Annotated in this window: 52 protein-coding genes, 1 tRNA gene, 3 rRNA genes, 1 other RNA gene, 2 pseudogenes and 1 other annotated feature (1 of these 60 running past the window's edge); of the genes and pseudogenes, 30 read left to right on the top strand and 29 right to left on the bottom strand. The window is 52.6% G+C overall.

Annotation, left to right across the window (positions count from 1 at the left end; translation table 11 throughout):
• From fliA to L379_RS06220, 7 genes are all read left to right on the top strand, one after another.
• Nucleotides 1–437, top strand: partial view of an RNA polymerase sigma factor FliA gene (fliA, locus tag L379_RS06190; protein WP_026094273.1) — the 3' portion only. The gene continues 292 nt to the left of window position 1, outside the view; 437 of the gene's 729 nt are visible here — the last part of the coding sequence; the start codon falls outside the window, past its left edge; its stop codon occupies nucleotides 435–437.
• Nucleotides 438–793: 356 nt separating this feature from the next.
• Nucleotides 794–1144 carry a flagellar transcriptional regulator FlhD gene (flhD, locus tag L379_RS06195; RefSeq protein WP_023295279.1) on the top strand — a complete coding sequence of 117 codons (351 nt, stop codon included), beginning with the start codon at nucleotides 794–796 and terminating at the stop codon, nucleotides 1142–1144.
• 1 nt (nucleotide 1145) lies between these two features.
• Nucleotides 1146–1718 (top strand): flagellar transcriptional regulator FlhC, encoded by a 573-nt coding sequence (flhC, locus tag L379_RS06200; protein ID WP_015571589.1) that lies wholly within the window; start codon nucleotides 1146–1148, stop codon nucleotides 1716–1718.
• A gap of 85 nt (nucleotides 1719–1803) precedes the next feature.
• On the top strand, nucleotides 1804–2700 hold the full coding sequence (gene motA / locus L379_RS06205) for a flagellar motor stator protein MotA (protein ID WP_017692837.1): 897 nt from the start codon (nucleotides 1804–1806) through the stop codon (nucleotides 2698–2700).
• Nucleotides 2697–3602, top strand: coding sequence for a flagellar motor protein MotB (gene motB, locus L379_RS06210; RefSeq protein WP_032654655.1), 906 nt, complete (start codon nucleotides 2697–2699; stop codon nucleotides 3600–3602). The genes motA and motB overlap by 4 nt, the downstream gene beginning before the upstream one ends.
• A complete protein-coding gene (gene cheA / locus L379_RS06215) occupies nucleotides 3589–5577 on the top strand; it encodes a chemotaxis protein CheA (RefSeq protein WP_032649208.1) in 1989 nt (662 codons plus the stop codon). Before motB ends, cheA begins: the two co-directional genes overlap by 14 nt.
• Nucleotides 5574–6077, top strand: a complete 504-nt coding sequence (locus tag L379_RS06220) for a chemotaxis protein CheW (RefSeq protein WP_015571587.1) — start codon at nucleotides 5574–5576, stop codon at nucleotides 6075–6077. Before cheA ends, L379_RS06220 begins: the two co-directional genes overlap by 4 nt.
• A gap of 65 nt (nucleotides 6078–6142) precedes the next feature.
• On the opposite strand, the gene L379_RS06225 is transcribed toward L379_RS06220, so the two are convergent.
• From L379_RS06225 to smpB, 11 genes and pseudogenes are all read right to left on the bottom strand, one after another.
• On the bottom strand, nucleotides 6143–7198 hold the full coding sequence (locus L379_RS06225; RefSeq protein WP_015571586.1) for an ABC transporter ATP-binding protein: 1056 nt from the start codon (nucleotides 7196–7198) through the stop codon (nucleotides 6143–6145).
• Between the two features lies 1 nt (nucleotide 7199).
• A complete protein-coding gene (locus L379_RS06230) occupies nucleotides 7200–8411 on the bottom strand; it encodes an ADP-ribosylglycohydrolase family protein (RefSeq protein ID WP_032654651.1) in 1212 nt (403 codons plus the stop codon).
• A complete protein-coding gene (locus tag L379_RS06235) occupies nucleotides 8408–9808 on the bottom strand; it encodes an extracellular solute-binding protein (RefSeq protein WP_032654647.1) in 1401 nt (466 codons plus the stop codon). Before L379_RS06235 ends, L379_RS06230 begins: the two co-directional genes overlap by 4 nt.
• 14 nt (nucleotides 9809–9822) lie before the next feature.
• Entirely contained in the window at nucleotides 9823–10722 is a 900-nt protein-coding gene (locus tag L379_RS06240; RefSeq protein ID WP_017692842.1) for a carbohydrate ABC transporter permease, read from the bottom strand.
• Complete coding sequence (locus L379_RS06245) at nucleotides 10722–11570, bottom strand: ABC transporter permease (RefSeq protein ID WP_255360355.1); 849 nt, start codon at nucleotides 11568–11570, stop codon at nucleotides 10722–10724. The genes L379_RS06240 and L379_RS06245 overlap by 1 nt, the downstream gene beginning before the upstream one ends.
• Nucleotides 11571–11766: 196 nt before the next feature.
• A pseudogene (rbsK, locus tag L379_RS0124260) lies at nucleotides 11767–13004 on the bottom strand (ribokinase).
• A 470-nt stretch (nucleotides 13005–13474) separates the two neighbouring features.
• Nucleotides 13475–14308: a hypothetical protein gene (locus tag L379_RS06250; RefSeq protein ID WP_032654645.1), complete on the bottom strand. Its 834-nt coding sequence runs from the start codon at nucleotides 14306–14308 to the stop codon at nucleotides 13475–13477.
• 44 nt (nucleotides 14309–14352) lie between these two features.
• Nucleotides 14353–14973, bottom strand: a pseudogene (locus L379_RS0124255) (site-specific integrase); the annotation flags it as partial.
• Between the two features lie 240 nt (nucleotides 14974–15213).
• Nucleotides 15214–16131 carry an AbiTii domain-containing protein gene (locus L379_RS06255; RefSeq protein ID WP_032654643.1) on the bottom strand — a complete coding sequence of 306 codons (918 nt, stop codon included), beginning with the start codon at nucleotides 16129–16131 and terminating at the stop codon, nucleotides 15214–15216.
• Nucleotides 16132–16299: 168 nt separating this feature from the next.
• Nucleotides 16300–16663: a transfer-messenger RNA gene (gene ssrA, locus L379_RS25225) on the bottom strand.
• An 89-nt stretch (nucleotides 16664–16752) separates the two neighbouring features.
• The gene (smpB, locus tag L379_RS06260; protein WP_003863115.1) at nucleotides 16753–17235 is read right to left on the bottom strand and encodes an SsrA-binding protein SmpB; all 483 of its coding nucleotides are present in this window, start codon (nucleotides 17233–17235) and stop codon (nucleotides 16753–16755) included.
• Between the two features lie 156 nt (nucleotides 17236–17391).
• Between smpB and L379_RS06265 the strand changes: the two genes are divergently transcribed.
• Both L379_RS06265 and L379_RS06270 read left to right on the top strand, forming a co-directional pair.
• Complete coding sequence (locus L379_RS06265; RefSeq protein WP_003863117.1) at nucleotides 17392–17829, top strand: type II toxin-antitoxin system RatA family toxin; 438 nt, start codon at nucleotides 17392–17394, stop codon at nucleotides 17827–17829.
• On the top strand, nucleotides 17819–18106 hold the full coding sequence (locus L379_RS06270) for an RnfH family protein (protein ID WP_032654641.1): 288 nt from the start codon (nucleotides 17819–17821) through the stop codon (nucleotides 18104–18106). The genes L379_RS06265 and L379_RS06270 overlap by 11 nt, the downstream gene beginning before the upstream one ends.
• Nucleotides 18107–18214: 108 nt before the next feature.
• On the opposite strand, the gene bamE is transcribed toward L379_RS06270, so the two are convergent.
• The 3 genes from bamE to nadK all read right to left on the bottom strand — a co-directional run bounded on the left by bamE (nucleotide 18215) and on the right by nadK (nucleotide 21317).
• On the bottom strand, nucleotides 18215–18553 hold the full coding sequence (gene bamE / locus L379_RS06275) for an outer membrane protein assembly factor BamE (RefSeq protein WP_003863121.1): 339 nt from the start codon (nucleotides 18551–18553) through the stop codon (nucleotides 18215–18217).
• Between the two features lie 138 nt (nucleotides 18554–18691).
• Nucleotides 18692–20353 (bottom strand): DNA repair protein RecN, encoded by a 1662-nt coding sequence (gene recN, locus L379_RS06280; protein ID WP_015571579.1) that lies wholly within the window; start codon nucleotides 20351–20353, stop codon nucleotides 18692–18694.
• A gap of 85 nt (nucleotides 20354–20438) precedes the next feature.
• Nucleotides 20439–21317, bottom strand: coding sequence for an NAD(+) kinase (gene nadK, locus L379_RS06285; RefSeq protein WP_032654638.1), 879 nt, complete (start codon nucleotides 21315–21317; stop codon nucleotides 20439–20441).
• A 122-nt stretch (nucleotides 21318–21439) separates the two neighbouring features.
• Between nadK and grpE the strand changes: the two genes are divergently transcribed.
• Nucleotides 21440–22033 carry a nucleotide exchange factor GrpE gene (gene grpE, locus L379_RS06290; protein WP_003863126.1) on the top strand — a complete coding sequence of 198 codons (594 nt, stop codon included), beginning with the start codon at nucleotides 21440–21442 and terminating at the stop codon, nucleotides 22031–22033.
• A 51-nt stretch (nucleotides 22034–22084) separates the two neighbouring features.
• On the opposite strand, the gene L379_RS06295 is transcribed toward grpE, so the two are convergent.
• The gene (locus L379_RS06295) at nucleotides 22085–23371 is read right to left on the bottom strand and encodes an HlyC/CorC family transporter (RefSeq protein WP_026094274.1); all 1287 of its coding nucleotides are present in this window, start codon (nucleotides 23369–23371) and stop codon (nucleotides 22085–22087) included.
• A gap of 19 nt (nucleotides 23372–23390) precedes the next feature.
• Nucleotides 23391–24182 (bottom strand): cytochrome C assembly family protein, encoded by a 792-nt coding sequence (locus L379_RS06300; RefSeq protein WP_014832951.1) that lies wholly within the window; start codon nucleotides 24180–24182, stop codon nucleotides 23391–23393.
• A 166-nt stretch (nucleotides 24183–24348) separates the two neighbouring features.
• Between L379_RS06300 and ffh the strand changes: the two genes are divergently transcribed.
• From ffh to L379_RS06335, 7 genes are all read left to right on the top strand, one after another.
• Nucleotides 24349–25710: a signal recognition particle protein gene (gene ffh / locus L379_RS06305; RefSeq protein WP_003863132.1), complete on the top strand. Its 1362-nt coding sequence runs from the start codon at nucleotides 24349–24351 to the stop codon at nucleotides 25708–25710.
• A 116-nt stretch (nucleotides 25711–25826) separates the two neighbouring features.
• Nucleotides 25827–26075 carry a 30S ribosomal protein S16 gene (rpsP, locus tag L379_RS06310; RefSeq protein ID WP_003863133.1) on the top strand — a complete coding sequence of 83 codons (249 nt, stop codon included), beginning with the start codon at nucleotides 25827–25829 and terminating at the stop codon, nucleotides 26073–26075.
• 15 nt (nucleotides 26076–26090) lie between these two features.
• Complete coding sequence (rimM, locus tag L379_RS06315) at nucleotides 26091–26630, top strand: ribosome maturation factor RimM (RefSeq protein ID WP_015571575.1); 540 nt, start codon at nucleotides 26091–26093, stop codon at nucleotides 26628–26630.
• 31 nt (nucleotides 26631–26661) lie between these two features.
• On the top strand, nucleotides 26662–27429 hold the full coding sequence (gene trmD, locus L379_RS06320; protein WP_014832949.1) for a tRNA (guanosine(37)-N1)-methyltransferase TrmD: 768 nt from the start codon (nucleotides 26662–26664) through the stop codon (nucleotides 27427–27429).
• Between the two features lie 43 nt (nucleotides 27430–27472).
• Nucleotides 27473–27820 carry a 50S ribosomal protein L19 gene (gene rplS, locus L379_RS06325; RefSeq protein WP_002914145.1) on the top strand — a complete coding sequence of 116 codons (348 nt, stop codon included), beginning with the start codon at nucleotides 27473–27475 and terminating at the stop codon, nucleotides 27818–27820.
• A gap of 132 nt (nucleotides 27821–27952) precedes the next feature.
• Nucleotides 27953–28357, top strand: coding sequence for a DUF2946 domain-containing protein (locus tag L379_RS06330; RefSeq protein ID WP_032654636.1), 405 nt, complete (start codon nucleotides 27953–27955; stop codon nucleotides 28355–28357).
• Between the two features lie 38 nt (nucleotides 28358–28395).
• Nucleotides 28396–29766: a PepSY-associated TM helix domain-containing protein gene (locus tag L379_RS06335; RefSeq protein ID WP_032654634.1), complete on the top strand. Its 1371-nt coding sequence runs from the start codon at nucleotides 28396–28398 to the stop codon at nucleotides 29764–29766.
• A 2-nt stretch (nucleotides 29767–29768) separates the two neighbouring features.
• On the opposite strand, the gene L379_RS06340 is transcribed toward L379_RS06335, so the two are convergent.
• From L379_RS06340 to L379_RS06355, 4 genes are all read right to left on the bottom strand, one after another.
• Nucleotides 29769–30254: an OmpA family protein gene (locus L379_RS06340; RefSeq protein WP_017382956.1), complete on the bottom strand. Its 486-nt coding sequence runs from the start codon at nucleotides 30252–30254 to the stop codon at nucleotides 29769–29771.
• A 12-nt stretch (nucleotides 30255–30266) separates the two neighbouring features.
• Nucleotides 30267–31487 carry a diguanylate cyclase DgcN/YfiN gene (gene dgcN / locus L379_RS06345; protein WP_017692859.1) on the bottom strand — a complete coding sequence of 407 codons (1221 nt, stop codon included), beginning with the start codon at nucleotides 31485–31487 and terminating at the stop codon, nucleotides 30267–30269.
• Entirely contained in the window at nucleotides 31480–32016 is a 537-nt protein-coding gene (locus tag L379_RS06350) for a regulatory sequestration protein YfiR (protein ID WP_032619208.1), read from the bottom strand. The genes dgcN and L379_RS06350 overlap by 8 nt, the downstream gene beginning before the upstream one ends.
• Nucleotides 32017–32169: 153 nt before the next feature.
• Complete coding sequence (locus tag L379_RS06355; RefSeq protein ID WP_032619209.1) at nucleotides 32170–32544, bottom strand: DUF2799 domain-containing protein; 375 nt, start codon at nucleotides 32542–32544, stop codon at nucleotides 32170–32172.
• Between the two features lie 212 nt (nucleotides 32545–32756).
• Between L379_RS06355 and aroF the strand changes: the two genes are divergently transcribed.
• Genes aroF through L379_RS06370 form a run of 3 tightly spaced genes read left to right on the top strand, consistent with a single transcriptional unit; the run spans nucleotide 32757 to nucleotide 35892 of the window.
• Entirely contained in the window at nucleotides 32757–33827 is a 1071-nt protein-coding gene (gene aroF / locus L379_RS06360; RefSeq protein WP_006811632.1) for a 3-deoxy-7-phosphoheptulonate synthase AroF, read from the top strand.
• 10 nt (nucleotides 33828–33837) lie between these two features.
• Entirely contained in the window at nucleotides 33838–34959 is a 1122-nt protein-coding gene (gene tyrA / locus L379_RS06365) for a bifunctional chorismate mutase/prephenate dehydrogenase (protein ID WP_006811631.1), read from the top strand.
• A 60-nt stretch (nucleotides 34960–35019) separates the two neighbouring features.
• Nucleotides 35020–35892 carry an SMP-30/gluconolactonase/LRE family protein gene (locus tag L379_RS06370; RefSeq protein WP_032654631.1) on the top strand — a complete coding sequence of 291 codons (873 nt, stop codon included), beginning with the start codon at nucleotides 35020–35022 and terminating at the stop codon, nucleotides 35890–35892.
• Here the strand turns inward: L379_RS06370 and pheA are convergent.
• From pheA to bamD, 4 genes are all read right to left on the bottom strand, one after another.
• Nucleotides 35889–37049 carry a bifunctional chorismate mutase/prephenate dehydratase gene (gene pheA, locus L379_RS06375; protein WP_015571567.1) on the bottom strand — a complete coding sequence of 387 codons (1161 nt, stop codon included), beginning with the start codon at nucleotides 37047–37049 and terminating at the stop codon, nucleotides 35889–35891. The genes L379_RS06370 and pheA overlap by 4 nt on opposite strands.
• A 30-nt stretch (nucleotides 37050–37079) precedes the next feature.
• Nucleotides 37080–37205, bottom strand: a sequence feature (Phe leader region).
• Nucleotides 37157–37204, bottom strand: a complete 48-nt coding sequence (gene pheL / locus L379_RS25940; RefSeq protein ID WP_100229775.1) for a pheA operon leader peptide PheL — start codon at nucleotides 37202–37204, stop codon at nucleotides 37157–37159. It overlaps the preceding feature by 48 nt.
• A gap of 103 nt (nucleotides 37206–37308) precedes the next feature.
• Nucleotides 37309–37650: a ribosome-associated translation inhibitor RaiA gene (raiA, locus tag L379_RS06380; RefSeq protein WP_003863162.1), complete on the bottom strand. Its 342-nt coding sequence runs from the start codon at nucleotides 37648–37650 to the stop codon at nucleotides 37309–37311.
• A 267-nt stretch (nucleotides 37651–37917) separates the two neighbouring features.
• The gene (bamD, locus tag L379_RS06385; RefSeq protein ID WP_003863164.1) at nucleotides 37918–38655 is read right to left on the bottom strand and encodes an outer membrane protein assembly factor BamD; all 738 of its coding nucleotides are present in this window, start codon (nucleotides 38653–38655) and stop codon (nucleotides 37918–37920) included.
• A gap of 131 nt (nucleotides 38656–38786) precedes the next feature.
• On the opposite strand from bamD, the gene rluD reads away from it, so the two are divergent.
• The 9 genes from rluD (at nucleotide 38787) to L379_RS06425 (ending at nucleotide 50655) form a co-directional block, all read left to right on the top strand.
• Nucleotides 38787–39767 carry a 23S rRNA pseudouridine(1911/1915/1917) synthase RluD gene (rluD, locus tag L379_RS06390; RefSeq protein ID WP_017383977.1) on the top strand — a complete coding sequence of 327 codons (981 nt, stop codon included), beginning with the start codon at nucleotides 38787–38789 and terminating at the stop codon, nucleotides 39765–39767.
• Nucleotides 39764–40495, top strand: coding sequence for a purine nucleoside phosphorylase YfiH (gene yfiH / locus L379_RS06395; RefSeq protein ID WP_032654629.1), 732 nt, complete (start codon nucleotides 39764–39766; stop codon nucleotides 40493–40495). The genes rluD and yfiH overlap by 4 nt, the downstream gene beginning before the upstream one ends.
• 129 nt (nucleotides 40496–40624) lie before the next feature.
• Nucleotides 40625–43198 (top strand): ATP-dependent chaperone ClpB, encoded by a 2574-nt coding sequence (clpB, locus tag L379_RS06400; protein WP_017692862.1) that lies wholly within the window; start codon nucleotides 40625–40627, stop codon nucleotides 43196–43198.
• A 429-nt stretch (nucleotides 43199–43627) separates the two neighbouring features.
• Nucleotides 43628–45169, top strand: a 16S ribosomal RNA gene (locus L379_RS06405).
• An 84-nt stretch (nucleotides 45170–45253) separates the two neighbouring features.
• Nucleotides 45254–45329, top strand: a tRNA-Glu gene (locus L379_RS06410).
• Nucleotides 45330–45521: 192 nt separating this feature from the next.
• Nucleotides 45522–48427, top strand: a 23S ribosomal RNA gene (locus L379_RS06415).
• A gap of 72 nt (nucleotides 48428–48499) precedes the next feature.
• Nucleotides 48500–48615, top strand: a 5S ribosomal RNA gene (gene rrf, locus L379_RS06420).
• The 16S, 23S and 5S rRNA genes sit together here with 1 tRNA gene alongside, the layout of an rRNA operon.
• 128 nt (nucleotides 48616–48743) lie before the next feature.
• Nucleotides 48744–49196 carry a DUF4385 domain-containing protein gene (locus tag L379_RS0124245; protein ID WP_032654628.1) on the top strand — a complete coding sequence of 151 codons (453 nt, stop codon included), beginning with the start codon at nucleotides 48744–48746 and terminating at the stop codon, nucleotides 49194–49196.
• A gap of 151 nt (nucleotides 49197–49347) precedes the next feature.
• The gene (locus L379_RS06425) at nucleotides 49348–50655 is read left to right on the top strand and encodes an MFS family transporter (protein WP_017383558.1); all 1308 of its coding nucleotides are present in this window, start codon (nucleotides 49348–49350) and stop codon (nucleotides 50653–50655) included.
• Here L379_RS06425 and L379_RS06430 read toward each other — a convergent pair.
• The 5 genes from L379_RS06430 to trxC all read right to left on the bottom strand — a co-directional run bounded on the left by L379_RS06430 (nucleotide 50652) and on the right by trxC (nucleotide 56373).
• Nucleotides 50652–50975 carry a YfiM family lipoprotein gene (locus L379_RS06430; protein WP_003860739.1) on the bottom strand — a complete coding sequence of 108 codons (324 nt, stop codon included), beginning with the start codon at nucleotides 50973–50975 and terminating at the stop codon, nucleotides 50652–50654. The two genes, L379_RS06425 and L379_RS06430, sit on opposite strands and share 4 nt — an antisense overlap.
• A gap of 45 nt (nucleotides 50976–51020) precedes the next feature.
• On the bottom strand, nucleotides 51021–52376 hold the full coding sequence (pssA, locus tag L379_RS06435; RefSeq protein ID WP_032654627.1) for a CDP-diacylglycerol--serine O-phosphatidyltransferase: 1356 nt from the start codon (nucleotides 52374–52376) through the stop codon (nucleotides 51021–51023).
• A 109-nt stretch (nucleotides 52377–52485) separates the two neighbouring features.
• Nucleotides 52486–55149: a bifunctional acetate--CoA ligase family protein/GNAT family N-acetyltransferase gene (pat, locus tag L379_RS06440; protein WP_032654625.1), complete on the bottom strand. Its 2664-nt coding sequence runs from the start codon at nucleotides 55147–55149 to the stop codon at nucleotides 52486–52488.
• A 35-nt stretch (nucleotides 55150–55184) separates the two neighbouring features.
• Nucleotides 55185–55883, bottom strand: coding sequence for a tRNA-uridine aminocarboxypropyltransferase (tapT, locus tag L379_RS06445; protein WP_017692866.1), 699 nt, complete (start codon nucleotides 55881–55883; stop codon nucleotides 55185–55187).
• A 70-nt stretch (nucleotides 55884–55953) separates the two neighbouring features.
• Nucleotides 55954–56373 carry a thioredoxin TrxC gene (gene trxC, locus L379_RS06450; protein ID WP_003860733.1) on the bottom strand — a complete coding sequence of 140 codons (420 nt, stop codon included), beginning with the start codon at nucleotides 56371–56373 and terminating at the stop codon, nucleotides 55954–55956.
• Between the two features lie 204 nt (nucleotides 56374–56577).
• Between trxC and L379_RS06455 the strand changes: the two genes are divergently transcribed.
• Complete coding sequence (locus L379_RS06455; protein WP_032654623.1) at nucleotides 56578–57663, top strand: tRNA/rRNA methyltransferase; 1086 nt, start codon at nucleotides 56578–56580, stop codon at nucleotides 57661–57663.
• Nucleotides 57664–57671 lie beyond the last annotated feature (8 nt).

The following is a 57671-nucleotide window of genomic DNA, read 5'->3' as shown; positions in this document are numbered from 1 at the left end:
GGGAAATTGTGTCACTTATTCAGCAGATCGAACAGGAAAAGGGGGGAGAAGCGACCGAAGCTGATATTGCTGAACGGATGGGCGTTTCGCTAAAGGAATTTCAGCAAATGCTGGCTGATAATAATAGCAGCCAGATGTACTCTATTGATGAGCTTCAGGAAAACTATTCAGACAGTTGGGAGAGTAATGACGGCGAAAATGCACAGCTTAATCCGTTAAATGAGGCCATTCAGGAAAACTTGATAGCCAACATTGCTGAGCATATCCGAATGATCCCCAAGCGTGAACAGCAGATATTGCAGTTTTATTATCAGCAGGATCTGAACATGAAAGAGATTGGATTAATTTTGGGCGTTACCGAAACGCGCGTTAGCCAGTTGCACAGTTTAGCGATAAAACGCTTACGAAGCAGAATGGATCGGTTAAGGAAAGAATAACATAGCGATAACATTAACAAGATTAACAATATTTCCTAAGTAAAGTTAATTACGTTGCGTGATAATTAAGAATGTTTAACAATGTGTATTTTTATAGGTAAATCATTTGGTTATGATAGTTTTCTGGTGCGCGTTGTTTTCTTAAAGCTTGCTAGGAAAATTCTTAATGAATATGATTTCGTCAGATTTGTGATGTAGCCATCCTTTGGCATTGAAAAGTTTTTCGATAATTTATTGAATCAGCTTGACTGAATTCAGCGATTATCAATGCCAAAAGACTCTCTGCATCGACCGGGTAAACATTTTGCCTTAACTATTTAGCCTTGTTTGTGGTTGAAAAACAGTGGGAGCTTTTTGTGTCCAATTTTGACGAGTATCTGCAAAACATTCACGATATTAATCTTTCTTATTTATTACTGGCGCAGCAGCTGATCAGACAGGACAAGTTTGCTGCCAGTTTTCGTCTCGGCTTATCCGAAGGCACGATTGATAATTTAAAAGAGTTGTCTTTACCACAGTTGATGAAACTGGCTGCGACCAATCAGTTGATTTGTCGTTTACGCGTCGATGACGAAGTGGTCATCGAAAATTTGACGAAAGATTCGCGTATTGAAGCTCTTCAGCAAATTCATACCGGCATCATTTTATCGACAAACTTACTTAATTCATTAAGCGAGTCCGATGCTGCTGTGACGGGAGAAGCATAAAATGTGCGAGAAAAGTTTATTGCAAGAAATTGAAGAGGTAAATATTGCCATGGGGTTAATTAACCTTGGGGCAAGAATGCAGGTTCTGGAATCTGAAACTTCTTTAAGTCGTCGGCGTTTACTGCGCTTGTATAAAGAGTTACGCGGCTGTCCGCCTCCAAAGGGGATGCTCCCTTTTTCTGAAGACTGGTTCATGTCATGGGAGCAGAATATTCACTCTTCCATGTTCTATAACATTTACCTTTATCTTCAGAAAACTGGGGGCGGGCGTCCTATTGAAATATTGATGAAAACCTATCGTCTTTATCTGGAGCAGTGTGGTTCTTGCTGCGACGATAAACCTGTCCTGGGGCTAACGCGTGCCTGGACATTATTACGCTTTATCGACTGCGGTATTATTTCCCGTAAGGCCTGTAGCGTTTGTTCCGGTGGTTTTGTGGTCACGACGGAATTCATCAAAAACCCGTTCACCTGTAGTTTGTGTAGCCCTCCTTCGCGGGCATTTAAGAAATCGCAGGTCAACCTCAGCGGAATCGCAGGCAATTATGCCACGCCGGAAATTATGACAGCCTGACGGATGTTCGATGGCAATGCACAGGATGGCGTTTTATTCGATGCCACGGCACTCGACATCGGTCAGCGAGTAAAAAGGAGAGAGTGTGTTAGTTATCTTTGGCTATCTTGTTGTTATTGCTACCGTATTTGGTGGGTTCGTACTGTCTGGTGGTAATCTGCTCGCGCTGTTCCAGCCTTTGGAGTTGTTAATTATCGGCGGTGCCGGGGTCGGCGCTTTTATTGTTGGTAATAACATGAAATCCCTTAAGGCGACGGGTAAAGCTATCGTGAAGCTGTTCGTGGGGAAACGCTACAACAAAACGGTTTATATGGACCTGATGGCGCTTATGTTTTTGCTGCTGTCAAAAAGTCGTGTTCAGGGACTCATGTCACTTGAGAAAGACATTGAAGATCCGGCGGGCAGCGAAATTTTCAGCGCTTATCCTCGTCTGATGAGCGATCCGATGTTAAGCAACTTTATCCTCGATTACTTCCGCCTGATGATTGGCGGAAGTATGAACTCGCATGAAATCGAAGCGTTAATGGATGAAGAAATTGAAACCTGCGAAGAGGAGCTTGAGGTTCCGGCCCACAGTCTGAATACCGTCGGCGATGCCTTTCCGGCCTTTGGTATTGTGGCTGCCGTCATGGGGGTAGTGAACGCGCTCGGTGCCGCGGACCGACCCGCAGCCGAGCTCGGAATGTTGATTGGCCACGCGCTGGTGGGCACGTTCCTCGGAATTTTGATTGCCTACGGGTTTGTATTACCGCTCGCAACCCTGCTGCGTCAGATGAGTTCCGATCAGGTCAAAATCCTTCAGTGTATAAAAGTCACGCTGCTCTCCAGTCTAAACGGCTATGCGCCACAAATTGCCGTGGAGTTTGGCCGAAAAACCATTTTTACCAGCGAACGGCCTTCCTTTGAGGAGCTTGAAGAGCATGTGCGGGAAGTGAAATCCAGCGCCAGCCTTAAGTCTAAGTCTGCGGATGCCACGGCATGAAAAACGATTCCCCGATAATCATTTCGCGCAAGCGAAAGAAGAAAAAGCATGCTCATCACGGTGGTACGTGGAAAATCGCCTACGCCGATTTTATGACCGCGATGATGGCGTTCTTCCTGGTAATGTGGCTGATTTCTCAGTCCAGCACGGTGCAGCGGGAGATGATCGCCGATTACTTCCGCATGCCGCTTAAGCCATCTATGGCCAATGGCGACAAAACCAGCCTGAGCGACAGCATCATCCCCGGCGGCGGTGACGATCTGATGAAGCAGGACGGAGAAGTGGCGAATCATAAGCGGGTACAGAGCGAGCGGCAGCGCTGGATGGAGAGCCTGAAACAGGCCAGAGATAAATTGCAGCAGATGATCGAAACCGATCCCCGGCTCAATAACTTTAAATCCAACATTATGCTGCGTCTTACCAACGACGGCCTGCTCATTCAGATCACCGACAGCCAGGATCGCCCGATGTTTAGAGTAGGCAGCGAGCTGCCGGAATCCTATATGAACGGCATTTTGCAGGCGCTTGTGCCGCTGTTGCAGGAGTTGCCCAATAAAATCAGTCTCACCGGCCATACCGACTCGCTTCCCTATGCGGGCGGCACCTCCGGATACAGTAACTGGGAACTTTCTTCCGGACGCGCCAACGCCGCGCGCCGCGTGCTGGTTAAAGCAGGTCTTGACGATGAGCGTTTTCTTCGCGTGATCGGCACGGGAAGCCGTATGCCTTTAGAAAACAGTGATCCCTCAAGTCCGGCGAATCGCCGTATTAGCATTTTGGTATTAAGTAAAACCAAAGAACAGTATATCCGTCTGGAAGACACGCGCATGCATCGCCCAGAAAACGTCCTGAACAACACTACGCAGCAGGAGGTAAGGGGGTACAGCGATGGACATGAATGATTTCACCGAGATCTTTTTTACCGAAGCGGAAGAGCTGCTGGCCGAGATGGAGAAGCATTTGCTGGAGATTGATGCCGCATCGCCGAATCCTGAACAGGTAAATGCCATTTTTCGCGCAGCGCATTCTTTGAAAGGCGGGGCAGGGACTTTTGGCTTTAATGCCCTGCAAGAGACCACGCATCTACTTGAGAACCTGTTTGACCAGGTGCGAGCCGGAGAACGCTCGCTTAACCGAACGACCGTTAATCTATTTCTGGAATGTAAAGACATTATGCAAGCGCAACTGGAAGCCTATCAGTCTTCGCAGGAACCTGATGAAGCGAGTTATCGCTATATTTGTGAAGCCCTGCGCAAGATTGCTCTGGAAGACAAACATGCCCAGACGGCAGTCGAGTTGCAAGACAAAGCCGCGACGCAGCAGGGGGCAGCTGATGGTGAGCCTTTACTCTGCGTGACGTTGAAGAAAATTCCTGAAAGCGAGCGGGCAATGCTTCAGGAAGAGTTATCCCACATGGGAGAGATTGTCGCTACGGAGAAGGCTGATGATGGCATGGTGGTTCAGCTGCGCACGAGCGCCTCTGCCGACGATATCTCCGCGGTGCTGTGTTTTGTGCTTGAAGAGTCGCAAATCCTTATCGAGCATGTCGTTCAACCAGCGTCGGTTGAAGTGACTTCTCCTGTTACGGACAAGGCTTCTGTAGTCGCGGACCATTCAGAACCGCCTTCACGACCTGCCGCGCCGGTGCCAGCCCGCAGTAATAGTCAGGAATCGGGCAGCATCCGCGTGGCGGTCAGTAAAGTCGATCAGATCATTAACCAGGTGGGTGAGCTCATCATCACCCAGGCGATGCTATCTCAGCTTTCCAAAAAACTTGATCCAGCGAGCTACGACATGCTCTCCAGCTGCGTGGCGCAAATGGAGCGTAATACACGCGAGCTTCAGTCATCAGTCATGTCAATTCGAATGATGCCAATGGATTATGTGTTTAGCCGCTTCCCGCGGCTGGTGCACGATCTGGGTTCTCGCCTGAACAAAGAGGTAGAGCTAACTCTTCGTGGCGGCTCGGCCGAGCTGGATAAGAGCCTGATCGAACGCATTATCGACCCACTGACTCATCTGGTGCGTAACAGTCTCGATCACGGCATTGAGCAGAAAGAAGAACGTGCCCGTAAGGGGAAGTCGGTAGTGGGCAATCTTATCCTCTCGGCGGAACATCATGGCGGCAATATCATCATTGAGGTGACTGATGATGGTGCCGGACTGAACCGGGAGAAAATCCTCGCGAAAGCCCGCTCCCAGGGAATGAATATCAGCGACACCCTCAGCGATGAGGACGTATGGATGCTGATTTTCGCCGCGGGATTTTCCACCGCAGAAAGCGTGACGGATGTTTCCGGGCGCGGCGTGGGTATGGACGTGGTCCGTCGTAACATTATGGCCATGGGCGGCCATGTCGAAGTCCTTTCAAAGCCGGGAGAAGGCACGACGATACGCATTATTCTGCCGCTGACGCTGGCAATCCTTGATGGCATGCTGGTGAAAGTTGGACAGGAGATCTATGTTCTGCCGCTCGGCGCGGTAATGGAATCGCTGAGGCCCGGCGAGGATATGCTCTGCCGCTTCGTCGGGGAGGAACGTCTGCTGCAAATTCGTGGCGAATATCTTCCGCTGGTGATGCTGCGTCAGCGCCTATCGGTGCCCGGCGAGACCGCACCTGAAGATGGCATTGTGGTGATCGTCCAAAGCGCTGGATGCCGCTACGCCCTGTGGGTCGATCAGCTCATTGGTCAGCAACAGGTTGTGGTAAAAAACCTCGAACAGAACTATCGCAAAGTACCGGGCGTTTCAGCCGCGACCATTCTCGGTGATGGCAGCGTTGCGCTAATCCTCGACGTGGTTGAACTGTCGACGATGAACGGACAAAAGGAAAACCATGTCAGGCCGACGTTCGGCAAGCAAGGAGTAACAGCATGACCCAAACAACGACAAAGCCTGCGGGCGCGGACGCCATTGCGCAGGAGTATCTGGTTTTTCGTCTCGGTAACGAAGAATATGGGATCGACATTCTGAAGGTACAAGAGATACGTGGATGCGATAGCGTTACTCGTATCCCGAACGCGCCAGGTTTTATCACCGGCGTGACCAACCTGCGCGGTGTGATAGTGCCAATAGTTGACCTTCGCGTGCGCTTCAGTCTTCCTGACGTTCAGCAGGATGACAGTACGGTAGTGATCATCCTTAACCTCAATAATCGCGTTGTAGGAATCGTGGTAGACGGTGTGGTTGACGTGCTGTCGATGGACATGGATCAGATTAAACCGACGCCGGACTTCGCGTCCATGCTATCAAGCCGCTATCTTCTTGGGCTTGGCGTGATGGAAAACAGAATGATCATCCTGGTCAATATCGAAATGCTGCTCAGCCGTGAAGAGATGGATATGGTGGATTCGATGCTGGAAACTAGCCTGGCCTAGCCTGATATATACCCACCGCCATTATAAAATCCCCCTGCGATTGCAGGAGGGATTGATTAAGCATTCTATGACCGCAGGCGCTTACCGGTCTGGGCATCAAACAAGAACATTTTTTCCGCGTCTACGGTGAGGAAGACCTTCTGACCCACGTTGATATCCAGCTTTTCATGGGACACCACGATCAGCTCCTGATCGTTGATACGCACCCGGATCTCCTGTCCTTCCCCGGTCATCTCTATCAGCACGATTTCCGCTGGCATCCCTGACTCGCCGAGCCGGATATAGTGCGGTCGGGTGGCGCAGATGATCTCCATCCCTTCAATATGTGAGCGGAGGGGGCAGGGGAAGCGGTAGCCGTTGTTGAGCACAATCTCGCCGTGCTGAATCACGCCTTTAAGGGTGTTAATTTCCGGCGTGCCGATAAAGCCCGCGACAAACAGGTTATCCGGGTTACGGTACAGCTCTTCCGGGGTGCCGACCTGTTCAATATGTCCGGCATTCAGCACCACAATCCTGTCCGCCATGGTCATCGCTTCCGTCTGATCGTGCGTCACGTAGATGGTGGTGCGCCCCATCCGCTGGTGGATCTTACGAATTTCGCCGCGCATTTTATGGCGCAGTTTGGCGTCCAGGTTGGAGAGCGGTTCATCAAACAAAAAGGCCTTCGGGTCACGCACCAGCGCGCGTCCCATCGCCACGCGCTGACGCTGGCCGCCGGAAAGATCCCGCGGGAGGCGATCGAGCAGATGCGTCAGGCCGAGGATTTCCGCTGCCTCTTCCACGCGCGCCATCCGTTCCGCTTTTGAGACGCTGGCAAGCTTCAGGGCAAAACTCATGTTGTCCCGCACCTTCATGTGTGGATAGAGCGCATAGCTCTGGAACACCATGGCGATATCGCGTTTTTTGGCGGGCAGCGTGTTGACCACCTCGCCGTGCATCAGGAGTTCGCCGGAGGTGATGTCTTCCAAACCCGCAATCATACGCAGCAGCGTCGATTTCCCGCAGCCGGATGGGCCGACCAGCACAATAAATTCGCCTTCATGAATACTCAGCGAGATCCCTTTAATGATGCTGACGTTGCCGTAGGATTTGCCGAGATTATTTAAAACGATTTGGCTCATGTTACTCTCCTCGCCCGGCGGCGTGGCCTGGCTGCAATAATGGCATCACGTTCTGGCGGTAAAGCGCCGCCGCAGCGAGATCCTGCTGAATGATGTGTTGTGCTGATTCGCTGAAGCGCAGCGCGGCCGTACGCAGATCCAGGCGGTTGGCGCTATCAATACCCGCCAGCACCTCAGGTTCAATAATGGCTTCGCCGTGCAGAGCACCTAAAATCGCGCCACTCATCACCCCGATAGAATCGGTATCACGGCCTGAGTTAATGGAATCTTCCACCGCGCCGCGAAACTCGCCTTCGCGCAGCAGGCAGAAAGCCAGCGCCATCGGCAGCTCCTCAATCGACATCAGACGTGAGGGCTGGTAGGCCATGGTCGGAACGCCCGCTTTTTCCGGGCCATGCATCAGGTCATCCCCCATCGGCGAGAAGGGCAAAAGCGCAGCGTGCAAGGCGTCAACGACCTGTTGATAATCCCATGCGGCTCCACGATAGTGACGCGCGACGTCAAGCGTTGCCGCGATGGCCTGGCGGGTGCCGTCTTTCGCCAGTTTGAATGCGATGCTGGTGATGGCCTCAATGGTGATGCCTGGAATAAATGCCGCAGCCACGCAGGCGGCGAAGACGCCCGCAGCCTCCAGACCATAGCTCTGCTGATGCCCCTGGGTGAAGTTAATGGCTTCCTGGTACGCCGCCTCAGGGTTGCAGGCATTGATGGCCCCAATGGGGGCGGCATACATCGCCGCGCCACAGTTCACCATATTGCCGACGCCGCCCTGGCGCGGATCGCAGGCGGCCAGTTGCAGACGATGGAAGATCCATTTTTCCGGATAAAACAGGCGCTCAATAACCAGTGCTTCCCGGTCCAGTTCCGGCACCCAGCGCGGTTCCCAGGCAATCTTGCGCACAAAAGACTCCCCCATATCCCACGCATCAACGTGGCGCCCCAGCTCGTTGTAAATCTCCATCAGGCAGAGCGTCATCAGCGTATCGTCGGTGATGATACCGTTGCCGCGCACGCGATTGTTGCGCCTTGCAGACGGTTCGTCCATCCGGTGCCAGCGCTGGTTGATGGAGGTGACGCGGCCATATTTCTCCGCGATTTGCCGTGCAGAGAGTTTTTCAACCGGTCCGCCTAAGGCATCGCCGAACGCAACGCCATACAGCATGCCCAGAATGCGGGAAGTGAACGATAAATCAGCGGTTTGAGTCACAGTCATTTTAGTTTTTCCTCTGCATATTCGGTCATAGCGTTTCCACCTGCGGCTTTCCAGGCGCTGACGTACTCATTCCACTGGTCAAACGACGCTTTGCCAGAGACAAACTGGTACGCCCACTGGTTATAAATACTGCTGGTTGAGTCGATGGCGGCAGCAAACGACGCCGGGAAGATAAAGGCATTATCCGCCGTAAAATAACGTTGTGAATTGTCGATATAGCGCAGCATCGCGGGCGTACGCCACTCCACAGGCGGTTTCCAGTTGGCGGCCTGGATAAACCGGGGATACCAGGCGTTAATTTTCGGCGTCACTTTTATCGTGTTGCCCTCACGAACGTAGTGCGTGTTTTCGAAGCCCATCTGCTCCATCATTTGCCCTTCAGGGCTTGCCAGAAAGTCGAGTAGAATCATCACCTCTTTTTTATGTTTCGAGAGCGAGGACATCGCAAAACCGCGCGTTTCCATGGAGACGTCTACCGCCGCCAGCCCTTTTCCTGCCGGGCCTTCGGGTGGGTCGAGCAGCGTGAGGGTGGCGTCAGGATGGATCTGGCGCATCTTTTCCTGGTACACGCCGACGTTGCCCGGTGAAGAGACGGACACGACGCCAACCTTGCCGGTATAAAACTCATCCTCTTTTAGCTCCCAGTTGGTGGTGATGTACTGGGAGGAGAGCAATCCTTTCTGATACAGCGAATGGTAGAACTCCAGCTTGCTCCGCTCCTGCGGGCTTATCTGGGCATTGATCAGCTTGCCCTGGTCGTCCTTGAGCCAGGTGGCGTGAATGCCAAACGCCGGGTTCATAAAACCGTCGAGATCGCGCAGGTCTTTCTCGGAGGTGATCCCCCAGCTATCCGTCTTACCGTCGCCGTTGTAGTCACCGGCGTGGATCGCATTGAACAGCGTGACGTACTCCGCCAGCGTTTTGGGGGATGCGCTGAGCCCGCTCTTCTGTAACCAGTCCTCGCGGATCACCGGCTGGCGCGCGCGCAGGGGAAAGACATACAGCAGGGTCGGATGGTTTTGCAGGCGAAGCCGGTTGTGCGGCCACAGCGCCTCTTTCAGATAGCGGGTTTGCGCAATCCACGGACGCCAGTCTTCAAGAATGCCCTGTTCGACCATCTTCTGGTCGCTGCCGTTGAAGTAGATCAGGTCAGGAATGGTGCCGGACAGCAGCATCACGTTCAGCACGTCGTTGTAGCCGGAAGACGACAGGTTGACGATCTCAATGTTGATATCGTGTCCCTGACGCGCCAGCGCCTGCTCTATTCGCTGGATATGCGCAACATCTTCACGGTTAGTGGTCAGCAGATCTTTTTCCACAATCCGGATAGTGACCGGCTCGGCCCAGACGGCCTGGCATAAGAGCAGGCCGCAGGCGATTGCTGTGAATAATTTCATCGTCATCGCTCCTGTTAACCCTTCACCGCGCCGGACATGGTGCCTTTGGTGAAGAAGCGCAAAATAATCGGGTAGATGGCGATCAGCGGGGCGATGGTTAAGGTAATCATCCCGGCTTTCAGCGCCTTGATGCTGATCTGGCTGGCATCGGTGTAGTTCGACATGCTTTCGACGCCGACCATCGCCAGCTTATCGCCCTCGACGACAAACTGACGCAGCACCACCTGCAACGGCCATTTGTCCGGGTCGTTGAGGTACACCATGGCGCGGAAAAATTCGTTCCAGTGCAGCACCATGTAAAACAGCGTGATCATGGCAATGGACGATTTGGCGACCGGCATAATGACGTACCACAGCGTCTGGAACGGGTTCGCGCCATCGAGTTCGGCGGCTTCCAGCAGCTCTTCCGGGATCTCTTCGAACAGGCGAACCAGAATAATCAGGTACCAGGCGAAGACGGCGCGATACAGGATGACGGACCAGTAGCTGTTCAGCAGCCCGAGCTTTTTCATCACCAGAAAATCGGGGATGATGCCCGGCTCAAAGACGATGGTGAACAGGACAAACATAAACAGCCAGCGGCGTCCCGGCAGGCGTTTTTGCGCCAGCGCCCAGGCCAGCAGCACGGTGAACACCACGTTGATGATGGTGCCCACCACGGTAATCAGCATCGCATTACCAAACCCGCGCAGCACGGCTTCGTTGGTCAGCAGCAGTTTCCAGACGTCCAGCGAAAAGCCCTGTGGGATAATTTCCAGGCCGCTCATACCGGGCACGTTTGCCGGGCTGGAGAAGGAGATTGCCACCAGATTGAGGATCGGTTGTAGCGTCACCACAACCAGCAGCATCAGTACAGAGAGAATGAGCACGTATTCGATGCGCTCAAATGGGGTGCTTCGTGATGAGATGCGCATTACCAGACTCCTTTACCCGTCAGGCGTTTTGAAACGTTATGGGCCAGCACGATAAGAATCATGCCGATCACGCCTTTGAATAATCCTGCGGCGGTCGCCAGCGAGAACTCCCCGGTGCGCAGGCCCATGCGGTAGACGTAGGTATCGATGATGTCTATCTGCCCGTTCACCACGTCGTTGGTCATGTTGAAGACCTGATCGAAGCCCTGGCTCAGAAACAGCCCGACGTTGAGGATAAACAGCGTGGCGATGGTGGGGGTAATCGCGGGCAGGGTGATGTGCCAGATTTTGCGCCAGCGCCCGGCACCATCCATTTCCGCCGCCTCATACAGCTGTGGATCGATGGCGAGGATCGCCGCGATGTAAAGTAATGAATCCCAGCCCGCGCTGCGCCACATTTCAGTGAACACCAGCACCCAGCGGATGGAACCGCTGTCGGTCATAAACGGGATCGGATCGTAGCCCATCGATTTAATGATGTCGTTAACCGCGCCATCAACCGGTGAGAGCGTGGCAATCGCGATGCTGGCGATCACCACCCAGGAGAGATAGTGCGGCAGATAAATCACCGACTGGACAAATTTACGGTAACCGGATGAGCGCACTTCATTGAGCAAGAGCGCCACGATAATGGGAACCGGAAAAATAAAAATCAGTTTCATTGCGGCGATGATCACCGTGTTCTGTAGCACCTGCCAGAAAACAGGGGATGACATCAGCGTGGCAAAATACTGCATCCCGACCCAGATATTCGGCGGGATAATACGGTACTGCTCAAAAGCAATTTTGGTTTCCCAAATGGGTAAATAGTGCCAGATAAAAAAATAGATAACCCCAGGCAGGGCCATGACATAGAAGGGCCACCACCGGCGTAACTTTTGGCGGCAACTTGCCATACGGGATATTGTCTGCTGCTGAGGTATGTTATTTGCCTGCGGTATCATGCCGCCGGATTTTGACTCTGTAAGGGCTTTCATCGGACATACTCCCATTACTGAAATGGTTGTCGTGAATATAATCTGTGTTTGCAGAAATATAAGTGCGTTAATTTTTCTCTGTGAGGATATTTTTATCGTTATATTGTGCGAGACGGGTCAGGACATCTTTATATTCGGGCATATTTGACGCGCCTTCTTTTTCGACGGCCAAAGACGCGAAAGCACAGGCAAATTTTGCTGCCTGAATAATCGATTCCCCTTTCGCCATTGCCGCGGCGAATGCGCCGTTGAAGGCATCGCCAGCACCGGTAGTATCCACACATACGGCTTTCAACGCCGGGATATGAATGAATTGCTCACCGTCATAAATAAGCGCGCCTTTCGCTCCCATGGTGATGATGACGTGGCCTACCCCTTTCGCTTTAATGGCTCTGGCGGCTTCCTTTGCGCTGGCAAGATCCGCGATATGAATGCCAGACAATAATGAGGCTTCAGTCTCATTAGGGGTCAGGAAGTCCACATTCTTCAGGCAGTTAACCACATCAGGTGACCAAGGGGCCGGGTTTAACACCACTTTGATCCCGTTACGGCGGGCAATTTCAATTGCCCGAAAGGTAGCGGGTAGATTATTTTCCAACTGGGTTAAAAAAATATCTGAGTTTTTAACTTCAGGGGTAATTGCTTCAACTTCATCCGCAGTAATAGAACGATTAGCCCCAGGACTAATGGCAATCATATTCTCACCATCGCTTTGACAGACATAAATAAGCGCGGTGCCGGTTTTCTTATCTTTATCTTGATAAAGCGTGAAGCTGTCGATAGCAGAAGATGAAAGATGTCCGAAGGCCATCTGGCTAAACTGATCGTTACCCACTTTACCGACAAAATGAGTTTTAACATGGCATTTGCTAACGGCTAGCGCCTGATTGGCTCCTTTACCGCCGGGACCAATAATTGTATTTTCGGAGAAAATAGATTCCCCGCTTTGAGGAAAACGATCGACATTAGCAATAATATCAACGTTGAATGAACCCAGAATACAGACTTTACCTTTCATCTTTCGCCCTTTATGTCGGGATTTGATCGTTTTTTTGACTGCGCAGAATCAAAAAAATGAATGATATTGCTATCTAAATTATTGACGGATTGAGTATGAAAAATACGGCGTTTAATAATTGCACCGCCGTGACATCGCTCAATGCCGCCTTCCTTCGCCAATAAGTTCAGGTCGTTACGAATCGTTTCCCTGGTGACATTAAATACTTTGGCAAGCTGATTCACCGTCGCCCGTTCATACCTGTTAAGCCAGGTCAAAATTGCATAATGCCGTTCTTTATTGAGCATAAGGTCACCTCTGTAGTTATATTATTGTTTCCTTGTTGTTAATGTTTTGGTGTTGTTCACAGATCGTTCGATAAAACAAAAGGAAACGGAAATATATGAGGTGATAACTATTTAATATCAATTGGTTATGTTGATTGCGTTAAGGGGGGTTGGGCTTTGATTTGCAGTGCGGGGATTTCAACGATGGCATGGGCCATGACGCAACGTTAGATTTTTCTCGGGCGCTTTAGCACGCAGAACATTGGTGTAGGTCTGGGGGGCTGTGGCTGATCCGGCATGAACCGGAATACCTGAACGTATAGCGATAATCGCCGGACTAAGTCGAATGGCTCGGACAACGACAGACACAAAAAAGCCCGCAGGGCTTGCGCCGTGCGGGCTTTCAGGACTTCATCGGATGACTCTGGTATTCACCGATGGAGAATTTTGGTGGAGCTGGCGGGAGTTGAACCCGCGTAAAAGTTACCTAACTACTTGTTTTTATTGTGGTCATGTTCATCCATGAATTCTGCGTAGCTTTTACGTATTCTTTGAATTCGTTGCGCTGTTCTACTGAGACTTGGTGAAAAAGTTAATCTGAATCCGGCTTCAATAGTATCGTTTTTTTGGCTAGTTCTGGTACATACAAAACTGGAGGTAAACACCTCCTTTCTTTTTACACCAGTGATATCTTCATAACTTAATGTTAAAGTGGGGCCCACAATGGGCAAGTACATTCCAATCGGAGACTTTGAGTGCTCCCAAAGATAATATGTCAAAAGCATTGGAATTATATTTGGTAATGTTAAATATGTCTCTTTGCTGCTAACTGACCATGGCAAAATGTAATCTACATCTTTATATTTATTGGCATGGCTAAACCAAGCAGTTTTACCATTTCCTAACAAATTTATGAGTTCTGAGTTAATCTCCTTTGAATATTGAAATGCGTAACTATTTGAATGGATATAGTCTAAATACTCTTTTGTGCTTAAGTTTTTTTCATCACTTACATATTTCAATCCGATCTTCTTAAAATGTTTGAAGTAATCAAAGTCCCAAGAGTATTCAAATTTTAACGCTGGCCCTAACCCAATGTTAATGAGTGGTGGATTTATGGTGAACTCACTACTATCATTTGTAAGGTCAATAAATTTTATTATTTTTCTTCTCGCTAGGTTAACCTCGACACCTTTTAATGTTATTTGAACCTTATTTGCTATTCTCCGTTGGATAATGTTTTGTCGTATCGCTAAATAAGCTGCAAAGGCAGATAATGTGCTAGCAACAAGACCTCCTACTCCCACCCAAGCTGGATCTGCCATCTTGATATCCCTTCTTTTCTAAAAGAAGGGATTATTTGCCAAGATCAACTTTTTTTCAATTGAATATTTGTTGTGTTATTGTCGTATTCCTTGAGATAACGTCCGTAGTGACGGAATAGCATTTCTGGGCCTTTGTGACCCATCTGAGCCGATAACCAGAAAAGGTTTACACCACGACTGATCAGCCGTGTAGCGAAAGTGTGCCGGGTTTGATAGGGGTTGCGATACCTGATACCGGCTTTCCTTAGCGTTGGCACCCAAGCTTTTTTCCTGATGGCATCCGCGCTTGCCCATGGTTTGTTTGTCTTCGGATCCTCAAAGACACAACCGTTCTTCATGAAGCTGAAGGGCTTTTGATCGTTGAGGGCGATCATCGCCTCATCAGTTAATTCTACCTTGCGCGTTCCAGCCTTTGTTTTGGTCCCCTTCGTCACGCCTGACACGCTGGCGCTCTGTACATGCGCTGTCTTCCCAACAAAATCAATATCTCTCCAGCGGAGCGCACACAGTTCGGAACTACGCAATCCTGTCTGGATTGCAAACCTGAAAAGGTTCTCCCACTGTTTATTGCCTGTTGATGTTAACAGCGCGCTCACCTCAGCTGGTGAGAGCGGATCGACAATGTAGCGACTTTCTGCATCGCTCTTATTGCTTTGGTACCGTGTCAGACTGAAAGTATAGGGCAGTGAGAAAAAGTAGCGTGCTGGTAAGTCTTACAAACGGATCGGTGGCAATTAGCTTGTTGTGCCTGATTTTTTGACGGTATTTTTCCCCGATTTTTCCCCAGTGATTCCCCGTACAGAAAATAGACATAAAAAAACCAGCCGTAAGAGGCTGGTTTAAATGTGTTTTTGGTCGGCACGAGAGGATTTGAACCTTCGACCCCCGACACCCCATGTCAGTAACTATAGATTGTAATATTTTTTAAGAGCCTCAGTTGCTGCTTGAGTTGCAGCCGCAATTTCTATACCTAAAGTCCCATGAACTGCTTTATTTGCAATGTTAGCCATCCATTTACTAACAGACTGACCATATTCACCACGATTGTTAGCTATCGGGCCATCTTCATCAATAGCAATTTCTAAATCGTCAACATCAGATTTAGGGAAACCCTGAGCTGAAAGATACTCTTTTAATGACGCAATGTCGTTTTTTACTACGTTGTTATTTACTGAAAATGAGTTTTCATTTCCGAAGTTTATGACGGTATTGTCTCCGAAAATTGAGTTACGGAACAATGAAGACGTATCAATATTTTTAAGTTGTTCTTTCATGTTTTTTTCGTCAGAAATTTCAGAAACTTGATCCGAAAGCTCAAGTATAAAATCAAGCAGCCGCGACCTGACCTGAGTTAATATGGAGGTGAAGTTATGTAGCGGAATCTCTTTATAACAGCGTGTTAACTCATAGCCTTTATCTATACCTTTGCAATATTTAACTAATGCGTAATCCAAAGGAATTGGCTGCTGAAGAGTTTGGCTATCACCGGCGTTTGTTACCAAGTTTTCAATTTGACTGATTGAAAGCCGCACTTCGCTCCTTGTAGCATCGTTATAGTCATCTTCACTTAGATAGCCAATCGGCAACGGAAAAGCTCTATAAAGACGAACGCTGTTGTTCAGATCTGCAAGAATTCTTGTGCCAACAAATCGATAATCGGGTAGGGGAACTGAATCAGGATAACCATCAATTTCATGGTTTACCCAGGCCGCAAGCTCCTTCTTCCCGATAGAGAAGAGAAGGATCTTCGTTTTCATGAGAGCATTAGTTGTGCCTTCATCACCAGAACTGAGTATCTGAATGATTTCTTGCAGTTGATTCATATGTCTTATCCCATAAAAAAAGCCCGCATCAGCGGGCTTCTGTGGAACTAAAGAGCCGCGGCTCCTTTGCGTATCCTTTTTTGTCTCGTCACCGTCTGGTCGGTGTCCTACTGAGACTGCTAACTTCCTGTTATTACTAGTGATGTCCTATCACTGTCCAATCATGATTGGTGGAGCTGGCGGGAGTTGAACCCGCGTCCGAAATTTCTACATCCTCGGTACTACATGCTTAGTTTGTCTTTACATTCGCACGCCAGCTGCGGACAAACACGCCACTGACGAACTAGCCTGATTAGTTTTAACGCTTCAACCCCAGGCAGGGTTTCCACGCGATCTCTTTTGGGTTTGACCTCTCTTTGATCCCCGTCTTAAGAGCGGAAGCTAGGGAGAGAGGGCTCTTAGCAGGTTATTAAGCTGCTAAAGCGTAGTTTTCGTCGTTTGCGACTATTTTTTTGCGGCTTTTAACGAGGCAAACCGCCCCTCGGCATGCACCTTGGGTTTCGCAAATCCCGTCGAATCCAGAATCAGCCCCAATAGTGTTGAACTCAGTATACCAGATTTTACTTCCTCGACACCAGCCCGAAACGCTAACTTATTGAATAGTACAATAAGTGCGCAGAATCAACGTCCTGCGTTTTTCATGATACGTGCTTTGTCGAGCTGCCACTCGCGTGCTTTCAGGTCAGTACGTTTGTCGTGCTGTTTCTTACCTTTCGCCACGCCGATTTTCACTTTGCACCAGGCGTTTTTCCAGTACAAAGAGAGCGCCACCACGGTGAAGCCTTCGCGGTTGATGCGTCCGTAGAGGGATTCCAGTTCGCGCTTGTTCAGCAGCAGCTTACGGGTGCGGGTAGGATCGCAGACGTAATGTGAAGAGGCGACGGTCAGCGGCGTAAAGTTCGCGCCGAACAGGAAGGCCTCACCGTCTTTCAGGATCACGTAGCTGTCGCCGATATTGGCTTTCCCGGCACGCAGCGATTTTACTTCCCAGCCCTGCAACGCAAGGCCGGCCTCGAATTCTTCTTCGATGAAATACTCGTGGCGAGCACGCTTGTTAAGCGCAATGGTCGCCGAACCAGGTTTATGTGCTTTTTTCTTCGTCATAAGTGTCGTAAAGCCGTCGGTAATCTGATTTTAAAAAGTCACCTCATTGCGTCCTGTGAGGTCTAACGCGCTATCTTAGCACGAGATAAGGCTTAGCGTTTTTTTAACAGGTGATAAATGTTATTATTTGTCTGTTGTGTGACCATGGAAAATGCTATGCCTCAGATTAGCCGTACCGCGCTTGTTCCCTACAGCGCGGAACAAATGTATCAGTTAGTGAACGACGTTCAGTCCTATCCGGAATTTATTCCGGGATGCACCGGTAGCCGGGTGCTGGAATCCGGCCCGACGCAGATGACTGCGGCCGTGGATGTCTCCAAAGCGGGGATCAGCAAAACGTTCACCACGCGCAATACCCTGACGAGCAATCAGAGTATTTTGATGCATCTGGTGGATGGTCCGTTTAAAAAACTGATGGGAGGGTGGAAGTTTACGCCACTGAGCGCTGACGCCTGCCGCATTGAGTTTCATCTGGATTTTGAATTTACCAATAAGCTGATCGAACTGGCGTTTGGCCGTATCTTTAAAGAGCTGGCCTCGAATATGGTTCAGGCGTTCACCACGCGCGCCAAAGAGGTTTACAGTGTCGCATAAGATTGCTGTTGAGGTGGTGTATGCGCTGCCGGAGAAGCAGTATTTGCAGCGCGTGACGCTTGAAGAGGGCGCCAACGTTGAGGCGGCTATCCGGGCCTCCGGCATCCTTGAACTTCGCCGTGATATTGACCTGGCGAAGAATAAAGTCGGCATTTATAGCCGTCCGGTAAAGCTTGCTGATACGCTGAAGGATGGCGATCGGGTTGAGATTTATCGCCCGCTGATTGCTGACCCGAAAGAGCTGCGCCGTCAGCGAGCGGAGAAATCGGGTAAGTAGCGCTTTCTCCCCCGGTGGCGCTTCGCTTACCGGGACGACGATTCTGCGTAAGAATTCAGATACAAAAAAGGTGCTCAATGAGCACCTTTTTGCGTTGCTGACGCCTGATTATTTGGTCAGGGCAGGCTTGTTGTCGATGTTGGTCAGCACGCCGGCACTGCTGAAGGTCAGCGTCAGGGTTTGCTGGGTCACATCTTCATGACCAGGCTGCTGGCGGAATACATAGAACCAGGTGTTTGTGCCGAACGGATCGGACATCATCGGGGTTCCCAGGGCATAAGCGACCTGCTGTTGTGTCATACCCACGCGGATTTTGGACACATCGTTAGGGGTAAGGTAGTTCCCCTGGTTGATGTCAGGACGGTAAACCACTTTCTCCAGAGTGGAACAGCCTGCGGTCAACATCAGAAGAACCGCTGCGGCAGCGGTCAGCGTTTTACAGCGCATAGTGATTTGATTCCTTTTCGGGCCCGAGCAGTACGCGGCTCATATGTAATATGCCGATGATAATAGACCTTGCCCCACTTTGAAACCGGTCTGGCGGCGTTTTTGTTGTTCTGTATGACCCTGAGATCCCGAAAAAGTTTATGCCGCCAGCAGTTCTTTCGCATTCGCAAGCGTATTGCGGGTGACTTCACTGCCGCCGAGCAGGCGTGCCAGCTCCTGCAAGCGTGAGCGTTTATCCAGCGGCTTCATGTGCGTTTCCGTCATTTCGCCATCGGTTTCCTTGCTGACGATAAAGTGGTGATGACCACAACCGGCGACCTGCGGCAGGTGAGTCACACACATGACCTGTGTCGATTCACCCAACTGACGCAGCAGTTTGCCGACAACGGCCGCGGTCGGGCCGCTGATCCCCACATCCACTTCATCGAAAATCAACGCCGGGGTTTCCATTTTACGGGCGGTAATCACCTGAATGGCCAGGGCGATACGCGACAGTTCACCGCCGGAAGCCACTTTCGAAATCGCCTGCAAAGGCTGGCCCGGGTTGGTGGTGACGCGGAATTCTACGCGGTCTGCGCCTTCCGCCGTCAGGTGATTCTCTTCAAAGCGAACATCTATGGTGAACACCCCATGCGGCATCGCCAGCGTATGCATGCTGTCGGTAATGTGCTGGCTAAGCTCCAGCGCATAGTGTTGCCGCACGTCATGCAGCCGTTTCGCCGTTTCCAGCGCCTGCTGATGATGCAGATTGACCGCCAGAGACAAGGTTTCAAGGGAATCGGCCTGATCGTCCAGCTGCTGCTGTTCCTCCAGCAGAGACTGATAGTAATTCGGCAGCTCTTCCGGGGTTACGTGATGCTTACGCGCCAGTGAAATCTGCCGGGAGATGCGTTGCTCAAGCTCGAACAGACGGTTCGGGTCGAGATCCAGACGTTCACAATAGTGGCGCAGTTCATCCCCGGCTTCTGAAATCTGAATCGCGGCCTCTTCCAGCATTTCCAGTACGCCAGAAAGCTTATTGTCCATGCCGGTCAGTTCGGTCACAAGCTGACGCACGTTATACAGCTGGCTCTGCAAATTCACGTCTTCGCCATCCGCCAGCATGTTAAGGGCAGTCTGGCTGGTGGAAAGCAGCTGACCGCTGTTGGCCAGACGCTTGTACTCTTCGTCGATTTGCTCAAATTCACCCGCCTGCGGGTTAAATTCGTTCAGCTCTTTCAGCTGATATTCCAGCAGCTCGGCGCGCGCGGTACGCTCCTGGCTTTGCTGCTGATGCTGCGCAAGTTCGCGGCAGCTTTGATGCCACTGACGATAGTGCTCCGCCATGAGTTGAGTAAGCGCGTACTCACCTGCGTAGCCATCAAGCAGGGCTTTCTGTTGTTCGGGTTTGATTAACTGCTGGTGCGCATGCTGACCATGGATCTGGATGAGCAACTGGCCCAGCTCGCGAAGCTGGGAAAGGGGAACCGCTGTACCATTGATAAAACCGCGGGAGCGGCCATCGCTGCTGATGACGCGGCGAAGTAAACACTCACGTCCGTCTTCGAGCTGGTTCGCTTCCAGCCAGCGCAGGGCGGCAGGTGTGTCTTTCAACGAGAAGCGGGCGCAGAGATCGGCACGGGCGGCGCCTGTGCGCACCATATCCCCCTCAGCACGACCGCCGAGGCACAAGCCGAGGGCATCAATGGCAATGGATTTACCTGCACCGGTTTCTCCGGTAATCGCCGTCATTCCGCTATGGAAGTCGATCTCAAGCTCACGAACAATGGCAAAGTTGCTGATGGTCAGTTGTGCCAGCATAATTGTTTTCCTGTATGAAAAACCATAACTGTGTTTGTATACAGTATAAACTGGTTTTATATACAGTAAAGTGCTGGATGCAAAATCAGAACAATTTTTTTGACCAGCCGAGCTTGGAGCTTAATGTGTTGAAATAGCTGTAATCTTTCGGGTGAATCAGGTTCAGATCGTAATCGCAGCGGCGAATGAGGACATCTTCACCTTCCTGAATGGGGAGCGCAATCTGACTGTCGCAGCTGATCTCCAGGTCGTTACGGCGATGGGAAAAACGCAGGCGAATGGTGCTGTCGCCGTTGATCACCAGCGGACGCGCCGAGAGCGTATGCGGGAACATCGGCACCAGGGTAATGGCATCCAGCGATGGCGTCAGGATTGGGCCTCCGGCTGAAAGCGAGTAGGCAGTTGACCCCGTCGGGGTTGAAATAATCAGCCCGTCAGAACGCTGCGAGAAAGCGAATATTTCGTCGATATAGACTTCGAATTCGATCATGTGCGCCACTTTACCGGGATGGAGAACCACCTCGTTTATGGCGGTGCTGATGCGCTTCTGGCAGTCCTGTTGACACACCTGGGCTTCCAGTAAAAACCGTTTTTCACTGATATAGTGGCCTTCCAGCACGTCCGCCAGCTGCTGCTGCGCATTGTCCGGGTCGAGGTCGGTCAGGAAACCGAGATTGCCACGGTTAATACCAATAACCTTAATATCATAGCGAGCCAGCGTTCGCGCCGCGCCCAGCATATTGCCGTCGCCACCGACCACCACGGCGAGATCCGCCTGCTGGCCAATTTCCGCCAGCGTGCCGGTTCTGACGCTTTTAAGCTGCAACTCCTGGGCGATCTGCTGCTCGACCATCACTTCATAGCCTTTACCACACAGCCAGCGATACAACATTTCATGTGTCGTCAATGCGGTAGGGTGACGCGGATGGCCGACGATCCCAATACACCTGAAATGATTATTCATTTTCTGGAGGTCCTTGTGCCTGATGAATGATGACAATCTGCCTTGTTCCCTTGAATCCAGGAAACTGATCCCCATAATAAGCGAAGTTAGCGAGATGAATGCAGAAAAACGCGGAGAAATTCATGAGTAGTAAAGAACAGAAAACGCCTGAGGGGCAAGCCCCTGAAGAAATTATCACGGAACAGCACGATGAAGTTGAGGCAGTAGAGCCAGACACGTCTGCTGAGCAGGTGGACCCGCGCGATGAAAAAATTGCCAACCTGGAAGCTCAGTTGGTAGAAGCGCAGAATCGCGAACGCGATGGCGTACTGCGTATCAAAGCGGAAATGGAAAACCTGCGCCGTCGTACCGAGCTGGACGTTGAAAAGGCGCACAAATTTGCGCTGGAGAAATTCGTCAACGAACTGCTTCCGGTGATCGACAGCCTGGATCGCGCGCTGGAAGTGGCGGATAAAGCTAACCCGGATAACGCGGCGATGATTGAAGGCATTGAGCTGACGCTGAAATCCATGCTGGATGTGGTGCGTAAGTTCGGTGTTGAAGTGATTGCCGATACGGATGTACCGCTGGATCCAAACGTTCACCAGGCCATTGCGATGGTGGAATCCGAAGACGTTGCCGCGGGTAACGTGCTGGGCGTGATGCAGAAAGGGTATACCCTGAACGGTCGTACTATTCGCGCTGCGATGGTGACCGTGGCGAAAGCGAAAGCGTAACGTGCTGCCTGTAGTGCCGGGTGGCGGCGTTCGCCTTACCCGGCCTACATTTTATTCGGCAATACTTTCGCGTAGAGGCTTAACGGGCAGGACCTTCACCTGCTTAATCATGTTGTCCTGAACGTCCAGAATATCAATATCATACTGTTCAATGCGCACGCGCGTGCCTGCCGCCGGGATCTCTTCCAGCGCTTCCAGGATCATACCGTTCATCGTCCGCGCTTCGTCTTCCGGCAAATGCCAGTTGAACGCTTTATTGATTTCACGAATGTTGGCGCTGCCGTCGATAAGCACTGACCCGTCGTTTTGCGGGGTGACCTCTTCCGCAAGGGAAGGCGACATTGACGTGGTAAAGTCCCCGACAATCTCTTCCAGAATATCTTCGACCGTCACCAGCCCCTGTATGTCGCCGTATTCATCCACCACCAGGCCGACTTTCTTCTTGTTTCGCTGGAACTTCACCAGCTGCGTGCTGAGTGGGGTGCCTTCCGGCACGTAGTAAATTTCGTCGGCGGCGCGCAACATTACCTCTTTGGTGAACTCGTTTTTCTCAGTCATCAGACGATAGGCCTCGCGCACGCGCAGCATGCTGATGGCATCGTCGAGGGAATCGCGATAGAGGACGATACGCCCGTGCGGGGAGTGTGTCAGCTGGCGGACAATGGCCTTCCAGTCGTCGTTGATATCAATCCCGACGATTTCATTGCGCGGCACCATGATGTCGTCAACGCTGACCTTTTCCAGATCCAGCACCGACAGGAGCATGTCCTGATTGCGGCGGGAGATCTGCGAGCGGGATTCATTCACGATGGTACGCAGTTCGTCTTTGCTGAGCGCGCTACTAATGGTGACGTCTGCCTTTATACCCACCATGCGCATCAGCACCCGTGTCACCATATTCAGCAGCCAGACCAGCGGCATCATCAGAATAAGCAGCGGTGCTAACAGGAAGCTGCTCGGGTAGGCGACTTTTTCCGGGTAAAGAGCGGCGATGGTTTTGGGCAGCACTTCCGCAAACACCAGCACCACAAACGTGAGCACACCTGTGGCAATCGCCACGCCTGCGTTGCCGTACAGACGCATCCCGACGATGGTGCCCAACGCAGAAGCGAGAATATTGACCAGGTTGTTACCGATAAGCACCAGGCTAATCAGCCGGTCCGGCTTACGCAGAAGCTTTTCGACACGACGCGCGGCACGGTTACCCTGCTTGGCGCGATGGCGTAACCGGTAGCGGTTCAGCGTCATCATGCCGGTTTCAGAGCCAGAGAAATAAGCGGAGATGACCACCATGATGACCAGAATGACGATCAGCGTGGTGGTAGAGATGTGTTCCAGGGGGAACTCCTTTTGTTACTTAGCCAGCAAATTGCTGTATGAAGCGGCTACCAAAATAGGCAAGCGTGAGAATGCCCGCACCCGCTACGTTGAACCAGACCACGCGACGACCGCGCCAGCCTTCATGATAATGGCCCCATAACAGGACAATATAGACAAACCACGCGATGATGGAGAGGACCGCTTTATCGATATTCTCCACGCTGAACAGGTTCTTCATATAAAACAAGCCCGTGCACAGCGTCAGCGTCAGCAGAACCACACCGACCTGGGTGATGTGGAACATCTTACGCTCAATCACCATCAGCGGTGGCATTTCGTGGTTAAACGCCAGCTTTTTATTTTTCAGCTGGTAGTCAATCCAGGCGAGTTGCATGGCGTAAAGGGCGGCGATGATCAGCGTCGCGTAGGAGAACAGCGACAGGCCAATATGCACCAGCATCCCCGGCGTGGCTTCCAGGTGAGTAATAAACTCATTGGGCATGAACGTGGCTAACGCCAGGTTGATCAGCGCAAAGGCGTAGACTATCGGCAGCAGCAGCCAGCCACGGTTTTTAGACGCGACAATGGTCATGACCGTACAGATCATCAGGCTGACCAGCGAGCCGACGTTCAGTACGCTCAGATTTTGCACGCTGCCGTCGCCGGGAATGATGCGTGATTCCAGCGCAAACGCATGGCTAATCAGTGCGATCACTGCCGAAAGAATAGCCATGCGCCGCCAGCCGCTGTTTTTTTGCAGCAGGCCAGGAATGATCAGCGCGAGGCTGACAGAGTAGGCAACAAGGGCGATCAGTGCGAAAACAGGCATATAGGCGTCGACAGTTGTCTTAATAAGAAAGAGAAGCAGTATAACGTTACGTGACGCCTGCTCCAACCGTTGCATAACAACAAAGGCGCCTTCATGTTATACTCCGGCAAAATTCTGTGTATGTGTCGCCCAGGCGACCTAACGTTTCTACCCCAGGCGAGAGACAATGTTTGATAATTTAACCGATCGTTTGTCGCGCACGCTGCGCAACATCAGCGGCCGTGGACGCCTCACCGAAGAGAACATCAAGGAAACGCTGCGCGAAGTGCGCATGGCGCTGCTGGAAGCAGACGTCGCGTTGCCGGTCGTGCGTGATTTTATCAACCGCGTGAAAGAGAAAGCGGTTGGCCATGAAGTGAACAAGAGCCTGACTCCGGGTCAGGAGTTCGTCAAAATCGTCCGTAACGAACTGGTTTCGGCGATGGGTGAAGAGAACCAGGTGCTTAACCTGGCGGCTCAGCCGCCGGCCGTCGTACTGATGGCGGGTCTGCAAGGTGCGGGTAAAACCACCAGCGTTGGTAAGCTGGGGAAATTCCTGCGCGAAAAGCACAAGAAAAAGGTGCTGGTGGTGTCGGCGGACGTGTATCGCCCAGCGGCGATCAAACAGCTGGAAACGCTGGCCGAGCAGGTTGGCGTAGACTTCTTCCCGTCCGACGTGGCGCAGAAGCCTGTCGACATCGTTAACGCGGCGCTGAAAGAGGCGAAGCTGAAATTCTACGACGTGCTGCTGGTGGATACCGCCGGTCGTCTGCACGTTGACGAAGCGATGATGGACGAAATTAAGCAGGTGCATGCCTCTATCAATCCGGTAGAGACCCTGTTTGTTGTTGACGCCATGACCGGTCAGGATGCGGCGAACACCGCAAAAGCGTTTAACGAAGCCCTGCCGTTAACCGGCGTGGTGCTGACCAAAGTCGACGGCGATGCCCGCGGCGGTGCGGCGCTCTCTATTCGTCATATCACCGGTAAGCCAATCAAGTTCCTCGGCGTGGGCGAGAAAACCGAAGCGCTGGAGCCGTTCCATCCGGATCGTATTGCCTCCCGTATCCTCGGCATGGGCGACGTGCTGTCGCTGATCGAAGATATTGAAAGCAAGGTTGACCGCGCGCAGGCGGAAAAACTCGCCAGCAAGCTGAAAAAGGGCGACGGTTTCGATCTGACCGACTTCCTTGAGCAGCTGCGTCAGATGAAAAACATGGGCGGCATGGCAAGCCTGATGGGCAAACTGCCAGGCATGGGCCAGATCCCGGACAACGTCAAATCCCAGATGGATGACAAAGTGCTGGTGCGTATGGAGGCCATCATCAACTCGATGACGCTGAAAGAGCGCGCGAAGCCAGAAATCATCAAAGGTTCCCGTAAACGCCGTATCGCGGCCGGTTGCGGCATGCAGGTGCAGGACGTAAACCGCCTTCTGAAACAGTTCGATGACATGCAGCGCATGATGAAGAAAATGAAGAAAGGCGGCATGGCGAAGATGATGCGCGGCATGAAAGGCATGATGCCTCCCGGTTTTCCTGGGCGTTAATCGCTTTTGAGATTGCTTTTTGCCCGAAAATGAGTAAAATTTTCGGGCTTTTAATATGACACCCGGGCTCCGTTCCTCGATGGGGCCCGGTTGTTTTATTCACACAAGAGGATGTTATGGTAACTATTCGTTTAGCTCGTCACGGCGCTAAAAAGCGTCCGTTCTACCAGGTTGTTGTGACTGACAGCCGTAATGCACGCAACGGTCGCTTCATCGAGCGCGTTGGTTTCTTCAACCCACTGGCCGCTGGCGCAGAAGAAGAAACCCGTCTGGATCTGGATCGTATCGCTCACTGGGTTGGCCAGGGCGCTACTGTTTCCGATCGCGTTGCTACGCTGATCAAAGCAGCAAACAAAGCAGCTTAATCTGTCACGGTGGTCATGATGAGCAATAAAGCACCTGTTGAACCGATCGTATTGGGAAAAATGGGTTCTTGCTACGGTATCCGTGGTTGGCTCAGAGTGTTTTCCTCCACTGAAGACGCTGATAGCATTTTTAATTACCAGCCCTGGTTTATCCAGAAAGCCGGTAAGTGGGAAGAGGTCGAGCTGGAAAGCTGGCGTCACCACAATCAGGACATCATCATCAAGCTGAAAGGCATTGACGATCGTGATGCCGCGAATGCGCTGACTAATTGTGAAATTGTTGTGGATTCGTCGCAGTTGCCACAGCTGGAAGAGGGTGACTACTACTGGAAAGACCTTATGGGTTGCCAGGTAGTGACCACTGAAGGCTACAGCCTGGGGAAAGTCATCGACATGATGGAAACCGGGTCAAATGACGTTCTCGTCATTAAGGCAAACCTGAAAGATGCATTTGGCATCAAGGAGCGGTTGGTTCCGTTCCTCGATGGACAGGTTATCAAGAAAGTCGATCTCACTACTCAAACCATTGAAGTAGATTGGGATCCTGGTTTTTAAATTCTCCGGATAAACGGTAAAAGACGGCGCTATGTGGATTGGCATAATTAGCCTGTTTCCTGAAATGTTCCGCGCGATTACCGATTACGGGGTAACTGGCCGGGCAGTAAAGAATGGCCTGCTGAGCATCCAGAGCTGGAGTCCTCGTGACTTCACGCACGACCGGCACCGTACCGTGGACGATCGTCCTTACGGCGGCGGACCGGGGATGTTGATGATGGTGCAACCCTTACGGGACGCCATTCACACAGCAAAAGCCGCGGCAGGTGAAGGCGCGAAGGTGATTTATCTGTCACCTCAGGGACGCAAGCTTGATCAAGCGGGCGTGAGCGAACTGGCGACGAATCAAAAGCTGATTCTGGTCTGTGGTCGCTACGAAGGGATAGATGAGCGCGTAATTCAAACCGAGATTGACGAAGAATGGTCTATCGGCGATTACGTTCTCAGCGGTGGTGAGTTACCAGCAATGACGCTGATTGACTCCGTTGCCCGGTTCATTCCGGGTGTACTGGGCCATGAAGCTTCGGCGACAGAAGATTCGTTTGCCGATGGATTGCTGGACTGTCCACACTATACTCGTCCTGAAGTGTTAGAAGGGATGGAAGTCCCGGCAGTATTACTGTCTGGAAACCATGCCGAGATACGTCGCTGGCGTTTGAAGCAGTCGCTGGGCCGAACCTGGCTTAGAAGACCTGAACTTCTGGAAAACCTGGCTCTGACTGAAGAGCAAGCAAAGTTGCTGGCCGAGTTCAAAACTGAACACGCGCACCAGCAGCATGAACATGATGGGAATGCGTAATACGCTCCCGAATATCAGTTTACCCAGGATAAGAGATTAAATTATGAGCAACATTATTAAGCAACTTGAACAAGAGCAGATGAAGCAGGACGTACCTTCCTTCCGTCCAGGTGACACCGTGGAAGTGAAAGTATGGGTTGTTGAAGGTTCCAAAAAACGTCTGCAGGCATTCGAGGGCGTGGTTATCGCTATTCGTAACCGCGGTCTGCACTCTGCATTCACTGTTCGTAAAATTTCCAACGGCGAAGGCGTTGAGCGTGTCTTCCAGACTCACTCTCCGGTAGTTGACAGCATTGCTGTTAAACGTCGTGGTGCTGTACGTAAAGCTAAACTGTACTACCTGCGTGAGCGTACTGGTAAGTCTGCTCGTATTAAAGAGCGTCTGAACTAAGATTCGCTTAAGCGACATCCTGTTAGAAAGGGCTGGCCGAAAGGCTGGCCCTTTTTTTATCCCATCGCACCTCTCGCGTTAACCCTTCCGTCATAAATCATTTACAATGTTCGCCTCTTGGGTGGAGGGTAAGTGGATAACGTACTGCATCAGCGTAACTGGAAACGCGCAGCGGCATTGACCGCGCTGTTTGCGATCCTGCTGATCGTCGTGGCGCCGCTGATCTCCGTCTCGCTGCAAAAAGATCCCATGAGCGCCATGCCGGGTATGCACCATGACATGAGCATGATGTCGATGGACGAGCAACATAGTGATATGCCGCATTCTATGCCAGTTGACCATGCGGAAGCATGCGGCTACTGCGTGCTGTTAGCGCATGTGCCGGGCGTGATGCTGGCGCTTATCGTTCTGCTCAGCGTGGTGTTGCAGCGGCTGCGCGTGAAACCGCCTCGTCAGGCGGTCAGCCACTGGCACTTTTTCCCCTGGCTTTACCCCGATACCCGCGCGCCGCCGCGTCGGTCTGCTTTCTCCCTTTAAAACAAAATCACTCACTTTTTGCCTTAAAAAGGAAAAGTATGACTACCTGCACTCCGCGCGCGGCATGGGGAAACCTGCTGCGTCGCCTCCATTTCTATATCGGGCTGTTTGTCGGTCCGTTTATCTTCTTCGCAGCGCTGACCGGAACGCTGTATGTCGCCACGCCGCAGCTTGAAAAGGCGCTGTACCATCATGCACTCCACACGGATGCCGTGGGTGAGGCGCAGCCTCTTGCTGAACAAATTGCCGTGGCGGAAAAGGCCGTGGGTTCAGCGCTGCGTTTACATGCTGTACGTCCGGGGCTGGAAGAGGGCGAAACGACCCGCGTGATGTTTGCCGACCCGGCGCTGGGTCCCTCCGAGCATCGGGCTATTTTTATTGATCCCACCAGCCTTGAGATTCGAGGGGATATGACCGTGTACGGCACCAGCGGGATTTTACCGCTGCGTCAGACTATCGATTATCTGCATACCTCGCTGATGCTGGGCAACATCGGGCGCCTCTATAGCGAGTTAGCCGCCTCGTGGATGTGGGTTGCTGCCCTGGGCGGGATCGCGCTGTGGTTCTACACCCGACCTAAGCGCCGTATTAACAATCGTTTCCAGAATCGTCGCCGCCTGCATGTGATCTTAGGCTGGACGTTACTGGCGGGAATGCTGCTGTTCTCAGTCACCGGGTTAACCTGGTCACAATGGGCCGGTGGCAACGTCGATAAGCTGCGTGCAGAGATGAACTGGCTGACGCCGCAGGTAAACACCACCCTTTCCGGTGCGCCGGAAATGAGGGATGAACACGCCGAACATCGTGGTCATCACGGGGGAATGACGATGCCTGAAATGCCAGTCAAACTGTCGCTTTTTGACAACGTATTGCAGGTCGCCCGCCAGTCAGGGATTGATGCGAACAACGTTGAGATCCGTCCGGCAAGCAGGGTCGACCAGGCCTGGACGGTGACGGAAATCGATCGCCGCTGGCCTACGCAGGTTGATGCCGTTGCCGTGGATCCCCACTCACTGAAGGTGCTGGACAGCACTCGCTTCGGGGATTTCCCGCTGATGGCTAAACTCACCCGCTGGGGCGTGGATTTCCATATGGGGATCCTGTTTGGTCTGGCAAATCAGCTGCTGCTCATCGCGTTTGGCGTTGCGCTGTGTGTGTTGATTATCTGGGGATACCGGATGTGGTGGATGCGTCGCCCTGCAACGTCAGCCGCGAACCCGGTACAGACGCTCTGCCAAAGCTGGCTGGCATTGCCGCTGTGGGGAAGGGGAGTGTCGTTCCTGATAAGCCTCCTGCTGGGGCTGGCGTTGCCGGTAATGGGCGTCAGTCTGGCGGTCTTTATTGTGATTGACTGGCTGCGCTGGCGAGCGGTTTCAGGCGTGTCGCTCGCCGGAACATCCGTTAAATAGCCTTAAGGCGTGCTGATGACTACCGCAACCCGGCGGTTTTCAGCGCGCCCCTGCGCAGTGCGGTTGCTGCTGACAGGGTATTTTTTGCCTAAGCCCCGCGTAGTGAGATTGCTGCGCGGGATGTTCGCGCCCTTCGCCCAGGCATCCGCCACAACATTGGCACGTTTTAACGAAAGCGCTTCGTTGTAGCTCTCTTCGCCATAATTATCCGTATGGCCATCCATCCTGGCGTGGTTCAGACCGGTTGCCGCCAGGCGTGAGGCCATAGTCTGGATCTGCGTTTCACTTTCCGGGCGCAGCCTGGCGTCATTTTTATCAAACAGGATCTTATCCGACAGGCCCAGAGACCAGTCGCCATTCAGTTCGTTAAAGCCGTAGGATTTCATGGCCGCAATTTGCTCTGGCGTGAATTTCCCTTCAGGGGATGACTGGCATCCGGACATTACCAGTGATGCCAGTATTAACGGCGCAAAGTATCGCTTTAACATATCGTCTTCCTTTCAGGATATTGTTTTCGAACGCTGGTTTTTGACCAGATACATATTGCGATCGGCTTGCTCCAGTAATGCTTCAACGGAGGCATTTTCCCACGCCAGAGCAAAGCCAATGCTGAGGGACATTGATGCTGTGTGCCCGTTATGCAGATCAAACGGACGGATAAATTGCTGCGACAGCGCAGCGCAAATAAATTCGACCTCACGTGCGGTGTGGACGCCGTAAAGGATCATGGCAAATTCATCGCCGCCAAGACGGTAAGACTGATGACGTTTTTCGCCAAACTCGACCATCCTTTTGGCGGCTTCGATCAGTACGCAGTCACCTGCGGCATGACCCCAGGTGTCATTGATAACCTTGAAGTTATCACCGTCCAGGAAGAGCAGGGCAGAATTGGTTTTTGCTGAAGCGTCGTTCATTAATGCCGCAATGTTGTTGCGAAACGCGGCGCGGTTTGCAAGCCCCGTGAGCGGATCGTGCATGGCGGTACGCAACAGTTGAGCGTTTTTCGCCTGTAGCTTGAGCTGCCACTCTTCCATTTCATCCAGCAGGCTGTTGAAGTCTTCACCAAACTGGTGGAACTCTTCAATGCGGCCTTCCGTTACCCGGCGAGAGAAGTTGCGGTTAGTGCGAACGTCATGCACAACGTCAGTGATGTTTTGCATTTCAACAACCATGCCATGATGTAGCGAGCGGGTGATGGTCAATGCGACGGCAGAGGCAAAAAGAATGCAGCCGGTGAGGACCGCAAATGAGAGCCAGATAAAGTGGCTAATCAGGCTGTCTCGCGCGGTCAGACGAATTTCGCCAATCACATTGCCATTATGTATGATGGGCTGTGCGACAGGAACAGGGAACAACCACCGGTTGACCAGCGCGCCCAGCGTGTCGGTATTATCCGCCGGGTTCCATGACCACCAGGCAAACCGTTTATGATGTGCGTTAAGCACTTCCGCCACGGCGAACTGCCCCTGCTTGCCGAGGGTCGCCAGCGTTTCATTTGCCGCCACGGCATCGTTGAACACCAGAGAGGCTTCAAGGCTGTGGCTCATGGTGGCGCCGGTAAGTTCGAGGTTTTTTTGCGCGTATTGCTTTAATGTCACCACGGAAGCGAAACACAGCAGCAACCATATAAACGTCATCGTTATAATGACGCTTATCATGCTGATTCGTCGCAACGTTCTTTTAAACGTCGGACGCGGTGTTGGTGCGACTTCCTTATTCATGCTTCTTATTCCGTGCGAGCATTAATACATCCGGATTGACTCTTACGCCACTGCGCGCCAGCGCATCCAGATTTACGGAAAACCTGACGAGGTTGTGCTCTATTATCAGACAAAATGCGCTGCCAATAACGCATTCAGGATTTTGTTCTGACATTAATAGCAACGCCTGGCCCTGATATTGATTTATTATTTCCTGTTGTTTTGCCGGCGACTCGCTCCCGAAATAGAGGGCATCACACCTTGCTGCGAGTGCTTCCCGATCGCTATGCACAATGACAGGACTATAGGGCAACGGGTTGTGTTCATCTTCACTGCTGAGCGCCTGTCTGTAATGGGAAGAGGCATAAATACAGAGCTTAGGCTGGCCGGACAGTGCTGGCCATCGGGTGTAGCTCACAATGCCAGAAACAATCGAACGTACTGATTTATCCGTTTCCGTGAACGAGCCTGCCGTTGCAGGGGCTACTAAAATGAACAGTATTAGCGCCAGGGGGAGTCGGAGCAAAGCGATCAAGATTGCATTTCTCATCAGAATCCGCCAAACCGCCCCGGAAATAGATGTCCTTAAGAATTGTCGGCAGAATACCATTGTTTATCAAAGCCGTCATTATGTCAGAAATATCCCTGTTTTGACCTAAGCTAAATCTTACAGTGAGCTATATTCAGAGGAATTAAGGCAGGCTCAATTAAGCCTGCTGGAACGCATACTTTCATCCAATCCTTGTTGCCAGGATTCATGCAGTTTTACTGCATTTTCAGTTGCATCGCAGCTGGCAGGAAATGATTTGCCCGCTAATCCCCAGGCGTGAATAAAGCCCTCTTCGCATATTTTTTTCTGTCCGTCAGCGTAGCCACGAAGATATTCCGCTCGATCAACCTGAGGGTCATTAAAACTATCGGCCAGAGCCTGGTTATCTTTAACCGGAACACCATTCATAGCGTCTTCTTTACCGGCCGTGAACCAGTCCGGTCTGGTCCAGTTAGGCTGAAAAGTATAAGGATTGATCTGGCAACCCGACAAAATCAGCGACAACAACATAAAAGCAATTGAACGCATGGCTATTCTCCTTTTTGTGAGCATAGCCTGGCTTACAGGCGTGCGTGTGTAATTTTAACTTTACGATTTTAGGCCATTATTTTTGCAATTAAAGGGTTGGTGTAAAGTAATGTGTACGTATTTTGGATTGAAATATTTACTTAATGTGATATCGTTGTGTCACCTCTTCGAGGAAAACCACTATCGCAAACGAGTTTGACAGGATCGCAATCATGCAAAAAGACGCGCTGAACAACGTACATATCACTGACGAACAGGTGTTAATCACCCCGGATCAACTGAAGGCGGAATTCCCGCTGAGCGTCGCGCAGGAAGCTCAGATTGAGCACTCGCGCCAGACCATTTCTGACATTATCGCTGGCCGCGATCCGCGCCTGCTGGTGGTATGTGGTCCTTGCTCTATTCACGATCCTGAAACCGCCATTGAGTACGCTCGTCGATTTAAAGCATTAGCGGAGGAGGTCAGCGATAGCCTCTATCTGGTGATGCGCGTCTATTTTGAGAAGCCACGTACGACCGTTGGCTGGAAAGGGTTGATCAACGATCCGCACATGGATGGCTCGTTTGATGTGGAAGCAGGACTGAAAATTGCGCGTCGCCTGCTGGTGGAACTGGTGAGCATGGGGCTGCCGCTGGCTACCGAAGCGCTGGATCCGAACAGCCCGCAGTACCTGGGCGATCTCTTCAGCTGGTCTGCGATTGGGGCGCGCACCACCGAGTCACAAACCCACCGCGAGATGGCGTCTGGCCTGTCTATGCCGGTTGGTTTTAAAAACGGTACCGACGGCAGCCTGGCCACGGCGATTAACGCCATGCGCGCCGCCGCCATGCCCCATCGTTTTGTCGGGATCAACCAGGCGGGCCAGGTATGCCTGCTGCAAACGCAGGGCAACCCGGACGGGCATGTGATCCTGCGCGGTGGTAAAGCGCCAAACTACAGCCCGGCGGATGTCGCGCAGTGTGAAAAAGAGATGGAACAGGCGGGACTGCGTCCGGCGCTGATGGTAGATTGCAGTCATGGTAATTCGAATAAAGATTACCGTCGCCAGCCTGCGGTTGCAGAATCTGTGATTGCTCAGATTAAAGATGGCAACCGTTCAATTATCGGCCTGATGATTGAAAGTAATATTCATGAAGGCAATCAGTCATCGGAACAGCCGCGTAGCGCGATGAAGCCCGGCGTCTCGGTCACCGATGCCTGCATTAGCTGGGAAACCACCGATGCGCTGCTGCGTGAGATCCACAAAGATTTGAACGGCCAGCTGGCGACGCGTCTGGCATAAGAGGGTAGTTATGGTTGCTGAATTGACCGCATTACGCGATCAAATTGATGAAGTGGATAAGGCGTTGCTGGATCTTCTGGCGCGCCGCATGGCACTGGTTGCTGAGGTCGGCGAGGTTAAAAGTAAATACGGCCTGCCGATTTACGTTCCGGAGCGCGAGGCCTCTATGCTCGCCTCCCGCCGTAAAGAGGCGCAGGCCCTGGGCGTATCACCTGATTTGATTGAGGACGTTCTGCGTCGCGTGATGCGCGAGTCCTATTCCAGCGAAAACGACAAGGGCTTCAAAACCCTCTGTCCGTCGCTGCGCCCGGTGGTTATCGTCGGTGGTGGCGGGCAGATGGGGCGTCTGTTTGAGAAAATGCTGACGCTTTCTGGCTATCAGGTGCGCATTCTGGAGAAAGAGGACTGGTCGCACGCGCCGGAGCTGATGAAAGACGCCGGAATGGTTATCGTCAGCGTGCCGATCCATGTGACGGAGCAAATAATCGCGAAACTTCCTCCGCTGCCGGAAGATTGCATACTGGTGGACCTGGCCTCCGTTAAAAATGGTCCGCTACAGGCAATGCTGGCGGCGCACACTGGCCCCGTGCTTGGGTTACACCCGATGTTTGGCCCGGACAGCGGAAGCCTGGCGAAGCAGGTAGTGGTTTACTGTGACGGACGGCAGCCGGAAGCCTACCAGTGGTTCCTGGAACAGATCCAGGTCTGGGGAGCACGTTTGCACCGCATTAGCGCGGTAGAGCATGACCAGAACATGGCGTTTATTCAGGCGCTGCGCCACTTTGCAACCTTCGCCTATGGGCTGCACCTGGCGGAAGAGAACGTTCAGCTTGAACAATTGCTGGCGCTTTCCTCGCCAATCTATCGTCTGGAGCTGGCGATGGTCGGGCGACTGTTTGCCCAGGATCCGCAGCTTTACGCCGACATCATCATGTCGTCTGAAAATAATCTGGCGCTGATCAAGCGCTATTATCAGCGTTTTGGCGAAGCGATCACCTTGCTGGAACACGGCGATAAACAAGCCTTTATCGACAGTTTCCGTAAAGTGGAGCACTGGTTCGGTGATTACGCCACGCGATTCCAGAGTGAAAGCCGCACGCTGTTGCGCCAGGCAAATGACAGTCGCCAGTAATGCGATGATGTATATACTGAAAGCCAGCATTGCTGGCTTTTTTCATTTTGGGGAACTGTCATGGCTGAACCGCAGCTGCTGTTGAACTATACCGGGCATCTGCCCGAATGCCCGACATGGAGTGCAGACGAGAAGGCGCTCTACTGGGCGGATATCCTGGAAGGGGAGATCCATCGGTACCATCTGCCCACCGCGGAACACTCGGTGCTCTCATTCCATGAAGAAGTTGGGTGTTTTGCCCTGCGTGAACGCGGCGGATTTATCGTCGCGATGCGAAACGCCATCTGGCTGACCGATAAACACGGCCTGCTCCAGCGTAAGGTTTGCGATAACCCGTCCAACCCGCAGCTTGCACGCTTTAACGATGGCGGTACCGATCATCAGGGACGGTTTTATGCGGGCACCTTCTGGGGGCCGGGAGATTATAACGGCGCCATGCTGATGCGTATCGACAACGACCTGACGCCGAAAGTGATCCAGTGCGATATTCACGGGCATAACGGTTTAGCGTTTAGTCCTGACAAACGATGGATGTTTACTTCTGATACGCCGAACGGTGTGATCTACCGTACGCCGCTTGATGAGCAGGGGGAACCCGGTAAGCGCGAAGAGTTTCGCCGGTTTAGCGAGGGAGAAGGTATGCCCGACGGAGCGGCAATGGACGAGGAAGGCTGCTACTGGAGCGCACTGTTTGACGGCTGGCGTATCGCACGGTTTTCACCGCAAGGCGAACAGCTGGAAGAGTATCGGCTGCCGGTACGCTGCCCGACAATGGTCTGCTTTGGCGGCGACGATATGAAAACGCTGTTTATCACCACCACGCGGGAAAATATGGAGGCGGAGGAGCTGGCGAAATATCCGCTTTCCGGTGCCATCTTCACCCTGCCTGTAAATGTGGCAGGGATGAAGAAAAGCCGCTTTATCGAACGTTAAGCCGGATCGACCGGGACCACGTTTTCGCTCGGATAGCAGCCCAGCACTTTCATGGAGCGTGTGATCTCGCCCAGTTCGCGCAGGGCTTTCTGCATGGACGCAGACTCCAGGTTGGCCTGAACGTCGAGATAAAACATTTCTTCCCACGGGTTGCCATGTATTGGGCGGGATTCCAGCTTCGTCATGATCAGGTTGTGATTACGCAGCACCAGCAGCGCTTCAACCAGCGCACCCGCCTGCTGGCCGGTCGCCATCAGCAGGGTGGTTTTCGCCGGGACCTGGTCCGACACGTTGATGGCCTTGCGGGCCAGAACCACGAAACGGGTGATATTCTGCGTCTGGTTGGCCAGATTGCGTTCCAGCACCTGTAAGCCATACAGCGCGCCGCCCGCTTCGCTACCGAGAGCCGCGACGGCAGAAGAGTTTGCCTGCGCCACTTTTTCCATCGCCGCCGAGGTGCTTTCGGTGTATTCAATTTTCCAGTGCGGATAACGGTTCAGGAACTGGCTGCACTGCTGGAACGGCTGCGGGTGGCTGTACACCGTTTCGATCTGACTCAGATCGGTTGAGCCAGAGACCAGCACACAGTGATCGATAGGGATAGTCAACTCGCCGACTAACGACAGGCTGGTGTGCTGGAGCAGATCGTAAACATCGTTGATGGCGCCGGAACTGGTGTTCTCAATAGGCACCACGGCGTAATCTGCCTGGCCGGTTTCGACCTGGTTGAAGATGTCTGCAAATTTCGCGCAGCCGCTCTCAATAAACTCTTCGAAATGTCGGGCTGCGTACTGGCGAGCCGCCAGGTGAGAATAGGAGCCTTTCGGGCCGAGGAAAGCGATACGAGCAGAGTGCGGGTTGGTTTTGTTCAGATGCTGCTGGAGCAGGGCTTGTTGCGTCAGAACGGAGTCTTCGATGATGAGCTGGAACAGGCGGGTGATGTAGTGCGCATCCAGATGATGCGCTTTGCCGAGTTGAATCAACCGTTCCAGTAAATCACGTTCGCGATCGATATCGCGCACCGGCCGATGGGACTCGAGCTTGGCTTTGCCCACTTCAACGGCGAGCGCGCGGCGTTCTGCCAGCAGGGCCAGTAATTTTTCGTCGAGTGCACTGATTTTTACGCGTAAATCCAGGAGCGGGTTTTCCGGTGTCATAGTGTTGTCTGTCTCATTTTATCGTTATCAATAAAAAAGGCCTCCCGGTGTGGGAGGCCTTGTTGTTCGTCTTCGCATTCTTTATCACACGACGAAACGCCTCCCGGTCAGGGGAAGGTAAAAAAGAATGCGAAGAAAAACGGCGTCTGTTTCATAAGGTCATCCTGAAATTGATAGGTTAAAGTACCTGCACTGTTTTGATCCTGTCAATAAAAAACGCGCCCGAAGGCGCGTTGTCGGTACACTCAATTTTAGAGGATTACTCTTCTTCAACTTCTTCCGCGAAGCTGGCGTCTTTCACCGAGGTTGCGGCGCGACGTGCTTCACCTTTGTGTTGCACTTTATTGAGCTGCCGTTCCAGCTTGTTGATCAAATCGTTAATTGCGGTGTACATATCCTCGTGTTTTGCGCTGGCGACCAGATGGCCGTTTGGAGTATTGATAGTTGCATCAGCGATGAAACCCTGCGGCTCCTTGGACAGGATGATATGTGGATTAATCAAATGTGTTTGCCATTTATCCAGTTTGGCGAGACGGTCTGCGACGTGCTGGCGGATTGCCGGAGTAATTTCCATTTGTTTACTGGTAATGTTCATTGTCATAAATTTTACCTCTTGTCTTTCCGTCTTGGTGATTCCAGCATACCCGACCTAATGTCAAAATGTGTGATTTAGATCACGTTATTTTGTCGGTTTTTGTCAGGGAATCTTTTTTGTGAGGCAGGGCAGGAAGAGGTGAGATTTACCTTGTCGAAGCCAACAATTGCGGTCATAGTTGAATGGATGTGTTGAAGCTAAACCGCTTCAGCGTAAGTGTGAAAGAATAAAAAAACGGCAGCCCGCGGGCTGCCGTTATGCGTTGTAGCGGTATCAGGTGTTGCTGCTGTTCGCGGCGATGATTTTCGCCACTTTGTCAGCCTGAGCCGTCATCTGCATCTGGCGATACGCATTTTCCATCAGCTTCAGGCCATCACGCGTGGCCTGGGTATCCGGATAATCACGCAGCATGCCTTCTACACGGTTAACCACGGCAACCCATGCGCCACGGCGGGTGTAGTATTCCGCAACGGAGTACTCATATTTCGCCAGACGATCTTTCAGGAATACCAGACGCTTAGTGGCATCGGTAATGTACTGGCTGTTCGGGTAGCTACGCACCAGCTTGGAGAAGTCATTGAAAGCATCACGCGCATGTTGCGGGTCACGGTCGGAACGATCCACCCCGAAGAAGCCCTGCAATGCACTATCATCCAGCGCCATGTTAGTCAGGCCGCGCATGTACATCACGTAATCGATGTTAGGATGGGTAGGGTTCAGACGCATGAAACGATCGATCGTTGCCTGAGCCAGCGGCAGATCGGCATTTTTGTAGTAGGCGTAGATAAGATCTAACTGTACCTGCTGCGAATACGGGCCAAACGGATAGCGATTATCCAACGCTTCCAGTTGCGTTATCGCCTGTTTCCAGTTACCGTCCTGCAACTTTTGTTGTGCAGTCGCATAGATTTCATTCGGCGGATTGTCAGGGACCTGTTCATTCGAACCGGAGCAGCCCACCAAAGCCAGGCTCAACGTGGCCGCTGCCACCAGATATTTCATGCGCGTCATGACGTTTTGACTTTCCTCAAATGTTTGTCCGGGAGAAACTCAGTTCCTGCTCCCGATTAAGACCAGCTACAATAGCACACTATATTAAACGGCAAAGCCGTAAAACCCAACGTTAAACGAAGAAGCAGTTTATGGCACAACGAGTAGAACTCACCGCAACAGTCTCCGAAAATCAGCTCGGTCAACGCTTAGATCAGGCTTTGGCCGAATTGTTCCCTGATTATTCGCGTTCACGCATAAAAGAATGGATCCTTGACCAGCGCGTGCTGGTAAACGGCAAGATCTGGGACAAACCAAAAGAGAAAGTGTTTGGTGGGGAAGCTGTCGCCATCAATGCTGAAATCGAAGAGGAAGTCCGCTTCGAGCCGCAGGATATCCCGCTGGATATCGTCTACGAAGATGACGATATTCTGGTCATCAACAAGCCGCGCGACTTTGTTGTTCATCCGGGCGCGGGCAATCCTGACGGTACGGTACTTAACGCTCTCCTTCATTATTATCCGCCGATTGCCGACGTACCGCGTGCCGGTATCGTTCACCGTCTGGATAAAGACACCACGGGTCTGATGGTGGTGGCGAAGACGGTCCCAGCTCAGACTCGCCTGGTGGAATCTTTGCAATTGCGCGAAATTACCCGTGAGTATGAAGCGGTGGCGATTGGTCATATGACCTCTGGCGGCACGGTGGAAGAGCCTATCAGCCGTCACCCAACCAAGCGTACGCATATGTCCGTACACCCGATGGGTAAACCGGCGGTAACCCACTACCGCATCATGGAACATTTCCGTATTCATACGCGCCTGCGTCTGCGCCTGGAAACCGGGCGTACTCATCAGATCCGCGTGCACATGGCGCATATTACCCATCCGCTGGTGGGTGACCCGGTTTACGGCGGTCGTCCGCGTCCACCAAAGGGCGCATCGGATGAATTCATCTCCGTGCTGCGTAAATTCGATCGCCAGGCGCTGCATGCGACGATGCTGCGTCTTTATCACCCAATTACTGGAATTCAGATGGAATGGCATGCGCCGATCCCACAGGATATGGTGGAACTTATCGACGCGATGCGCGCAGATTTCGAAGAACATAAGGATCACGTGGACTGGTTATGACCAAACTGATTGTCCCGGCGTGGCCACTGCCTGAAGGCGTGGCCGCCTGTAGTTCAACCCGTATCGGTGGCGTGAGCCAGGGCGCGTGGGAGTCTCTGAACCTCGGTGCGCACTGTGGCGATAACCTGGAGCACGTTGAAGAGAACCGTAAACGCCTCTTTGCTGCGGGAAACCTTCCTTCAAAACCGGTCTGGCTTGAGCAGGTGCACGGTAAAGCGGTGCTGAAGCTGACGGGGGAGCCCTATGCGTCTAAGCGCGCCGATGCTTCGTACAGCAATACGCCGGGAACGGTTTGCGCGGTGATGACTGCTGATTGCCTGCCGGTGTTGTTCTGCAATAAGGCAGGAACTGAAGTGGCTGCTGCCCACGCCGGATGGCGAGGCCTGTGCGAAGGCGTGCTGGAAGAGACCGTTGCCTGCTTCCATAACGATTCTGCAAATCTCATCGCCTGGCTTGGCCCGGCGATTGGCCCGCAGGCGTTTGAGGTCGGGCCCGAAGTGCGCGATGCCTTTATGGAAAAAGATCCGCAGGCGGTCGAAGCGTTTGTGGCTTCCGGAGATAAATATCTGGCCGATATTTATCAGCTTGCCCGCCAGCGCCTGAATAACGTCGGCGTGACCCAAATCTTCGGCGGAGATCGCTGTACCTTCAGCGAAAAGGGTGATTTTTTCTCCTATCGCCGCGACAAGACGACAGGTCGTATGGCAAGTTTCATTTGGCTGATATAACCTAAAGAATCAAGACGATCCGGTACGCGCCGTTTTCTTTTCACATAATTCAGGTTATTAACCTTGAATAATTGAGGGATGACCTCATTTAATCTCCAGTAGCAAATTTGACCTGTTATGGGAGGAGTTATGCGTCTGGATCGTCTTACTAATAAATTCCAGCTTGCTCTCGCCGATGCCCAGTCCCTCGCACTGGGGCACGACAACCAATTTATCGAACCTCTTCATTTAATGAGCGCCTTGCTGAATCAGGAAGGGGGATCGGTACGTCCTTTATTAACGTCCGCTGGCATTAATGCCGGCCAGTTACGCACCGCCATCGATCAGGCGCTGAGCCGTTTACCGCAGGTAGAAGGTACCGGCGGCGACGTGCAGCCGTCGCAGGATCTGGTGCGCGTGCTGAACCTTTGCGACAAGCTGGCGCAAAAACGTGGGGACAACTTTATTTCGTCAGAGCTGTTTGTTCTGGCGGCGCTTGAATCACGCGGTACCTTAACCGACCTGCTGAAATCCGCCGGTGCAACCACCGCTAATGTGACCCAGGCGATTGAGAAAATGCGCGGAGGTGAAAGCGTGAACGACCAGGGAGCCGAAGACCAACGTCAGGCTTTGAAGAAATTTACGGTCGACCTGACCGAACGTGCCGAGCAGGGCAAACTTGACCCGGTAATCGGCCGTGACGAAGAAATTCGTCGGACTATCCAGGTACTGCAACGTCGTACCAAAAACAACCCGGTGCTGATTGGTGAGCCTGGCGTCGGTAAAACCGCCATCGTTGAAGGGCTGGCGCAGCGTATCGTTAATGGCGAAGTGCCCGAAGGGCTGAAAGGCCGTCGCGTACTGGCGCTGGATATGGGCGCGCTGGTGGCCGGGGCGAAATACCGCGGTGAATTTGAAGAGCGTCTGAAAGGCGTGCTGAACGATCTGGCGAAACAGGAAGGTAACGTCATCCTGTTTATCGACGAACTGCACACCATGGTGGGGGCGGGTAAAGCTGACGGCGCAATGGATGCCGGGAACATGTTGAAACCTGCGCTGGCGCGTGGTGAACTTCACTGCGTCGGCGCCACTACGCTGGACGAGTATCGTCAGTACATTGAAAAAGATGCCGCGCTGGAGCGTCGCTTCCAGAAGGTGTTTGTCGCTGAACCAAGCGTTGAAGATACCATCGCCATTTTGCGAGGACTGAAAGAGCGTTATGAGCTGCACCATCACGTGCAGATCACTGACCCGGCCATCGTTGCGGCGGCGACGCTTTCGCATCGTTACATTGCCGACCGTCAGTTGCCGGATAAAGCCATCGACCTTATCGATGAAGCGGCGTCCAGCATCCGTATGCAGATTGACTCGAAACCGGAAGAGCTGGACCGACTCGATCGCCGCATTATCCAGCTCAAGCTGGAACAGCAGGCGCTGAACAAAGAGTCTGACGAAGCGAGTAAGAAACGCCTCGATATGCTTAACGAAGAACTGGACGAGAAAGAGCGTCAGTATTCTGAGCTGGAAGAAGAGTGGAAAGCTGAGAAAGCCTCACTCTCTGGCACCCAGACAATCAAGGCGGAGCTGGAGCAGGCGAAAATTGCCATTGAGCAGGCCCGTCGCGTAGGAGATCTGGCGCGGATGTCCGAGCTACAGTACGGCAAGATCCCTGAGCTGGAAAAACAGCTTGAGATCGCCACGCAGTCGGAAGGCAAAACCATGCGTCTGTTGCGTAATAAAGTGACGGATGCCGAGATTGCCGAAGTGCTGGCGCGCTGGACGGGTATTCCTGTGGCTCGCATGATGGAAAGCGAACGTGAGAAACTGCTGCGTATGGAGCAGGATCTGCATCAGCGCGTCATTGGACAGAACGAAGCGGTCGAAGCGGTATCTAACGCCATTCGTCGTAGCCGTGCGGGGCTGTCCGATCCGAATCGTCCAATCGGCTCGTTCCTTTTCCTGGGGCCAACCGGTGTCGGTAAAACCGAGCTGTGTAAAGCGCTGGCTAACTTTATGTTCGACAGCGATGACGCGATGGTGCGTATCGATATGTCCGAGTTTATGGAGAAACACTCCGTCTCGCGTCTGGTCGGTGCGCCTCCGGGATATGTCGGTTATGAAGAGGGCGGTTATCTGACGGAAGCGGTTCGTCGTCGTCCTTATTCCGTCATCCTGCTGGATGAAGTGGAAAAGGCTCATCCTGACGTGTTTAACATTCTGTTGCAGGTGCTGGATGATGGGCGTCTGACGGACGGGCAGGGAAGAACGGTCGACTTCCGTAACACGGTGGTGATCATGACCTCGAACCTGGGTTCCGATTTGATTCAGGAACGCTTCGGTGAGCTGGATTACAGCCATATGAAAGATCTTGTGCTGGGTGTGGTCAGCCAAAACTTCCGTCCGGAGTTCATCAACCGTATTGATGAAGTGGTCGTGTTCCATCCGCTGGGCGAGAAACACATCGCGTCGATTGCGCAGATCCAGTTGCAGCGTCTGTACAAACGTCTGGAAGAGCGTGGGTATGAAATCCACATTTCCGACGATGCGCTGAAGCTGCTGAGCGAGAATGGTTACGATCCTGTTTATGGTGCGCGTCCGTTAAAACGTGCTATCCAGCAGCAGATCGAAAACCCGCTGGCACAGCAAATCCTCTCTGGGGAGCTGGTTCCGGGCAAAGTTATTCGTCTGGAAGCCAACGACGATCGCATTGTGGCAGTGCAGTAAGTCACAAAACGCAAAAACGGGCCGCTTGCGGCTCGTTTTTGTTTAAAAACCAGGCGAAAATTGAGGTCTGGGATGTGATTTGCCTGGAAAATGAGCGGTCAGTAAATAATTTTCACTTTATCCTTGCAGGTTCGGAATTACTCCCTATAATGCGCCTCCACTGACACGGAACAACGGCACGCAAGCCGCCGGGTCAGCAGAGAAAAGCAAAACAAACGCTTGACTCTGAAGCGGGAAAGCGTAATATGCACACCCCGCGCCGCAGCGAAAACGAAGCGGCACTGCTCTTTAACAATTTATCAGACAATCTGTGTGGGCACTCAAAGTGACATGGATTCTTAATGTCTTCGGACACTAAATGAATACCAAGTCTCAACGAGTGAACACGTAATTCATTACGAAGTTTAATTCATTGAGCATCAAACTTTTAAATTGAAGAGTTTGATCATGGCTCAGATTGAACGCTGGCGGCAGGCCTAACACATGCAAGTCGAACGGTAACAGGAAGCAGCTTGCTGCTTCGCTGACGAGTGGCGGACGGGTGAGTAATGTCTGGGAAACTGCCTGATGGAGGGGGATAACTACTGGAAACGGTAGCTAATACCGCATAACGTCGCAAGACCAAAGAGGGGGACCTTCGGGCCTCTTGCCATCGGATGTGCCCAGATGGGATTAGCTAGTAGGTGGGGTAACGGCTCACCTAGGCGACGATCCCTAGCTGGTCTGAGAGGATGACCAGCCACACTGGAACTGAGACACGGTCCAGACTCCTACGGGAGGCAGCAGTGGGGAATATTGCACAATGGGCGCAAGCCTGATGCAGCCATGCCGCGTGTATGAAGAAGGCCTTCGGGTTGTAAAGTACTTTCAGCGGGGAGGAAGGCGACAAGGTTAATAACCTTGTCGATTGACGTTACCCGCAGAAGAAGCACCGGCTAACTCCGTGCCAGCAGCCGCGGTAATACGGAGGGTGCAAGCGTTAATCGGAATTACTGGGCGTAAAGCGCACGCAGGCGGTCTGTCAAGTCGGATGTGAAATCCCCGGGCTCAACCTGGGAACTGCATTCGAAACTGGCAGGCTAGAGTCTTGTAGAGGGGGGTAGAATTCCAGGTGTAGCGGTGAAATGCGTAGAGATCTGGAGGAATACCGGTGGCGAAGGCGGCCCCCTGGACAAAGACTGACGCTCAGGTGCGAAAGCGTGGGGAGCAAACAGGATTAGATACCCTGGTAGTCCACGCCGTAAACGATGTCGACTTGGAGGTTGTGCCCTTGAGGCGTGGCTTCCGGAGCTAACGCGTTAAGTCGACCGCCTGGGGAGTACGGCCGCAAGGTTAAAACTCAAATGAATTGACGGGGGCCCGCACAAGCGGTGGAGCATGTGGTTTAATTCGATGCAACGCGAAGAACCTTACCTACTCTTGACATCCAGAGAACTTTCCAGAGATGGATTGGTGCCTTCGGGAACTCTGAGACAGGTGCTGCATGGCTGTCGTCAGCTCGTGTTGTGAAATGTTGGGTTAAGTCCCGCAACGAGCGCAACCCTTATCCTTTGTTGCCAGCGGTTAGGCCGGGAACTCAAAGGAGACTGCCAGTGATAAACTGGAGGAAGGTGGGGATGACGTCAAGTCATCATGGCCCTTACGAGTAGGGCTACACACGTGCTACAATGGCGCATACAAAGAGAAGCGACCTCGCGAGAGCAAGCGGACCTCATAAAGTGCGTCGTAGTCCGGATTGGAGTCTGCAACTCGACTCCATGAAGTCGGAATCGCTAGTAATCGTGGATCAGAATGCCACGGTGAATACGTTCCCGGGCCTTGTACACACCGCCCGTCACACCATGGGAGTGGGTTGCAAAAGAAGTAGGTAGCTTAACCTTCGGGAGGGCGCTTACCACTTTGTGATTCATGACTGGGGTGAAGTCGTAACAAGGTAACCGTAGGGGAACCTGCGGTTGGATCACCTCCTTACCTTAAAGAACCTGCCTTTGTAGTGCTCACACAGATTGTCTGATGAAAAGTAAATAGCAAGGCGTCTTGCGATTGAGACTGTACGTCCCCTTCGTCTAGAGGCCCAGGACACCGCCCTTTCACGGCGGTAACAGGGGTTCGAATCCCCTAGGGGACGCCACTTGCTGGTTCGTGAGTGAAAGTCACCTGCCGTCATATCTCAAAACTGACTTGCGAGTCATGTTTGAGATATTTGCTCTTTAAAAATCTGGATCAAGCTGAAAATTGAAACGACACACAGCTCATGTGTGTTCGAGTCTCTCAAATTTTCGCAAGTCGATGGTGAATCGAAAGAAACATCTTCGGGTTGTGAGGTTAAGCGACTAAGCGTACACGGTGGATGCCCTGGCAGTCAGAGGCGATGAAGGACGTGCTAATCTGCGAAAAGCGCCGGCGAGGTGATATGAACCCTTGACCCGGCGATGTCCGAATGGGGAAACCCAGTGCAATCCGTTGCACTATCGTTAACTGAATACATAGGTTAACGAGGCGAACCGGGGGAACTGAAACATCTAAGTACCCCGAGGAAAAGAAATCAACCGAGATTCCCCCAGTAGCGGCGAGCGAACGGGGAGCAGCCCGGAGTCTGAATCAGCTTGTGTGTTAGTGGAACGGTCTGGAAAGTCCGACGGTACAGGGTGATAGTCCCGTACACGAAAATGCACATGCTGTGAACTCGAAGAGTAGGGCGGGACACGTGGTATCCTGTCTGAATATGGGGGGACCATCCTCCAAGGCTAAATACTCCTGACTGACCGATAGTGAACCAGTACCGTGAGGGAAAGGCGAAAAGAACCCCGGCGAGGGGAGTGAAAAAGAACCTGAAACCGTGTACGTACAAGCAGTGGGAGCCTCTTTATGGGGTGACTGCGTACCTTTTGTATAATGGGTCAGCGACTTATATTCTGTAGCAAGGTTAACCGTATAGGGGAGCCGAAGGGAAACCGAGTCTTAACTGGGCGTTAAGTTGCAGGGTATAGACCCGAAACCCGGTGATCTAGCCATGGGCAGGTTGAAGGTTGGGTAACACTAACTGGAGGACCGAACCGACTAATGTTGAAAAATTAGCGGATGACCTGTGGCTGGGGGTGAAAGGCCAATCAAACCGGGAGATAGCTGGTTCTCCCCGAAAGCTATTTAGGTAGCGCCTCGTGAATTCATCTTCGGGGGTAGAGCACTGTTTCGGCTAGGGGGCCATCCCGGCTTACCAACCCGATGCAAACTACGAATACCGAAGAATGTTATCACGGGAGACACACGGCGGGTGCTAACGTCCGTCGTGAAGAGGGAAACAACCCAGACCGCCAGCTAAGGTCCCAAAGTCATGGTTAAGTGGGAAACGATGTGGGAAGGCACAGACAGCCAGGATGTTGGCTTAGAAGCAGCCATCATTTAAAGAAAGCGTAATAGCTCACTGGTCGAGTCGGCCTGCGCGGAAGATGTAACGGGGCTAAACCATGCACCGAAGCTGCGGCAGCGACACTTATGTGTTGTTGGGTAGGGGAGCGTTCTGTAAGCCGTTGAAGGTGTGCTGTGAGGCATGCTGGAGGTATCAGAAGTGCGAATGCTGACATAAGTAACGATAAAGCGGGTGAAAAGCCCGCTCGCCGGAAGACCAAGGGTTCCTGTCCAACGTTAATCGGGGCAGGGTGAGTCGACCCCTAAGGCGAGGCCGAAAGGCGTAGTCGATGGGAAACAGGTTAATATTCCTGTACTTGGTGTTACTGCGAAGGGGGGACGGAGAAGGCTATGTCAGCCGGGCGACGGTTGTCCCGGTTTAAGCATGTAGGCGGAGGTTCCAGGTAAATCCGGTACCTTATTAACGCTGAGGTGTGATGACGAGGCACTACGGTGCTGAAGTGATAAATGCCCTGCTTCCAGGAAAAGCCTCTAAGCATCAGGTAACACGAAATCGTACCCCAAACCGACACAGGTGGTCAGGTAGAGAATACCAAGGCGCTTGAGAGAACTCGGGTGAAGGAACTAGGCAAAATGGTGCCGTAACTTCGGGAGAAGGCACGCTGATATGTAGGTGAAGCCCCTGCGGGTGGAGCTGAAATCAGTCGAAGATACCAGCTGGCTGCAACTGTTTATTAAAAACACAGCACTGTGCAAACACGAAAGTGGACGTATACGGTGTGACGCCTGCCCGGTGCCGGAAGGTTAATTGATGGGGTTAGCGGCAACGCGAAGCTCTTGATCGAAGCCCCGGTAAACGGCGGCCGTAACTATAACGGTCCTAAGGTAGCGAAATTCCTTGTCGGGTAAGTTCCGACCTGCACGAATGGCGTAATGATGGCCAGGCTGTCTCCACCCGAGACTCAGTGAAATTGAACTCGCTGTGAAGATGCAGTGTACCCGCGGCAAGACGGAAAGACCCCGTGAACCTTTACTATAGCTTGACACTGAACACTGGTCCTTGATGTGTAGGATAGGTGGGAGGCTTTGAAGCGTGGACGCCAGTCTGCGTGGAGCCAACCTTGAAATACCACCCTTTAATGGCTGGTGTTCTAACGTAGACCCGTTACCCGGGTTGCGGACAGTGTCTGGTGGGTAGTTTGACTGGGGCGGTCTCCTCCCAAAGAGTAACGGAGGAGCACGAAGGTTGGCTAATCCTGGTCGGACATCAGGAGGTTAGTGCAATGGCATAAGCCAGCTTGACTGCGAGCGTGACGGCGCGAGCAGGTGCGAAAGCAGGTCATAGTGATCCGGTGGTTCTGAATGGAAGGGCCATCGCTCAACGGATAAAAGGTACTCCGGGGATAACAGGCTGATACCGCCCAAGAGTTCATATCGACGGCGGTGTTTGGCACCTCGATGTCGGCTCATCACATCCTGGGGCTGAAGTAGGTCCCAAGGGTATGGCTGTTCGCCATTTAAAGTGGTACGCGAGCTGGGTTTAGAACGTCGTGAGACAGTTCGGTCCCTATCTGCCGTGGGCGCTGGAGAATTGAGGGGGGCTGCTCCTAGTACGAGAGGACCGGAGTGGACGCATCACTGGTGTTCGGGTTGTCATGCCAATGGCACTGCCCGGTAGCTAAATGCGGAAGAGATAAGTGCTGAAAGCATCTAAGCACGAAACTTGCCCCGAGATGAGTTCTCCCTGAGACTTTAAGTCTCCTGAAGGAACGTTAAAGACGATGACGTTGATAGGTCGGGTGTGTAAGCGCAGCGATGCGTTGAGCTAACCGATACTAATGAACCGTGAGGCTTAACCTTACAACGCCGAAGGTGTTTTGGCGAAGAGACAGACAATCAAATTTCAGCTTTGATACAGATTAACAGAATTTGCCTGGCGGCTTTAGCGCGGTGGTCCCACCTGACCCCATGCCGAACTCAGAAGTGAAACGCCGTAGCGCCGATGGTAGTGTGGGGTCTCCCCATGTGAGAGTAGGGAACTGCCAGGCATCAATTAAGAAGAACCCTGTACCGTAAGGTGCGGGGTTTTTTGCTTTGTACGTGGAAAACATGCCGGATGGCGGCTTCCACTTATCCGGCCTACAATTGTTAAAACAATTTTAACAATGGTGCCGCTTTGACTCGTCCCTTTGATTATCAACAAGATTTTGCCAATATTAATTTTCGCGAACATCCCGAACGGTATCAGGTTGGCCGGGGTGAGCAGGGCGTATTGATGGTCGAGCCTTATAAAAGCGAAATCCTGCCGCACTGGCGTTATAAAAATGCTGAAGTCGCAGCGCGTTCGGCAGAAGAGATCTACGCCCTCTTTGAAGAGTACCGCAGGAATAACAATTTTGTCGGCATGGATATGGCGCGTAAATTCATACAGATGGGATACACCCGTGCCCGACGATACGCCAATCATAAAGGCGGAAAAAAGTATGATGAGAATCGCCAGGTCAAACCCCTCGATCACGATCCAGTAAAAGCAGAAGCCGCTGCGGTGTTCAAAACGTGGTGGGATAAAATTCGTGCTGATGAAGATTATTTGCAGCGAAAAAAGGCTCACCAGCAAGCGTGGGGATAATTACTACGTCCGCTAATAATTCGATACCTGATCGAGTTCACAAAATCCAATGAAACATATTGGAAACATTTTATTTACCTAACGATTCGTTTTAAATCCGGTTTTACTGTTTGTGGGCAATGGCCCGCAATGTGAGACAGGGGATTTTAAAATGACAGAAACCGTAGCCAGTGCAGATACGGATAACACAAGTTTAGCAGGCAAGGATACTCGCCGTCGGGTTTGGGCAATCGTTGGAGCTTCATCGGGGAACCTTGTAGAGTGGTTTGATTTTTACGTCTATTCATTTTGTTCACTCTACTTTGCACATATCTTCTTCCCGTCAGGGAACACCACAACGCAGCTTCTGCAAACCGCAGGCGTTTTTGCCGCCGGGTTCCTGATGCGTCCCATTGGTGGATGGCTGTTCGGCAGGATCGCGGACAGGAAAGGGCGCAAGACATCCATGCTCATCTCCGTGTGCATGATGTGCGTCGGCTCGCTGGTGATTGCCTGCCTTCCCGGATATGACACTATCGGAACATGGGCACCGGCGTTGTTGCTGCTGGCACGCCTGTTCCAGGGGCTGTCAGTGGGTGGCGAATATGGCACCAGCGCGACATACATGAGCGAAGTAGCTGTTGAAGGGCGCAAAGGTTTCTATGCATCATTCCAGTATGTAACCCTCATTGGCGGTCAGCTGCTGGCGTTACTGGTTGTGGTGATCCTTCAACAAATCCTTAGCGATGAAGATTTACGCGCCTGGGGCTGGCGCATCCCGTTTGCCCTGGGGGCTGCCCTGGCGGTTGTGGCGCTGTGGTTACGCCGTCAGCTTGATGAAACCTCCCAGCAGGAGGTCAGGGCGCTGAAAGAAGCCGGTTCGATGAAAGGGCTGTGGCGAAACCGCAAAGCGTTTTTGATGGTATTAGGCTTTACCGCCGCAGGCTCGCTAAGCTTCTATACCTTCACCACCTATATGCAAAAATATCTGGTCAACACCACGGGCATGCATGCTAACGTTGCGAGCGTCGTCATGACGGTGGCGTTACTGGTCTTTATGCTCATCCAGCCGATTGTTGGCGCGCTGTCGGACAAAATAGGTCGCCGCACCTCCATGCTGATCTTTGGTGGCATGCTCACCCTGGGGACTGTTCCGCTTTTGACGGCGCTACAGCATACAACCTCTCCGTATGCCGCTTTCGCTTTGATTATGGTGGCACTTATTATTATTAGTTTTTACACGGCAATCAGTGGCATTTTGAAAGCAGAAATGTTTCCCGCACAGGTGAGGGCGCTGGGCGTAGGCCTCTCTTATGCGGTCGCTAACGCCCTGTTCGGCGGTTCGGCAGAGTATGTCGCGCTATCCCTTAAGTCATGGGGCAGTGAATCGACCTTTTTCTGGTATGTCACCATCATGGGGGCGCTGGCGTTTATTGTCTCCCTGATGCTGCATCGTAAAGGAAAAGGGATCCGCCTTTAATAATGCGCCATCTGCCAGACGGCGTAGCCGGTTGTTGCCCCGGCTACGTCCCAGGCAAAATCTTTCCAGCTCCAGCCGCTTCCCGAGGGGCGGCTATCCCAAAGTTCTTTTGATGCCCCCAGGCTGATGGAGAACATCAGCCCCATTGTGGCACTTCGATCCCGGCTATAACCCTGGTGCAGCGCATATTCATTACCCGCAGCGGACAACATTGCAGACGCCAGAAAGTGTTGAGCTTTATCCTGACCCGACCAGTTATCATTAGCCATATGGCTGCAACCGGTCAGGAAAAGAGGGATTATCAGGAAAGGCGTACGCATTAACAGACTCCATAAAAAAGCCCCGTCGATGACAGGGCTCGTGTATTACAGAATGCGGCTGATGAGGCGGTCGATACGGATCCGACGTAGACGGCGAATCAGCTTTCGAACTTTCACCGGATAATCAGCGATGCTTTGCAGATCGCGATAATGACGAACCACTGTGGTATGCGTGCGTATAAGCTCCAGCTCACGATCGCGTTTCGCGGCTAACGCATGCTGAGGATCGTGAATAAGGATGGCGTTTTCCAGATCCAGACGCCAGGCGCGTGGGTTGAGATTATTACCGGTCAGCAGCATCCAATCATCATCCACCCACATTCCTTTGAGGTGATAGCTGTTATCTTCATCTTTCCAGAGACGCACAACCAGCTGGTCCGTGTTCACATAGTACTGTAAACGGCTCAGGAAGCGGCGCAGGTTAATCTCATAGAGATAAGGCAGTGCGCCGATGATCTTGAAAGGTTGATCTTCCGGAATGAAAAAGTCATTTGCCGTTTTATCCCCGACAATAATTTCCACCTTTTTACCATCACGCAGCAGCTGAATGATATTACGCACCAGAACGGCGGGAAGGTTGAAGTACGGGGTACAGATGGTGAGCTTATGCTCCGCGCACGGCATCAAATGGAAGATGGTCTTGTTCAGCAGGCTGGATTTTCCCAGGCCTACCAGAGGCGTAACGGACAGTTCTTCATTACTGGCATCCCCCTGAAAACGATAAACCGCATCGCGCAGTTCCTGGCGGAAGGAGCGAACGTCGTTTTTGATTTCCGGGCTTTTCGGACGATGAGGATCGTCAAGACGGTGCACACCCCGGCCATGAACCAGGTTTTTATCAACCCAGTTGAACATGATGTCGGCCATCTGCGGATTGCGGATCAGATGGTAGCGATCGTAACGGTATTTATCGAGCTGATGGAGATACACATCATTCAGGCTGGCACCGCTATAAAGGACGCTGTCATCAATGATAAATCCTTTAAAATGAAGAACGCCAAGCGCTTCACGAGTATTCACCGGTACGCCATACACCGGGATATCAATACCCGGATTTTCCTGGGCCGTGCGGCAATACCAATCAGCATTGGTATTCGAGGCAGCGGCACCAATACGGCCGCGCTGAGCACGGTGCCAGTCAACCAGCACGCGAACATCCAGTTCTGGACGCTGACGTTTCGCTTCATAGAGCGCGTTCAGGATCGCACGCCCACCTTCATCTTGTTCAAGATAGAGCGCCACAATGCAAATACGTCGCGTAGCGCTGGCAATCTTTTCAAGAAGCGTCTCCCGGAAATGAGCGGGAGCATAAAAGAACTCTACATCATCAACTGACTGAGAAATCTTCGGTAGTTGAGCAAGGTGTTGTTGATGTTTATTACGCTTAAATTTTGACAACATCACAGTGCGTTTCTTCTCTGTTCATTGAAGGGTTGTCTGTACCAGGCAAACAACATAAGCGGACAATGATACCCCAGTGCCGCGAAAAGTGGGTAACATTTCCAGCAGCTTACTCTTGTTTATCCGTCGAAATCAGGCTGAGGGACAGAGAGACAATGCCTTCATCCAGCTGGATATCAACGTCAAAACCGAGCTTCCGCGCCAGGGTCACCATACCCCGATTGTTTGGCATAGTAATGCCATTCAGGCGTGACAATCCGTGATCGCGCGTATAACCAATGAGTTTTTCGAGCAGCCGTCTGCCCAACCCCAAACCCTTAAGATCGGAACGCACCAGTACGGCAAACTCCGCATCCACGTTATCCGGGTCGGAAATGGCACGCGTCACGCCGAGGATCTCCTCTCCCGCTCCGGAACGGCGGACCGCCACAATCGCCATTTCTCGATCGTAGTCGATCTGGGTCATATTGGCTAAATCGTCGTGGGTAAATTCATTGATTTCGCTGAAATAGCGATAGTACAAATCTTCCTTCGTCACCTGCGAGATGAACGCCCGCAGCAGCGGCTCGTCTTCCGGCAGGATAGGGCGAAACAGCGCCCGTTCCCCATTTTTCATCTCCACCCACTCTTCCAGATGAAGAGGATAAGGACGAATGGCGAGACGGCTTTCCCGATCACCGATAAAGGGCGCAATATCCAGCGTCACGTCCAGCGCGGTAAATTCATTTCCGGAGGCAAGAAGGGGGTGGATATCCAGGCGCTGGATCTCCGCACAGTCAACAATGAGGTTGGAGACCTTCACCAGAAACTGGCTTAACCCGGCGATATCAAGCGGCCGCAGAGCGCTTCTCCCGCGGATTTTTTTGCTTTTGATGGCCTGAATAATCAAATAACGCGCCAGGTTCATGTTTAGAGGAGGAAGCGCGACAACCGCCTGTTCTTCTGGCCGCCACTCAACGCCGCCTTCACCCAGCATAATGAGAGGACCAAAAACCGGATCGTGTTCGACAACCACGCGCAGCTCCTGTGCACCCGCACGGTTGGCCATGCTCTGCACCAGCAGGCCGTGGATCCGGGCCTGTGGCCACGTCATTTTTACGCGATCGATAATGGCATCCGCGGCCTGTTGTACTTCTGTCGCGGTGCGCAGATACAGCATGACGCCCTGCACATCCGATTTGTGCGGAATATCGGGAGAGCGCAGCTTCAGCGCGACCGGATAACCAATCTGCTCAGCGATATGTACCGCCTCAGCGCTGTCGCCGGCAATCCAGGTGGGCAGGGTTTGCATCCCATAGCTGCCAAGAATGGGTTGTACCTCATGTGTATCAAGAGAAGTGGCGCCCTCTTCGATGGCCTGCTGCAAAAGCCTGTGCACATCCACCGAATTTGCGGTGAGATTGCCCGGCAGGGCAGGCGTTTCACGCAGTTGCTTCTGGTTGCGGCGGTATTCAACCATATGCATAAACGCGGTAATGGTGCCCTCCGGGGTACGGTAGGTTGGCAACCCGGCTTCACTAAACAGACGCCGTGCCTCCTGGGAGGAGAACTCGCCGCACCAGTTGGTCAGCAGGGTAACGTATTTGCCGCGGGGATGTTTTCGGACTGCCTCAATCAGCGCACGCGCACTTTCGCTGCCTGGCGCAACCGCGCTGGGCGAATGGATAATCATCAGCGCATCAAAGTCCTGGCTATCGAGCAAAATCGTGATCGCCTTAATGTAACGATCGCTGCTGGCATCATCGCGCAAATCGAGGGGATTATCGGGAACAACGCTTCCCGGTAACGCGTCCCGCAGGCGCTGTAGCGTCTCTTCACCCAGCGTGGCCAGCTTGCCGTTGCGTAGCCAGAGCTCGTCCAGCGCCAGGGCGGCGGGAGCGGCACCGTTGCTGACAATCATCAGCTTTTCACCGCGCAGGGGGCGCATGTGGCTTAACGTTTCGACGGCGGAAAAAAGCTCGTGCGTATCCTGTACCCGCAGTAAACCGGCGCGCTGGATCGCTGCATCCCATGCGGGATCCATCCCTGAACGGGAATGTAGCAGGCGCTGAGCCGCAGGGCTGCGCCCGCTTTTGATGACCAGTATCGGTTTATTTCTCGATGCGCTACGTGACGCCGACACAAAACGACGGGCGTCGCTCAGGTGTTCAAGGTAGAGCAGGATAGCGCTGGTTTTGCTGTCACGCGCCAGGAAATCCAGCAGCTCATCGACGTCAATGTCCAGGCTGTCGCCCAAAGCGATGAAGTAGGAAAAACCCATCTCACGCTGCTGCGCCCAGTCGAGGATGGTATTGGATACCGCAGCCGACTGCGAAATAAAGGCCAGTTTGCCTTTACGGATCGGAACCGGGGAAAAACTGGCATTTAGCCCTTGCCAGGGCGCAAGCAGGCCGAGGCTGTTTGGACCAAGAATGCGCATCTGGTAGCGGCTGGCGCAGGCCAGCAGTTCGGGCTGCTGTTCAGGAGGCGAGGAAAGAATAATGCAGGTTTTACAGCCTTTCTGACCGAGCGACTCAAGCAGTTCGAGGTTTCGTTTCGCATGCGTACAGAGCACGGCGAGGTCGGGAACGAAAGGCAGGCTCTGCACATCCGGCCACGCCAGCACCCCCTGTACCGCCTTATAAGCGGGCGTAACGGGCATGACCGGGCCGTTAAACCCGCCAGCCAGCAGGTTACGCATCATCAGATACCCTGCGCGGTCCGGTTTCATCGAGGCGCCAATAACAGCAATGGATTTCGGACGGAGTAGCGCTTCTAACCCTCTCTGGCTCATGCAGGCCTCCTGTGAATGCAAGCGACCTGATGATTTTAAACGCTTTCTGCCTCAGTTGCTGTGACGCTACCCTTATGAACGGTTTTTCCCGCAAGATAACGTTCGCGGAAGCAGGAGAAGTGGGAGCCCAGCGCGCCGGCCGCCTGGGTATCGCCCGCCAGATCCAGTAGCGCAATAGCGACTTCAGCGGTGCAATATTGACCGTCGGCATGCGCTTCACGTAAGCGATAGGCCGAGACGCGCGACAGATCGACGGAAATCACCGGCAGCGCATCAAGATAAGGGCTTTTGCGAAACATCTTTCTCGCTTCGGTCCAGGTGCCGTCGAGCATAATAAACAGCGGCGGCTTACCAGATGGTGGCGCCGTAAGCACCTGACGTTGTTCGCCTGCATATGATGCCGGGAAAACGACCATAGGCTGATAGTCCGGGCTTGCCACCAGGTCGAGCAGAGCCTTAGGTGGCTCAGTGCGCGACCACTGAAACGCTGCGGTGTTAGGCAGAATATCGGCGATCAAACGCCCCGTGTTGCTGGGCTTCATCGGTTCGGTATCGAACATGACCAGACAAAAGCGGCTTTTCGCCTCGCTCGGTACAAGCGTTTCGCACAGACACACTTTCAGCGGTAAAAGGCAGCGCTGGCAGCGGCGAATACGATTGCCTCGGGCCAGAAAAGGGCGGGTGGCGCGCGCAAGGCGCTCGGCGCGTAATTGGAGTACAGCGTTATCAGTCATGGGCGAAAAGGCAGGAAAAACCCCATTTTCGCAGAGGAGAGAACGGGGCACAAGATATGCCCCGCGAATGTTACAGGGATTCGTTTAACCAGCTGTCGAAAGGCGCTTTCGGTACTGCGCCATTGAGCATGTCGATCACTTCACCATTTTTGAAAATCATAATGGTTGGAATGCTGCGAATGCGAAAACGGGCGCTGAGTTCACGTTCCGCTTCGGTATTCACTTTGACAAAACGCATTTTCCCGCTGCGCTCTTCAGCCACGTCTTCGAAGATGGGCGCAAAGTTACGGCAGGGGCCGCACCACGGCGCCCAGAAATCGACCACAACAGGCAGATCGTCCTTGAGGAGTTTGTCCAGCGTAGCACCCGTCGCGTTAATGACATCGCCATCAAATAATTCGTGGCCACAACGCCCGCATTTCGCACCGTCATCCATCCGATCGTCCGGAATGCGGTTTAAAGCCTGACAGTTGGCACATACGGTATTCATAACTAACCTCTGATAGAGCCGTGGAACAACGGCAGAACGCCGATAATGTTTCTGATATGTTACATATTATCAGTGAGCCTGTATGAAACGACAACGCGTTTTATTCAATGGGAACAATAGTCACAGGCTTTTGTACGAAATTATGGCTATGAGCTTGCACATCGGGTAATCTGCGCGCTTCGCGCAGCGCTGGTGGAGAAAAGCATGAACGACGAAATGAAAAACAAAAGCGGCAAGGTCAAAGTGATGTATGTCCGCAGTGATGATGACTCTGATAAACGCACCCAAAATCCGCGTACCGGAAAAGGTGGCGGGCGTCCGGCGTCTTCTCGTGCAGACGGTGGCCGTCGCCCCGCCCGCGATGACAGAAATAACCGCGGCGATGACCGCAAACGTGATGACCGTAAGCGTGACGATCGCAAACGCGATGATGTTGTCCGTGACGGTGGATCGCCATGGCGTACCGTTTCTCGCGCGCCCGGTGAAGAGGCGACCGAAAAAGCCGATCACGGCGGTATCAGCGGAAAAAGCTTTATCGATCCGGAAGTGCTGCGTCGTCAGCGTGCGGAAGAGACCCGTGTCTACGGTGAGAACGCCTGTCAGGCCCTGTTCCAGAGCCGCCCGGAGTGTATTGTTCGTGCATGGTTTATTCAGAGCGTGACCCCGCGCTTTAAAGAAGCGCTGCGCTGGATGGCGGCGAACCGCAAAGCCTATCACGTGGTTGACGATGCCGAGCTGACAAAAGCGTCCGGGACTGAACACCACGGCGGCGTCTGCTTCCTGATCAAAAAACGTAACGGCACTACCGTGCAGCAGTGGGTCAGCCAGGCGGATGCCGATGACTGCGTGCTGGCGCTGGAAGATGTGGGTAACCCGCATAACCTGGGCGCTATGATGCGTAGCTGCGCGCACTTTGGCGTGAAAGGCGTTCTGTTGCAGGATGCCGCGCTGCTGGAATCCGGTGCGGCGATTCGTACTGCGGAAGGCGGTGCAGAGCATGTTCAGCCGATCACCGGCGACAGCGTGCTGGAAGCCCTGGAGCAATTCCGTAAAGCGGGCTACACCATTGTCACCACCTCAAGCCGTGCCGCTACGCCGCTGTTTAAAGCGATGCTGCCGCGCAAAATGGTGCTGGTGTTAGGTCAGGAGCGTGATGGTCTGTCTGATGCGGCACTCTCCAGCGCTGACCTGAGCGTCTCTATCGACGGCACAGGCAACGTTGAAAGCCTGAACGTATCCGTTGCGACCGGCGTGCTGCTGGCGGAATGGTGGCGTCAGAACAAGGCATAAGCCTTTTA

This window comes from Enterobacter sp. MGH 33, assembly GCF_000534535.1.
In the GTDB taxonomy this organism is placed as follows: Bacteria; Pseudomonadota; Gammaproteobacteria; order Enterobacterales; family Enterobacteriaceae; genus Enterobacter; species Enterobacter hormaechei_C.
The sequence above is the reverse complement of the archived record's forward strand: the minus strand, read 5'-3'. Positions and strand labels throughout refer to the sequence as shown.

Coding starts and splice junctions, on each gene's coding strand:
- dgcN (WP_017692859.1), bottom strand. CDS start 31,487: ATGAATAAGGAAGTCGCACCAACACCGCGTCCGACGTTTAAAAGAACG.
- L379_RS06425 (WP_017383558.1), top strand. CDS start 49,348: ATGACAGAAACCGTAGCCAGTGCAGATACGGATAACACAAGTTTAGCA.
- tapT (WP_017692866.1), bottom strand. CDS start 55,883: ATGACTGATAACGCTGTACTCCAATTACGCGCCGAGCGCCTTGCGCGC.
- aroF (WP_006811632.1), top strand. CDS start 32,757: ATGCAAAAAGACGCGCTGAACAACGTACATATCACTGACGAACAGGTG.
- rimM (WP_015571575.1), top strand. CDS start 26,091: ATGATGAGCAATAAAGCACCTGTTGAACCGATCGTATTGGGAAAAATG.
- L379_RS06220 (WP_015571587.1), top strand. CDS start 5,574: ATGACCCAAACAACGACAAAGCCTGCGGGCGCGGACGCCATTGCGCAG.
- motB (WP_032654655.1), top strand. CDS start 2,697: ATGAAAAACGATTCCCCGATAATCATTTCGCGCAAGCGAAAGAAGAAA.
- L379_RS06265 (WP_003863117.1), top strand. CDS start 17,392: ATGCCTCAGATTAGCCGTACCGCGCTTGTTCCCTACAGCGCGGAACAA.
- L379_RS06240 (WP_017692842.1), bottom strand. CDS start 10,722: ATGCGCATCTCATCACGAAGCACCCCATTTGAGCGCATCGAATACGTG.
- bamD (WP_003863164.1), bottom strand. CDS start 38,655: ATGACGCGCATGAAATATCTGGTGGCAGCGGCCACGTTGAGCCTGGCT.
- L379_RS06225 (WP_015571586.1), bottom strand. CDS start 7,198: ATGAGCCAAATCGTTTTAAATAATCTCGGCAAATCCTACGGCAACGTC.
- L379_RS06340 (WP_017382956.1), bottom strand. CDS start 30,254: ATGTTAAAGCGATACTTTGCGCCGTTAATACTGGCATCACTGGTAATG.
- L379_RS06230 (WP_032654651.1), bottom strand. CDS start 8,411: ATGACTGTGACTCAAACCGCTGATTTATCGTTCACTTCCCGCATTCTG.
- L379_RS06335 (WP_032654634.1), top strand. CDS start 28,396: ATGACTACCTGCACTCCGCGCGCGGCATGGGGAAACCTGCTGCGTCGC.
- pat (WP_032654625.1), bottom strand. CDS start 55,149: ATGAGCCAGAGAGGGTTAGAAGCGCTACTCCGTCCGAAATCCATTGCT.
- grpE (WP_003863126.1), top strand. CDS start 21,440: ATGAGTAGTAAAGAACAGAAAACGCCTGAGGGGCAAGCCCCTGAAGAA.
- L379_RS06235 (WP_032654647.1), bottom strand. CDS start 9,808: ATGAAATTATTCACAGCAATCGCCTGCGGCCTGCTCTTATGCCAGGCC.
- L379_RS06250 (WP_032654645.1), bottom strand. CDS start 14,308: ATGGCAGATCCAGCTTGGGTGGGAGTAGGAGGTCTTGTTGCTAGCACA.
- raiA (WP_003863162.1), bottom strand. CDS start 37,650: ATGACAATGAACATTACCAGTAAACAAATGGAAATTACTCCGGCAATC.
- trmD (WP_014832949.1), top strand. CDS start 26,662: ATGTGGATTGGCATAATTAGCCTGTTTCCTGAAATGTTCCGCGCGATT.
- L379_RS06430 (WP_003860739.1), bottom strand. CDS start 50,975: ATGCGTACGCCTTTCCTGATAATCCCTCTTTTCCTGACCGGTTGCAGC.
- nadK (WP_032654638.1), bottom strand. CDS start 21,317: ATGAATAATCATTTCAGGTGTATTGGGATCGTCGGCCATCCGCGTCAC.
- flhC (WP_015571589.1), top strand. CDS start 1,146: ATGTGCGAGAAAAGTTTATTGCAAGAAATTGAAGAGGTAAATATTGCC.
- L379_RS06300 (WP_014832951.1), bottom strand. CDS start 24,182: ATGCCTGTTTTCGCACTGATCGCCCTTGTTGCCTACTCTGTCAGCCTC.
- L379_RS06350 (WP_032619208.1), bottom strand. CDS start 32,016: ATGAGAAATGCAATCTTGATCGCTTTGCTCCGACTCCCCCTGGCGCTA.
- smpB (WP_003863115.1), bottom strand. CDS start 17,235: ATGACGAAGAAAAAAGCACATAAACCTGGTTCGGCGACCATTGCGCTT.
- pheA (WP_015571567.1), bottom strand. CDS start 37,049: ATGACACCGGAAAACCCGCTCCTGGATTTACGCGTAAAAATCAGTGCA.
- L379_RS06455 (WP_032654623.1), top strand. CDS start 56,578: ATGAACGACGAAATGAAAAACAAAAGCGGCAAGGTCAAAGTGATGTAT.
- rplS (WP_002914145.1), top strand. CDS start 27,473: ATGAGCAACATTATTAAGCAACTTGAACAAGAGCAGATGAAGCAGGAC.
- ffh (WP_003863132.1), top strand. CDS start 24,349: ATGTTTGATAATTTAACCGATCGTTTGTCGCGCACGCTGCGCAACATC.
- L379_RS06245 (WP_255360355.1), bottom strand. CDS start 11,570: ATGGCCCTGCCTGGGGTTATCTATTTTTTTATCTGGCACTATTTACCC.
- L379_RS06255 (WP_032654643.1), bottom strand. CDS start 16,131: ATGAATCAACTGCAAGAAATCATTCAGATACTCAGTTCTGGTGATGAA.
- L379_RS06370 (WP_032654631.1), top strand. CDS start 35,020: ATGGCTGAACCGCAGCTGCTGTTGAACTATACCGGGCATCTGCCCGAA.
- recN (WP_015571579.1), bottom strand. CDS start 20,353: ATGCTGGCACAACTGACCATCAGCAACTTTGCCATTGTTCGTGAGCTT.
- trxC (WP_003860733.1), bottom strand. CDS start 56,373: ATGAATACCGTATGTGCCAACTGTCAGGCTTTAAACCGCATTCCGGAC.
- L379_RS06355 (WP_032619209.1), bottom strand. CDS start 32,544: ATGCGTTCAATTGCTTTTATGTTGTTGTCGCTGATTTTGTCGGGTTGC.
- cheA (WP_032649208.1), top strand. CDS start 3,589: ATGGACATGAATGATTTCACCGAGATCTTTTTTACCGAAGCGGAAGAG.
- clpB (WP_017692862.1), top strand. CDS start 40,625: ATGCGTCTGGATCGTCTTACTAATAAATTCCAGCTTGCTCTCGCCGAT.
- rpsP (WP_003863133.1), top strand. CDS start 25,827: ATGGTAACTATTCGTTTAGCTCGTCACGGCGCTAAAAAGCGTCCGTTC.
- yfiH (WP_032654629.1), top strand. CDS start 39,764: ATGACCAAACTGATTGTCCCGGCGTGGCCACTGCCTGAAGGCGTGGCC.
- rluD (WP_017383977.1), top strand. CDS start 38,787: ATGGCACAACGAGTAGAACTCACCGCAACAGTCTCCGAAAATCAGCTC.
- bamE (WP_003863121.1), bottom strand. CDS start 18,553: ATGCGCTGTAAAACGCTGACCGCTGCCGCAGCGGTTCTTCTGATGTTG.
- pssA (WP_032654627.1), bottom strand. CDS start 52,376: ATGTTGTCAAAATTTAAGCGTAATAAACATCAACAACACCTTGCTCAA.
- tyrA (WP_006811631.1), top strand. CDS start 33,838: ATGGTTGCTGAATTGACCGCATTACGCGATCAAATTGATGAAGTGGAT.